Raw genomic sequence first — 57,671 nt, 5'->3', positions numbered from 1 at the left:
TTCAGATTGTTATTGCTGACATTTAAAAATTCAAGATTTTCAGAATTAAATAAAGATTCAGGAAGTTTTGTAATCGTATTCTGCTGAAGTTCGAGGTATTTAATTTTGTCAGGAAATTTCACACCGGTCAGATCATTGATCTGATTGGCAGAAAGGTTTAAATATTTTAAATTTTTAATTTTATATAAATCCTGCGAAACAAAACTGATCTGATTACTGCTGAGATTGATTTCTACCAATGCCGGAACTTGTAACAGTGCTTCCGGAAAGACATTCAGATTATTGGCATCGAAATGTACTACCTGCAGCTGCTGAAGTTTTGCCAAATTGGGATTGATCCCGGTAAGACTGTTGAGGTTCATCGAAAAAGTAGTCAGTTTTTTTAAATCACCTATTTCATCAGGAATAAATTTAATGCTGTTGGCATTCATATTCAGAATTTCCAGTTCTTTTAGCCTGAAAATCCCTTCATCCATTTTCTCTAATCTGTTTCCCATCAGGTTGAGGAAAAAAAGTGAATCCATCTTTACGAGATCAGGGGGAATATTAAACATTCCTTTTTCTCTGAAGCTCATGCTATATACCGTTTTATCACTTTTCAGGGCATCTTCAATGTTGGTATAGGTGGGATATTTAATGGGATCAATCTGTGCTTTACTGTTATAAAAACTCAGAAAAGCAATGATGATTGTTATTTTTTTCATGTGTGATCTTTGCTTGAAAACAATTGGTTTTACTGTAGATTTTCTATAAAACAGAAAAAAGCCACCGACAAAGAAAATGCCGGCAGCTGAGAAAGAAAATTAGTAATTATTTTTTGAGAATTTTCACGGTTTTAATGAATCCTTCAGCTTCGATATTCAACATCAAAACTCTTGAAACCTGAAGTTGAGAGGTAAAATCTAAATCGAGGGATAAAGTATTTCCTGTGTATTTCTTCTGATAAACAATTTTACCATCCATGCTGTACGCAGTGACCTCAAGGTTTTTCAGAGCTTTAGGAGTATTGATTTTAACCAATCCTGAGGTAGGATTCGGAGAAACGGTAACCTCTGTTTCTTTGACAGTTTCGGTTGTTCCCAATACGCTGCCAGCACCTAAGAACTGTTGTAAAGCAATCACCATGGTAGCTGACTTCCCTTTGTAATCAATTGTATTACCTGTTGCATCTACATCTAATGCAATGGTTGAACTCGGATGCTGAACAGAGAAGAACCCAAATTTATGATCCGGTGTAAAGGTAAGACCTGTAGGCTCAGAACCTGCCGGCATAGAAGCAAATAATCTCACTTTAGGATTAGCTGCGGTATGATCCGGAGCCACTACCCAGATATAGTTTTTACCCCCGTCCTGAAGAACCCAAAGGTTTCCCAATTCATCAAAAGTAAGGTTGTCATTACCGTCACCCCATGTTTCAGTTTTGATTCCCTCCGTTGTGTTGAAAGAATACTGAGTGTTTAATCCACCTACAAAAACTTCCACCTGTGATGCAGTAGTACCGTTATCCTGCATTCTGTAAACTTTATTCAGACCCTTTGCTGTAAAATAAACCTTATTATCAAGCGGGCTGATTTCAACATCTTCAATACCGTTGAATGAGGTTCCGCCAAGCGATGCAGCTAAAGAGGTTGTATTATTCTGATCTGCCTGTGTTTTATTGGGAATCTGAATCCATGTGCCCGTACTGGCTACAGGATTTCCACTGCTCAGACCCTGATCTAATTTCAGAACATATAAATTTCCTGACGAAAGATTGTTCGGAGTATCCATCACATATTTATACACCATGTTTGTTCCGCCGTCTTCCCCGTAATAAGCGACAGTTCCTGTATTGTTGATCACCACATTTTCGTGGTTCATAATTCCCATCTGCCACAATTTATCTTTTGTACCGTTGGAATTATGAGAAAGTACCTGTGCAGTTGCAGGATCTATTTCAACCAGCCATCCATAGTCTTTATAACCGTCGGCATTGGTATCATTAGAGGTTACAGATTCTTCTGCCGTAACGATTGTTCCCCATGGGGTAACACCGCCTGAACAGTTTCTTATCGTCTGAACCAGACTTGAAGCAGAAAAGCTTACTCCTCTTGATTTGGTCAGCTGCCAGAGTTTGGTTGAAGCATTATAGTTAATTTCAGCCATTGTAACTCCACCGGGATTCGTCTCGTGATTCACCGACAGATAACCATTGGTACTGCTTGCATTTTTTGCAACATATCCTGTGAAATCATTCTGTCCTCCGACAAGTCCGCCACCTTCTGTATAAGCATCCCCTTCTTTCAGAATCATCTGGAATTTATGTTCTGCTGGAATGATTAACTTCGAAGTCTGTGATGTAGGAACGATAGAGGTAAAACAGCTGATATGACCTCCTGTACAGGTGGTACTTACCGGAGGGGTAACAGCTGTCGTTGTATTTTTAAGATAAGCATCTATTGTTAAATCTGAACTTCCTGCGCTTCTGTTATGTAATTCAATTGAAATCCTGTTAACTCCCTGTACAAATTTACTTTTTGGAATAGAGAAGATGTTAATCGCTGTTTCTGCGGCACCGTCAATCGTTGTACTAGAAAAAGTTCCGTGAGTTACCGTTCCTGCAGGCATATTGTCTCTGATCACTTCTTCACCGTTCAGATAAACAATAATACCGTCATCTCTTCTTACTCCAAATTCAAGAGTTGCACTGAGGTCTGCTAAATTTACTGTAAAATCTTTTGCAAAATAAGCGGTAAGTAATCCTGAATTGATGGTTGTAGTTACAGGATCTCCGTAACCTAAAGGTCCGTTTCCTGCAGGCCACGCTGAAATATTGAAGTTGGCATCTTTCCACTGTGGTACGGGTGCAACGTTAGTGTCGTTATAACTCCATGATGATCCCTGACTGAAAATGGTCGTCTGAGCATGAAATGCTGAGCCTGTCATTAATACAAGTGCTGCAACAGAAAGTAATTTTCTTTTCATTTTAAATACTTTTTATTTTTCTGTTGCAAAACTATTTCATTATGCTGAGCCCTCTGTTAATAGGGCTTTAATTAAATCTACCCAAATATTAATTAATCTCAAACCTAATGTTACGGAAATTAATTAATTGTTAAATCACAAAAGGATTTATTTGCTAAAGAAATGATCCGCTACTTATTTTTTGCTTTACTGATATCGGTCAGAGAATTGAGGAATGTGATGATCTGTTTCATCTCAGGCTCAGTAAGGTTCAGTTTATCAGCCGGTAAGGTCTGATTATTAATTTTTATGCCCAGGCCTTCTGCTCCGCCTTCATTATAAAAATCCAAAACCTCTTCGAGTGTATCAAAAGCCCCATTGTGAAAGTAAGGCTTTGTTAAAGCAATATTTCTGACGGTCATGGTTTTAAATGAGTTTTCATAAATCCAGGAATCTTCTTTTTTCACATTGCTTTTTATTCTTCCTCGATCAGAATCAATTTCCATTGGTTTTACTTGTATCGGTTTTTTAGTAACCCCAAGAACTTCTGATTCATTTTCATTAAAGAACGGCGGCACCAATCCTGAAAAATGAGGAGCAAAATGGCAGGTTGCACAATTGGCTTTTCCCATAAAAAGGTTAAACCCCTTTTTAGCATCATCAGAAATTTCTTTTTCATTTCTCATAAAACGATCAAAGTCGCTATTGAAGGAATACAGAGAGGCTACATAAGCACTTAGTGCTTTAGAGAAGTTCTGTTTGTCTGCAATTCCGTTTTTAAATGCTTTTCGGAACGCTTTTTTATATTCAGATTTCGCTTTGAGTTTCCGGATAATGCTTTCGTAACTGGTATTAAATTCCTGATTATTATAAATCACATGCTCTGCCTGCTGCTCAAGATAAAAAGCACGCATATCATAAAAAAACCTTTTGGCAAAAACAGCATTGTAAAGTGATGGTGAATTTCTTAACACCGTTTTCCCTTCAACATTACTGAGGGATTTGGTTTTAAGATCGGTAAAAGCATTTTCGGGGAGATGACAGGATGCACAGCTCATTTTCCCGTTATCACTGAGATTCTGATCATAAAAAATCTCTTTTCCCAAAACTCTCAACGCTTCAGAATCTTCAGAGCTTTTCAGAATCGTATAGAAATACGGATCAAGAAAGTCACTGCTGAAAAAATTTTTATTTGAAATGTTCCATCCTGAAAATTCTTTCAGGTCATCCGGATTACCATCCCAACTTCCCCACTCTTCATACAAAGGCTGTAGGTAATCTTTATAAAACTGAATGCGGTCAAATGTTTCAAAATCCCTGTTTTCAGAGAGATAATTAATGCCTTCAGATAATAGTTGATCAGATTTCTGTCTGTCGTAATTTTTAAAATAGATTTCATCCTCAATATATTTTTTCATTCCTGTAAGAGCATGTACTGCTTCTTCGGAAATATTAAGCGATCCTGGAGTATCAAAACCGGTAATTCCAAGGGTATATATTCTGATAAGTTCAATGCGTAAAGGCAGTGTTTTATTATTTCCTTTGCTTAATCCGTTGTTTAGGGTACTCAGATAAAAATCACTGTAATTATTATAGAGATAGTCTGTGATTTCGATGATCTTATCTTTTTGTTCTGTGACCTCTTCAGAAAAAATCAGTTCATCCAATACCTGTAAACCTTCAGGAGGAAGTGTATAGGCTGAAGTACCGGCCGCTTCTATTCTGAACAGCGGTGCTGCATTGAGGTGTGTTTTGGAAAACTCAGGATAATGATAAGCGATGAAAAATTCTATTTCTTTATATGAATTCCTGGTATTTCTCAGGGAATTCTGAAGCTGTTCTGCGCTGATTTTATCTTCTTTAAATTGATAAACATCTTTTTTTAAAGCCTCAAGGTTATTTTTAAAACCGAATAAGCCCTGGGTTACAAATGTTTTTTCAAATTCAGATCCTTTTCTGACAGGGTTGAATGACATGGCACCGATTCCAATTAATATAATAAGAATAAGCAAAGGATAAGATTTTGTAAAATTTTTCATTTGCAAAACTATCGACAGTATATTACTGCAGTTTTAACGAAAAATTAAATAATGTTTATATTTTGCTTCGTTTAATTTTCATTAATTTTAAATCCCTGAAAAATTCAGGATTACAGATGATCAATCAAACTATATAATAATTGTATGCTGAATAAACTTGCAGCCTCAGAGCTTGTACTGAATGAAGACGGAAGCGTGTATCATTTAAACCTTTTACCGGAAGATATCGCAGATAAAGTAATTCTGGTAGGAGATCCCGACCGTGTTCCAAAAGTCTCAAAATATTTTGATAAAGTAGAGATCAAAAAAAACAAGAGAGAATTTTATACCCATACCGGAACCTTGCGGGGAGAGAGAATTTCTGTGATGTCTACAGGAATCGGAACTGAGAATATTGACATTGTCATGAATGAGCTCGATGCTCTTGTCAATATTGATCTTCAGAAAAAAGAATTCAAAACCGGTCACAAAACACTGGAACTTTTCAGAATGGGAACCTGTGGCAGTGTAAATCCTGATGTTCAGGTTGACAATATGCTGGTGACTCAAAATGTCGTAGGTTTTGACGGCTTAATGCATTTCTACAAGGATCACCGTTTTGAAAATGAATTTTCAAAAAATTTCGCAGAAAAATTCCCTTACGAAAAAATCAAGCCTATGCTTTATTTCTCGGAATGGTCAGCAGATTTGGGAGAGGTTTTTAAAGATGCAAAATATCACGGCAACACGGCGACTTTTCCCGGGTTTTATGCCCCTCAGGGAAGAGAACTTCGTCTGAAAGCATTGGACGAAAGGTTTCTTGAAACTTTAAATGAGCTGGGAATTACCAATTTTGAAATGGAAACTTCGGCCATTTACGCCTTTTCAAAACTGCTCGGGCACAAAGCGGTTACCGTCAATAATGTGATTGCCAACAGAAGGCGTGGAGAATTTTCTGCCAATCACCATCAGTCTGAAGCAAATCTGATTGAGTGGGTTCTGGAAAGAATAATCAAATAAAGAATAGAAAAGGATTTCATAATTGAAATCCTTTTCTATTTAGACTAATCCGTATAATCTTCTGATATCCTTTTATGCTTGCTTAAAGCGTTCATCTCATTTAATATTTATTGACTTTAGATGAATCTGCTCAGAAGTTAAAAATCCGTAGGTTGTAAGGATCGTAAAAAATAATATTATTCTTGTCTTTTGCAGATCTAAAATTCATTAATTATTACATAAAAATGTCCGTGGGTCAATGTTGTTGGGCTGTTGGTCAGGTTGGTGAGATTAATCTTAACACTTGAAACCGAGGTCATTCTTGCATTTGAAATTGCAAGGGTCGTATTTCCGATAAAGTCAGGAGCGGGAGTGACTGTTATGGTTGCTCTGGTAGTGGAAGGCTCAAAACCTGCCGGAACAGAAATATCGAAGACAGTCGTTTCTCCTGCATTTAAAGTATTGGCGCCACCAGTATATACTTCAAAACTGATTTGATTTTTCTGAATATTTCCTTTCTCCCCCAACTTGTATTGTCCGTACACATCAATCTTCGTATTGATATTAGGAGTACTGGTTCCTATCCCTACGTTAGCAACTGAATTTCCGAGAATAACTGAATTAACCTGACTGGCGGAAGCACCATATCCGATTGCAGTTGCATTATGTGCAGTGGATATAGAACTAATCCCTACCGCTACAGCATTTTCTGCACCAGATTGTGAATAAGAGCCTAAGGCAACAGAATTTAATCCTGATGAGAGAGAACCTACCCCCAATGCCAGAGAGTTTTCACCTGTTGACTGTGAGTTAAAACCTGAAGCCACTGATTTAAGGCCAATGGCCTTTGAACCTGAACCTAAGGCAGTCGAATTTTCGCCGTTAGTCTGGGCATTATGTCCTAAAGCAGTTTCGCCATTAGAATTTGTTTTGGAATTATATCCCAGCGCAATAGACTGAAATCCTGAAGCTGAGGAATTAGTTCCAACCGCTGCACTTTCATTCTTGGTCGTTCTGGAATTATATCCTAATGCTACCGACTGCTGACCCGACACAAAAGAGTTAGCTCCAATTGCCGTACTTTCATTCGCGGTAGTTGTGGAATTTGTCCCCAGAGCCACGCCGTTTTGGAAAGCACTTGAAGATGGCCCGAAAACGACATTTCCATTGGTGCCCAATCTTCCTGCAAATGAAGAATTAACTTTAAAGATCAGATCATCAAACTGGGAAGTTCCCAATGAGAGGTTAGTGCCTGCTCCACCATAATTTCCCAGATTGTCACCTGAAGTTGACCAGCCTGATGTGGTGTTTGAAAAAGAGCTGGCGCCGCCGGACAAAGAATTCCATTTAGAATTATTCCAGAAATACAGTCCTGCCGGAATGAATCCTCCGCTCCCGTTATTCCAGATCAGAAGACCGGTGGCAGGAGATGGAATTGTTAAAGCGTCTGTTGCGGAAGTGAGTGCGATGCTGGTGAGCAAAAGCCCTTTTTTAGGATCGTTCAAATGCAGAATTGCCGAACTGTCCGGAGTCGTTGTGCCTATCCCTACTTGAGCCTGTATCTTACTAGATAAAAAAACAGGAAGAAGAGCAATGAGCATTAATTTGTTGTTCATGTCTTAGTTTTTACTCCGCAAAGATATATCTTATTGATACATAATCAATACAATCATTATCATAAATTTAATTTTACCATTAATTTATTTTAATATTTCATTATTATTAAAAAGTTTAAACATCTAATCAGAATCATTTTCGTATAGCTTCGCAATTTTAAAATTCAAATAGATGATTTTGTTCCGTCAGATAGCTTTGTTTTATACTGTTTTAAGCATAACTAAATTTTATGAAAACTTTAACAATGTCATTTTTCTTTAGGAATAGTTCTTGTTTATTGTAATGTATATAACACTTAAATACTATATTATTATGGACAATCAAGATTACAACAAAGCAGAAAAAGCAGTTAACAATACTGAAGACTCTTTAAGAAGTACTGCAAGTGATGCTAAGTGGAAAGTCAGTGATTTAGCTGATAAAGCGAGAGATTATATCAAGGAAAAACGTGATAACGATCAGGAAGCGACTCAGGAAGACTGGTTAGACAGAGTGAAAGCCAATGCTTCAGATACCTGGGAAAATATCAAAGACGGTGCAAGTGATGCATGGGAAAAAACAAAAGATGCTGCCGAAGATGTAAAAGCAGAGTGGAACAAGAAAACGAATTAGAAAATTCAGTCTTTTAAATATATTCAAAGAAAACGGAACCTTTTTATAAAGGCTCCGTTTTTTATTATGCCCCAAACATAAATTATTGCTACATTTGTAAACATTAAACATTAAAAAATTATGTCATACGGTTTACTTAAAGGGAAGAAAGGAATTATTTTTGGAGCCCTTAATGAACAATCTATCGCATGGAAAGTTGCTGAAAGATGCCATGAAGAAGGCGCTGAATTTATCTTATCCAATGCTCCTATCGCTTTGAGAATGGGAGAGCTCAACGGATTAGCTGAAAAAACAGGTTCTGAAGTGATTGGTGCGGATGCAACTTCCACTGAAGATCTTAATAAACTTTTTGATGCTGCAATAGCAAAATTCGGGAAAATAGATTTCATCCTTCACTCTATAGGAATGTCCGTAAATGTAAGAAAAGGAAAGCATTACACAGAAATGAATTATGACTGGACAGAAAAAGGCTGGGATATTTCAGCTGTATCTTTTCATAAAGTAATGCGTACGGCTTGGGAGAAAGACTGTATGAATGAATGGGGAAGCATCCTGGCACTTACTTACATTGCTGCACAGAGAACATTCCCGGATTACAACGATATGTCTGATAACAAAGCTTATTTAGAAAGTATTGCAAGAACTTTCGGATATTACTGGGGTGACAGAAAAGTACGTGTAAATACAGTTTCTCAGTCTCCTACCGTTACGACTGCAGGAAGCGGTGTTAAAGGTTTCGGCGGGTTTTTAGGATATGCTGAAGATATGTCTCCATTAGGTAACGCATCAGCCCTGGAATGTGCAGATTACTGTGTCACTCTTTTCTCAGACCTTACCAAGAAAGTAACGATGCAGAATTTATTCCATGACGGAGGATTCAGCAATACAGGGGTAACTCAGAAAGTTATTGAAAAATATGACATTTAACAGATAAGATTTTATATCCAATCAAAATAGTAAAGCCGGAGTATTCAGATACTCCGGCTTTTTTGATTATTTTACCGGTACCTTTAAATTAAAAAAACATAAGTAAAATCGGCAGTACTCTCGTGCCGCCGATCCTTAAAAATAAATGTTAATATGAAGTCTATAATATTACCGTCTGTATGGAATGGGCAGGTGCAGAAAGTTTTGCAGACATTCCTTCGATCCAGAGATTGGTGTCAATGTCTGTTTCAGAGTCATTCATAATGACTGTCACCAGCTGTCCGTTTTCATTCATAAAAGTAGTGGAAGTTAAAGAGGCTCTGTTTGACGAGCTTCCGATTCTCTGAGCGTTAGGTTTGATGAATTTTGAAACATGACCTACATAATAATATTCATACGTGTAATGAACTTCCCCCGTTCTTGTGTCAGCAATGATCGGAGCAAAGCAGAAATTCCCTACATGGTTCGGACCTCCTGTTTCGTCAAGAAGAATGTTCCAGTCGGTCCATAACGCAGTTCCTTTATTAAAATCATTGATCATATTTTTTCCATACAGTTCGCCCAAACTTACATCGTAAATTTTAGAAAGGTCAAACTGCTCTTTACAACCTTCAGTGAATGCTAAAAATTTGTCCGGAAAAGCTCTTTGAGTTTCTGATAAGTTGTCAAAAAGCTGAGTCTTATTATTCCATGTTTCATACCAATGATACCCTATTCCATGGGCATATTTAGACGTTTCGGGGTCACTTAAGGTTGTGGTTGCTCTCTGATAAATCAGATCCCTGTTATGATCCCAGATCATCACTTTTTTATCTTTAAATCCGTTTTTCCAAAGTGTGGGACCTAAATTATTTTTAAGAAACTCCCCTTCTTCTTCAGCAGTATAAATACAGGATTCCCAAGTCTGAGTTGCCATCGGTTCATTCTGAATGGTTAATCCCCATACATTGATCCCCCTCTTTTGATATTCTTTTATGAATTTGACATAATAATCTGCCCAGGTCTGATAAAACGGATTTTCCAAACGTCCTCCTTTCAGCATGCTTTTATTGGATTTCATCCATGAAGGCGGGCTCCATGGAGAAAAGTAAAACGTAAACTGATTTCCGATGGCCTTCTGGGCTTCTTTGATCATTGGGATTTTAAACTTTTCATCATGCGCAACATTGAAGGACTGCAGACTTTTGTCATTTTCTTTCACATAGGTATATGAGTCACTTGAGAAATCACAGGAATTCATATTGGTACGAACCACTGTGTAACCCAACCCGTTTTTTCCATAGTATGCTTCAATAATTTCTTTCTGTTTGTCCTTTGGAAGTTTATAGAATGTTTCAGCAGAAGCATCGGTGATTGCACCTCCGATACCGATCAATTTCTGATATTTAAAATCAGGATCCACAAAAATACAGGCATCCGTCTCTTTTGGCTGTCCCATTTTTTCAAATCTCACCATTCCTTTATCTACCATTTTTTCATTGGTTTTTGAATTGGTGAAGATTACTTTTGCAGATTTCCCTGCGTTTTTCTTCCAGTAATTCTGGGCATTTACATTACAGGCCATTCCTATGACAAAACAACTTACGATTACCTTTTTCATTATTTCTTCTTCTTCTTTTTTTTTATATTTATATTTGGCCACCTCTCAAAAGGAGTGGAATTCAATTGTTATATTATTTATTTTCGTACACTCTTACATAATCTATATAATATTTCTGTGGGAAGACAGAATCGTCAATTCCATTTTTTCCTCCCCAGAAGCCTCCGACCGCTAAGTTCAGGATGATAAAATAGGGCTGATCAAATGGCCATGACTCATAGGTTTTTTCTCTGTTTTCATAAGTGAAAAACTTCTGACCATCAATGTAGACGTCAATTTTTTCCGGCGTCCAGTCAGCTTTGTAGATATGAAATTTTTCACTCACATCTTTTACCATCAGCGTATCGGTTTTCTGTGTCCCGATGATATGATTGTATTTCTTTGTATGCACAGAAGCATGCACAAATCCCTGATTAAAACCAACGTGTTCCATAATATCAAGCTCACCGTCATCCGGCCAGTCTTTCATATTTTCGCTCATCATCCAGATGGCCGGCCAAGTCCCGCGTCCTTTGGGAAGTTTAGCTCTCACTTCGATTGTCCCATACTGAAAGGAAAATTTACCTTTGGTTAAAAGTCTTGCCGAAGTATACTTATTCTTTTCCCAATTTTCTTTTCTGGCCTCGATCACCAGTTTTCCACCTTCGATTCTTGCATTCTCAAGCCGGTTTTTTGTGTAATACTGGGCTTCATTATTTCCGTAACCATCACCTCCGACATCATAATTCCATTTTGTAGAATCCGGCAAACCTTTGCCTTTAAACTCGTCACTCCAGATTAATTTTCTGCTTGAATCGGGTTTGTTGGATGCACAATTTAACGTGGAAAAAACTAGAGTTCCTCCGATTAAAATGGTGATGATCTGTTGAAATTTTTTATTCAAAGTTTAAGTTTAATTTTTAATAGCACTATATTTCAACGCAAAGTTTTTATTTAAATCCATATAATTTTAGGAGATCAAAGATCTGCGACAAGTCGCTGATTAAGCCCGCTTTATAAAATTAATTTCATTAATTAAATTTTTGCTTCCTAAAATCTATATTCTCAATATTTAATTTTTGCGTTCAAACTCTTTAATGTATTATTAAAGTTGATATTCTACCGCCAAAAGCGGGTTTCATCCCGCTCTCAGTTTTGTAAAACAAATATTTATTTTTCCCAATTAATTCTCTTTGTCTGAACATTTTGAGAATCTGTTCCGATCATAATCTCGAATTCTCCGGCTTCCCAATCATAGTTCAATTCATCATCATAGAATTTCAAATCTTCAGGAGTTAAGGTGAAGCTGATGTTTTTACTCTCTCCCTTTCTGATCAGTACTTTTTGAAAACCTTTTAATTCTTTCACCGGTCTAACGACTTTACCCACCAGATCCCTGATATAGAGCTGTACTACTTCTTCCCCATCAAAATTTCCGGTATTGGATATATTCACATTGATATTCAACGCCTGATTTCCTTTCAGATTTGTTGAACTTAATTTCATATCAGCATACTTAAACTGAGTATAACTCAAACCATAGCCAAAACGAAATTTCGGGTCGTTATCCAGGTCAATATATGCGGAAACATAATTTCTGTCGGTATTATTTTTCGCAGGTCTTCCCGTGTTGTAGTGATTGTAATAAACAGGAATCTGACCCACTGTTCTCGGAAAAGTCATCGGTAATTTTCCTGCAGGATTTACGGTACCGAACAGCACGTCAGCAATTGAATTCCCAGCCTCCGTTCCCAGCCACCAAGTGTAAACGATGGTTGGAATATTGTCTGCTGCCCAATCGAAAACCAAAGGTCTTCCAGCATTGATCATTAAAACAACAGGCTTCCCGGTCTTTGCTATTTCTTTTAAAAGATCTTCCTGAACGCCTGAAAAATGAAGATTACTTCTGCTTTTAGCCTCACCGCTCATTGCGTGGCCTTCTCCTAGAGTCATGATCACAACATCTGCTTTTTTTGCAGTTTCTACTGCTTCTGCAAACATTGACCTGTCCTGATCATCTACGTTTGCACCTTTGGCATACAGAAGGGTTGAATTTTTGTCCAGCTGATTTTTAATCCCGTCAAACTGCGTTATAATTCTCTCGTTATCATCTTTAAAGGCAACCGACCAAAAACCGTGATTCGCAACTGTTTCTTTACCGAAAGGACCGATCAGGGCAATTGTTTTAACGGTTTTGGAAAGAGGAAGAATATTTTTATCATTTTTGAGCAGTACGATGCTTTTAGATCCAAATTCTCTTCCGAATTTTCTATTCTGCTGATTGTTTAGCTGCTCTTTCTGTCTTTTTTCATTGCTGAATCTGTAAGGATCATCAAATAATCCCATCTCAAATTTTTTAACTAAAATTCTTCTTGCTGCGTCATCAATTAATTTGGGATCTACTTTTCCTTCCTGAACCAATTTTGGAAGTTCAGCCATATAAGCACGGCTTTCCATATCCATGTCGCTTCCTGCAATGATTGCTTTTTCAGCTGCTTCTTTATTGTCTTTTGCATATCCGTGAGGAACCATCTCACCGATACTTCCCCAGTCAGAAACTACAAATCCGCGATAGTTCCACTGCCCTTTTAACAGATCTCTTAAAATATACCTGTTTGCGGTTGCAGGAATTCCGTTAATATCATTAAAGGAGTTCATGAACGTTGCAACACCTGCTTCTGCAGCTGCTTTGAAAGGTGGCAGATATGTTTCATGCAGCTGCCTTAAGCTTATATCAACAGAATTGTAATCTCTTCCTCCCACTGCTGCTCCATAGGCTGCAAAGTGTTTTGCACAGGCCATTATGGCATCATTATTCCCCAGACCTTTTCCCTGAAAACCTTTGATTCTTGCCAGACCTATTTTAGTTCCGAGATAGGTATCTTCTCCTGAACCTTCCATGACCCTTCCCCATCTGGGATCTCGTGCGATATCGACCATCGGTGCAAAAGTCCAGTGAATTCCGTACGCTGATGCTTCTGTTGCCGCAATTCTCTCGGACTTTTCAATCAATCCCAAATCCCAGCTTGCAGCCTGCCCCAGGTTGACAGGAAAAGTAGTTCTGTAACCGTGAATAACATCCTGACCAAACAGCAATGGAATTTTCAATCTTGATCTTAAAGCCAGTTCCTGAAATCTTCTGGTTTCTTCTGCTCCGGCTACATTCAGCATTGAGCCGACTTTACCCTGTTTTATTTCATTTAAGACATTGGCAGAATTTGAATTCTGTGGTCCTGTGGCGTACTCAAAACCACTATACTGTACCAGCTGACCTATTTTTTCCTCCAAAGTCATTTTAGACAAAAGTTCTGACACTCTCTGATCAATTGTTTTTTGCCCGAATGCGTTGAATCCGAATGCTGTAAATATCAGTATGAAATGAAGTCTTTTCATTGTAATTAAATTTTATTACTAAAATTGATTCTCTTTTATGAAATTTGAACACAGAGGTCAATTTTTTTTAAAAGCATTTAGTGTTTTTAAGTTTCACAAAGCCGTCTTAATTAGAAATTTCCACAATAATTTAAAATAAATGATTTAAAAAAACTCATTTAATTTCAAAAATATATGTTGCAACCGATTTTGCTGTAATATTTACCGGAGCTTTTTTATTTTTAAACTTAATATTAAAATGTTCATCTCTGTCACTACTATTCTGAACAATCAAAACAGTTTTTCCTTCCGGAGTTTTAAAAGCAACTGTTGAAAGCTCGCCTGTTTGAGTGGAAGCTATTCGCTGAGAATCTGCAGGAATGAACTTAGAAGCATGAGCAATGATATAATATCCAACATTTCTTACTACATGATCCTGATCAGTGATGGTCAGTGCCCCTTTACATTCTGTACAGCCTCCGGGAGTATGTGGCTTATATTCAGAATCATTGGCAAGATTCCATTCAAGTGCCATTTTACTGTGGTTTCTCATGGAGCCGATAACAACGTTTTTGGTGTGCCAGTTTAAGTCTTCGCTGAATGTTCCTTTGGCACCCGTCCACTGTTCTGTAAAGTATAGATTTCTATCCGGGTGAGCTTGATATACTGTGCTTAAAGCAGAAATATCGCCTTCATATAAATGGAAAGCTGAGCCATCAATGTATTGATTTGCTTCAGGATCATTTAAAATATTAATAGCATATTCCGGTTTGTTGCAGTTGTGATCGTAAACCACAATTTTGGTTTTAATATTATTTGATTTAAAAACCGGACCTAAACTCTGTTTAATAAAATCTCTCTGCTGATCGGAAACCATGAGCAGACTCGGATTATTTCCGGGATGCAGCGGTTCATTTTGAGGAGTAACTGCATCAATGGTAATTCCCTCGTTCTTCATTCCCTGAATATATTTTACGAAATAATTTGCATAGGTATCGTAAAATTCGGGTTTTAAACTTCCTCCAATTGATTTTCCGTTATCTTTCATCCAAACCGGAGGTGACCACGGAGCCGCAATGATTCTGATTTTCGGATTGATAGCTAAAATTTCTTTTAACATCAAAATAAGATCCTTATCCCTTGCCAGACTGAATTTTGATAATTCAGGATCGGTCTGACCTTGTGGCAGATCGTTATAGGAAAAAACTTCACTGTCCAGATCTGAAGCACCAATGCTCAGCCTTAAATAACTAAGTGAAATAGAATTTTTATCATTTCCGAAAAGTTCATGGAGTAAGGCTTTCCTTTTAGATGGCGAAAGACGGTTGATGACTTCAACACTCCCCCCGGTCAATGTATATCCAAAGCCGTCAACATATTGAAATTTTTGAGTATCATCAATTTCAATATCTTGAAAGCCTATAGAATCAGTTACAAAAGTGACAGGATTCTGCTGTTGTAATTTTACGGTTTCATCACCTTTGGTCAGCCAGACCTGAATGGTTTGATCAGTATTGGATACCGATCTGCATGATGATAAAGGCAAAAGTACCACACCACAAAAGAGCGGTGTGATACTTTTTAAAAAAAAACTATATAAAATTTGAAACTTCATGTTTTAATAGCCGGGGTTTTGTTTTAAAGCTGTATTTGTCAATTCATTAAAAGGAATTGGTAATATTTCGTTTTTTCCAGCGGTAAATCCTTTTGCACCTAATTTTGCAGGAGCATCACCCCATCTTACCAAATCGAAGAATCTGTGCCCTTCACCAGCCAACTCTCTTCTCCTCTCGTCTTTAATAGCCTGCATTGAAACAGGAACTGAAGCCAAGCCTACTCTTGCTCTCACTGCATCCAATAACGCCTGAGCTCTTGAGCCTGATCCATTTAGCGCTTCCGCTTCCATCAAATAGGTGTCTGCTAATCTTATTGCTATATAATTTTGGCGAAAGTTGAGTTCTGGTGTTCCGGGTAGAGGAGATTTATCTGCTTCTCTGGGCATATATTTATTCAGGAAATATCCTGTATCTTTAAATCCTCCGGAATACGTAATCTTACCTTCCTGAACCAATTTTTTAGCATTAAAAACAGTTGCATCCAAACGGGGATCGCCCTGCATAAAATTAAATAAGTCTACTGTCATCGGATTGAAGCCCCATCCTGAAACCATTTCCGGAGCATTATTAGCCGGAGCACCTTGAGGAGGTGCTACTTTACCATAAGAAATAATCCCTATCATTTGATTGACAGAATTTCCTTCATCTTTTCCTGATCCCCAAAAACTCCAGTCTGAGTTCCCTTTATTAGTGTGCATAACTTCCAGGATTGATTCAGTGGTAAATTTGTTATCTATCACCCATAAATCTGAAAAATTACCAACTAATTTGTAACCATACTGGCTTGTTCCACCTGGAGCTCCATTCACCATTTCAAACTGAGTTGCAGCTTCGCTATATTTTTTATTATATAAATAAATTTTACCCAGAATAGCACGTGCAGTTCCCTGTGTTATTCTGCCTCTGTCATTTCCGGTTGCGGTCATTGGCAAATCAGCTATGGAGGCTACTATATCTGTCTGAATCTGCGTGTAGATATCTGCAACATTTGCCTGAGGAATATTATAGTAGTCATCATTTGATTTAATAGGAGTCAGAATTAATGGAACTCGACCAAACATTCTTATCAACTCAAAATAGTATAGAGATCTAAGTGTTTTTGCTTCTGCAACAAATCTCTTTCTGGTCTGATCATTCATATTTGCATTAGGAATTCTATCAACTAATAGATTTGCTCTTGCAATCCCCTGATAGTAATCCCTCCAATAACTTGCAGGCATAATAATTGGGTTAATGGTGAAATTTGACATTCCCTGAATACCAGCTCCGTCTGTAGAACTACCACCTCCAGAGAAAAAATCATCTGACGCTGCGTTGAAAAATGTAACATCATTTTCAAAACCACCGGAGTATTTTCTTAATAAATCATATACTGCCACCAATCCACTGAAAGACTGTTCTTCGTTTTTGAAATAATTTTCTGTGTCAAATGTTCCTGTATTTTTTACATCTTCAAGATTAGAATCGTTACAGGAAACTGCACCGAAAGTTGCTCCTGCTAAAAGCAACACCGATAAACTTTTATATAAAAATCTTTTATTTTTCATTTTTTCTTTAATTAAAATTGAACATTAGCACCAAAAAGGAAAGTTCTTGACTGAGGATAATATGCTCTGTCTATACCAAAAGTATCTCCTCCTGCAATTTCAGGATCATAACCTGTATACTTCGTAAAAGTAATGATATTTTCACCTGTTACATAAAATCTCACTTTACTGGCACCTATTGTCTGAGAAATATTTTTAGGAAGTGTATAACCGATCTGTACTAATTTCAAACGCAGATAATCACCATTTTGAAGATAATAGTCAGACATCCTTGTGTAGTTTTGATTAGGGTCATCTCTGGTAACCCTTGCTATAGTATTAGAAGTACCGGCACCTGTCCAGCGATCAAGAATGGCGGTCTGGTAATTTGCATCCTGAATATCTAACCTTCTTAATCCCTGAAAAATTTTGTTTCCTGCCTGCCCCTGCGCAAAAAGCATAAAATCAAAGTTTTTATAATTCATATTCAGTGTAAACCCGAAAGTATATTTTGGAACAGAGTTACCCAAATTTACATAATCATCTTCTGTAATTTTGCCGTCACCATTTACATCCGTACGTCTGAAATCTCCAGGTTTCGCATTTGGCTGAATTAAGCCTCCGTTCGCATTTCTATAAGCATCAATTTCAGCTTGCGTCTGAAAGATTCCTGCATTCTGATATCCAAAGAACGAACCGTAAGGTGCACCAACCTGTAATCTTGAAACAGCTCCCATAGATTGGAAAGATGCGAAATTTTCAAACACTTTACCATCTTCTAATCTCGTTATCTCATTTTTAAGATATCCGAAATTTCCATTAGCACTAATTCCGAAGTCATCCCAATTCTTTTTATATCCAAGACTCAGTTCAAGACCGTCATTGTTCATATCCCCAATATTTCTCCAAGGATTATTGGTAACGCCCACGTAACCAGGTATATTAACTCGTCTCAAAATATCCGTTGACTTTTTTCTATAGACGTCTACTGTTAAATCAAAATTCTTAAATAATTTCAAATCCACTGCCAGGTTTAACTGAGAAGTTCTTTCCCACTTTAAATCTGGATTTTCAAGTGTACTGGGGGCATATCCTATGTTGATATTATTATTCCCGAATGAATAATTACTTCCCGGTACCAGAAAACTCGCAAACTGAAAATCATCAATACCGTCATTTCCCAGAACTCCATATCCTCCTCTCAGTTTTACGCTGTTAACAACATTATTTTCTCTCCAGAAATTTTCATTAGATAAATTCCAACCTAACGACATTGCAGGAAAATTCCCCCAGTGATTATTTCTACCAAATTTTGAAGAACCATCTCTACGTATTGTACCTGTGAACAGATATTTGTTTCTGTAGTCATAAACTACTCTGGCAAAATATGATGTTTTATGGGTTTCTTTTCCATCCCATGCATTACCCGTTCTGTTTTCCGGAGCTATATCAAAATTAAATGAGGCATCTTCCCAACTGTTCACAGGAAGATTCGTGTATGTGGTATTCTGACCCGATGCAATATTAAATTCATAATATCCCTGTCCTAATAGCAGATTTAAATTATGATCTCCAAATTTGTTTTGATAGTTAACTGTATTTTCAGTATTCCAGTCAAATCTCTTCTGTGTTTCTCTAAAAAGACTGTTGAAGGTGTCATTTTTAAGAGATGGACTCAAATAAAACTTAGGACTGAAGCCTTGATTGCCCCAATATGACAGCTTACCATTTATACTGGATTTGAAAGTAAAATGATTTAAAAATTTCACTTCTGCAAATACGTTGGCGATAAAATCGTCAGAATACCTGTTTCTTCCTAATTGAGTTTGCTGAAATGCTAACGGGTTAGACATTTCTTTATTTACATAGTGTGAAATTCCATAAGGATTACCAAAGTCATCCCGTACTATAAATGGGTTGTTATAGTCACTTGGAAAAGGTTGGTTAGCTATCCCATTTGTTACTGTCAAAGGAGTGATAGGATCCAGGTTAATAGCTGAACTTAACGGACCACCAAATTCACCGTTTTCATTAATACCTTGCGCTTTAACATGAGTATAGGCTAAAGTTTGTCCGATGGTAAGCCAATCAAGCACTTTATGGGTTGAATTGATTCTTGCGTTCAATCTTTTGTAATTAGAAATATCACGCATTACAATACCTTGTTGCTCATAAAGTCCGAAAGAAGTATAGAAAGTAGATTTATCACTTCCTCCACTGATACTGAAATCATGAGATGAGCGCTGGGCACTGTTAAAAATAACATCCTGCCAATCTGTTCCTCTACCATATGATGCCGGATCTGCGAATAAAGCATTCCGTCCGTCATTCATATTGGCTTCATTCATAATTGTTGCATATTGTGAAGCGTCAAGCAAATCAAGTTTTTTAGCAGCACTTCCCACACCGAAAAAACCATTATAAGAAAGATTTAATCTTCCTTTTGCACCTTTTTTAGTGGTAATAAGAATTACACCCCTTGCAGCAGAAACCCCATAAATTGCGGCAGAAGCACCATCTTTGAGAATCTCCATCCCTTCTATATCAGCCTGGTTAAGCCATGCAATATTGTCAACAACAATTCCGTCAACAACCCAAAGGGGATCATTGCTTCCTGCACCAAAGCTCGTAATTCCACGAACTCTTACCGTTGCCGGTGAGCCGGGCTGTCCTGAGTTTGATATGACAGAAACTCCTGCTGCACGTCCCTGCAGAACCTGCTCGGGTCTTCCAGCCGGAATATCTTCAATATCTGAAGCCTTTATACTTGATATAGCTCCTGTTACATTACTTTTTCTCTGAGTACCGTAACCAATCATTACTACTTCTTCAATTTTCTGTTCTTTTTGAATTGTGTCAGTAGTCGTGTTCTGGGCATTGAAATTTGCCGTAAAGTACAGTACAGCAACAAACCCTAAACTTCTTGATATTTTTACATTCATATACAGTTAGTTTTTTAATTCTCAAATTGAGACAATAAAAATATATTTTTTTTTGATTAATTAACATTTATTTAATAATTATTTTAATATTTCCACTATTTTTGGGGTCTGAAAGGCATAAATGAGCGGACATAAACTGTTAAATTCAACAAAAAAACAATAAAAAAATCCCCCGAATGAACGCCCGGCAACCGAATATTTCTCTTCCTCTCAAATTTACCTTCCTGATTTTTGCAATGGTATTAAACTGCATGGGAATCGTCATTCTGCAACTTTCCGAACAGAAAATCACCTATGATAAACTGGGTTTCCTGGAATCATTCAAAGATTTACCCATTGCTCTTTTTTCACTTTTTGCGGTAAATTTCATCAGCAGATTCGGAACAAAAAAGTCATTAGTATCAGCTCTCATTCTCGTTGGAGTCTGTTCATTATTTCTGCCCTTCGTCGAAGTATTCTGGTTTTATAAATTATGGTTTGCGATCATCGGCACCTGCTTTTCCATCGGAAAAATATGTGTCTACGGAATTATCAGGAATAACATGACCGAAGAAAAATCACTCGCTAAAACCATGAACAGCGTAGAAGCTTCTTTCATGATCGGTATTTTTGTTGTAAACACGGGTTTTGGATGGCTCATTTCAAGTACGTACAGTGAATACTGGAAATTTGGGTTTATGCTGATCTCTCTCCTTTCTTTCTTTACGGCCTATCTTTTTGTTGTCTCCAAAATCGCAGAGCCTGAAGCCAGAAGCCGTAGAATTCTGCCTGACCTTTCAGGATTTGGCAAGATACCTTTCATCTTATTTTTTGCGGTAAGTTTTTTTATTATCTTTATTGAGCAGAGTTTTAATTCCTGGCTGCCTGCTTTTTATAAAGATCACCTGAAAGTCAATTCCTTCTTTGCGCTTCAGGCTTCTTCTTTTTTAGCACTTTTTTCCTATACGGGAAGGACGATTACATCAAGGATCATTCAAAGATTTCCTTTATCCAAATATTTTATGGTATGCGTGATGATAATCATCTTTCTCCTGATCACCATCTCCGTCATTCAGTTTTATTTTATGGAAGGGGCAAAAATTTTACTTTTTTTGTTTCCGGTTATCGGTTTGTTTCTAGCCCCCCTCTATCCGGTGATTAATTCTAAGATGATTGCTAAAATTGACAAAAATAAGATCAATACTTTCACCTCTCTGATTGTTATTGTATCATCAGTCAGCAGTTCAATCAATTCAATAACGATCTCTCTTTTATTTAAAAATCAGATACTTACCTATTACTCACTGTATATTTTAGGAGCTGTGCTCATGGTTTCTTTATTAGCCTATTGTTATTTTAAACTTAGTCATGATAAAATCTAAAAAATAATTTTATTTTTACAGCATGAAAACTGACCATAACAGAAATATAGAAACCCTAAAGCAGCTTGTTGAAAGTAAAGACTTTATTCCCAACCTTTCCGTAGACTGCACCATATTTGGTTTTCATGATAATATCTTAAAAGTCCTGCTTCTCAAATATCATGATCTTAATTTATGGTCACTTCCCGGGGGATTTGTTTTTATTGATGAGGATTTGAGAGAGGCAGCTGATCGTGTTTTATATGAAAGGACACACCTTAAAGGTCTTTTTTTGGAACAGTTTCATACCTTTGGGAGATTAAACCGTACAGAAAACAACGTTCATAAAACTTTAATTAAAAATAAGGGACTTGATGTGCCGAAAGACCACTGGATCCTGCAGAGATTTATAACGGTCGGATATTGCAGCCTGATTGATTTTTCACTTACCAATACCTTTCCGGATGCTTTCAATGAAACCTGTGCCTGGTTTGAAGTCAACAAACTGCCTGCTATGGCGTTTGACCACGACCGTGTCATCACCGAAGGCCTTGAATATCTACGTAAAAACATTGATACCCAGGTTGCAGCGAGCAATCTTTTGCCGGAGAAGTTTACGATGAAAGATCTGCAGTCACTCTACGAAACCATTTTGGGAGAAAAATTCAGACGTAATAATTTCCAACGTAAAATATTGAGCATGAACTCTTTGGAGAGAATGGAAAAACTGTTTGACGGTTCTGCCAATAAAGCACCTTATCTCTATAAATTCATTAAAAAGTAGTTTTCATATTTTTCTTAAAAAATTTTCCCGGAGAATGTGAAAAGTATTATTTTTAGGAAAATTAAATTACATGTCATATTATCCTCTTACCAGCATTCCCGATTACTTTGGAATTGATGCCTTACTTACTGAAGAACACAAGCTTATCCGTCAGTCAGTAAGAGATTGGGTTGAAAGTTTTGTGATGCCGAATATCGATCAGGCTGCTCAGGATCATACAGATTTACCGGGCTTGATGAAAGAATTGGGTAGCATCGGGGCTTTAGGACCCTATATTCCGGAAGAGTACGGAGGTTCCGGTCTTGATCAGATTTCTTACGGACTGATCATGCTTGAACTTGAAAGAGGAGATTCTGCCGTGCGCTCAGCAGCTTCTGTACAGAGTTCCCTGGTGATGTTCCCGATCAATGAATTCGGTTCTGAAGAACAGAAAAGAAAATATTTACCCAAATTAGCTTCCGGTGAAATGATCGGTTCCTTTGGTCTTACAGAACCTAACCACGGTTCAGATCCAAGTTCTATGGAATCTCAGTTTAAGGATATGGGGGATCATTATCTTTTAAATGGTGCCAAAATGTGGATTACCAACTCGCCTCTCTGCGATATTGCAGTAATCTGGGCTAAAAATGAAGACGGAAAAGTACAGGGATTGATTGTTGAAAGGGGCATGGAAGGTTTTACAACACCGGAAACTCATAACAAATGGAGCCTGAGAGCTTCGAAGACAGGAGAACTGGTCTTTAACAACGTCAAAGTTCCGAAGGAAAACCTGCTACCGGGAGTCACAGGATTAAAAGGACCTTTATCCTGTCTGAACTCAGCCAGATATGGCATTTCATGGGGCGTGATCGGTGCTGCGATTGACTGTTACTGTACCGCAGTACAGTATTCCAAAGAGAGAAAACAATTTGGTAAACCCATCGGAGCATTTCAACTTCAACAGAAGAAGTTAGCTGAATTTTTAACTGAAATTACAAAAGCGCAGCTGCTCTGTTTACAGTTAGGGAATCTGAAAAACGATCATAAGGCTACTCCTGCCCAGATTTCTATGGCGAAAAGAAATAATGTAAAAATGGCGATTGATATTGCAAGGGAGTCCCGTCAGATTCTTGGAGGTATGGGCATCATGGGTGAATTTCCGATGATGAGGCATGCTGCTAATCTTGAATCGGTGATTACCTATGAAGGCACGCATGACGTCCACTTACTGATTACAGGTTTAGATATTACCGGTTTTAATGCTTTTTAAAAAATCTTTGAATTTTACACTCAGAGATTTACATTGATTATAAAAAAGGTGACTGAATTTTTCCGGTCACCTTTTTCTCTTAATAGGAATAGGTTTTAATATTTTCGATAAAACTTATCTCAGGATTCAGAATTTCCATAATCAGGCTCTGAACAGACTGCATTGCATCATCCAGATTTCCCTGTGCAAACTCAAGCGATACCACTCCTTTTTTCGCATCTGCAAAACTCCATATTCCTGTTTCAACAGGAAAACCCCAGAATTCCGGTAAGCTCTGGACAACATATTGATAAATGCAGAGCTGTAATGCCTGCTTGCGGTCATCTTTGTGGAAGTACTGATCTCTGTTTTCAGAATCGATTTTCACACTTAAATTTTTAATTTTTGCCGTTTTATAATCAATGATCCTGACGGTTCCGTTAAGCCGGTCTATCCGGTCAATGAATCCAAAGAAAGATACTTTGTCTTTTATAGTTTCATCCAGATAAAAATCAACCCCTTCAAATCTTCTTTCGATATCAATAATTTCTAAGGAATTTCCGCCTTTTATCAAATCCAGATCATAATTCAGAATATTGATGACTACTTTTTTAGCAATCGCTTTATGAATAAAATTCATTCCTTTGTTATAGAACTCAGGCTGATGTTTCAGTTTTTCGATAGCTTTGTTAATATACTCATCTATCAGTTTAATTGAATCCTGTAAATCATTTACTTTAAGAATTTTACCTCTTATCACCTCATAGATCTCTTGAAGAGTGTAATGCACCAGGTTTCCGTAATTCCTTATAGAAAGTTCCTCTTCAATTTCATCAGTTTCCGAAGTATTTAAAATTTTGGAAAGATAAAAATCAATCGGATTGTACAGGTAACTGGTAAGATGCGAAGCGGAGACTTTTTCCTTCCATTTTTCCAGCTGCTGCATTACAATATCCGTTTTTTTAATTTCAATTGGCTGACTGGAAATGGGCTCTGAAGCGTTCTCAACAATTAAATGCTCGATATTATGATCGCTTTCCATCTCAATCTGAGTGATGAAACGGCTTTTTTCACCTGTATTTACTCCTGAACTCAGAGCATTGAAAAGCAAATGAACATTTTCCGCATCCTGAATCAGACGGTAAAAGTGGTAGGCATAAATACTGTCATTCTCAAGAAAAGTATGCAGGTCAAAGTGCCTTCTGATATCAAAAGGAATATAAGTATTCTGTGAATTTCCAAGCGGCAGTTTTCCCTCGTTTACAGAAAGCAGGATCACATTTTCAAAATTAAGAAGCCTGGTTTCCAGAAGGCCCATTACCTGTAATCCTTTCAGGGGTTCTCCCTGGAAATCGATATTCTCAGAGTTGATATGCTGATTGATCAGAATCTCCAGGGTTTCCATCTTTATTTCGAAACCGTAAGGGGTGATCTGGTTTTTGATGATCCTGAATGCATTCTCGAAGTGAGATACATTTTCATACTGTATATCATCGAGTTCCGTCCATTTTATCTTTTGGCAAAATGTAATAAGCAGATCTAAAAACTGATACCCGGAACCGGCTTTCTGAAGCAGATTAAAATAAGAAAGATTACTTAAAAGCTCATCCATAAGTTTTGCAGAAATATAGACAATGTTTCTTTCCTCAATCTTTGCTTTAAATTCATTGATAACCGCTTCGTCATTTTCCGCTCTTGGAAGCTCTTCCAGAATGGGAAAGATATCCCTGTAATAGTACGAAGATTTATTTTTTTCCAACTGTTTCTGAAGGTAAAAAAGCTGTCTGACGGCATTCGAAAAAGAAAGGTTTTTTAAAGGAAAACCCATTGTTATATTTAAGTTTTCAATATCATGCATGACATCGAGACTCGCAGGCAGAAGGTTTTCATCCAGAAGGACAACTGCTGTATTGGTATAGGTTTTATTATCAATATCCTTAAAGAGATCAGGAAGAACTTTAGTCTGTGTCACATTTCCTGAAACTTCATAGATTTTGATATTTTTGGGCTGCCTGAAATCATCTTCTATCCAGGTAAAGGCTCTGCTGTCATTAAATTCCTTCCACAGCTTATGACTGCGGAGAAATTTTCCGGCTTCCTGCCTCTCATCATCAAAATAATAATGATCAGCTTGAAAATAACACTGTGCTTTATCCCACTGTAAAAGATTTCTCAAGAGTTTTTCTTCAACCGGTGTAAAAGCATTAAAACCGCAAAAAACAAAATGCTTATCTACTGTTTTGGCAAAATCAACGATCTTTGCTTTTGCCGATTCATGGATCATTCCCGGCGTTGCCCAGTTCTTTTCTTTTAATTTCTGTTTCAGGACAGGAAGGAAAACATTCATGTTTCTCCAGAAATTCAGAAACTTTTTTCTGGGAACATCTTCATCATCACCCAGATCCTGCGCCCAGTCTTTGATCCGCTCTTCATCAAACATATATTGCAGAACAGCGCTATCGCTTTCAGAAAATTTAAGAATATCATCCCAGTCCTTCTGGAGGGTAGGAAACCATTTTAGGAATTCAGCAAAATCATCGTTGGGAATAAGATTTAATGTCTTGTACACATCAAATGCAAAGAGCCATAAGGCAATCCCCTGGATCGTCTGCTGACCGACGATATCTACAATGAGTTCTTCAATGGTAAAAAAATTAGGAAGAAATCCGGAGTACTGATGTTCTTCAAGAATCTGCCGGATAAAAACAATGGGTCTTTTACCGGGTAATACGATATTAAAATGAGACAGATCTGCATTCTGTTCCAATAACCTGTCAATTATTTTATTGAGAAACTTCAAAGTTTTCTGTAATTTTTTAATTGCTCAAGCTCTTCACTGATCAGAGCATCATATTCAGCCTGTTTTTCTCTATTCATTCCATGCTCTGTTACACCGTCATAAAGAGCCTGAAAGTTTTTATAATCTTTTAAGATCCTGTTATAGACAGTCTGAAAATACCGGTCGTAATCGCCGGTTGTTTTTATTTTTTCAATAATTTCTTTTCTTATTCTCCGGGCATAGATTTCTGCAATATCAAAATGTTTCTGTTCGTGATTCAAAACATAATCATTTATTCTTTTATCGTCTTTCCATGACTGATCCTCATTGAAAATAGTTTTGATATCTACTTTGGCAGCACCTTTTGGATTTGATGATTTCACTACAGAATAGACCCAGCCACAATGCGTATAAGCAACGATATCTTTCCCTCTCTGATTATTGATTTTACTTTTAAAATTATTCCAGATCAGTTTACGGTCTTCTTTCCACTCGATCCGCTGACTCCATATACTACCGGAAAATAATATAAAAATTAAAAATATTATTCTCATTATTCTACAACAATTGTCTTCGTAATCCAGCTGTTATCCCCTTTCCAGAATCTGAAAGTATAGATTCCTGTCTGCTGTGGACTGAAATTAAACTGATTGGCCGATTGATGGGTTGCCTGCTGGCAGGCTCCATTAGACTGATACTGGTAAGCAGTGACGTCCCTGCCGAAATTCCCGTTATGAATATAATCATATCCGTAGAAACCCTGACACCCTGAAGCGTAACTTGAATATGTTCTGATGCTCTGTACTGAATAAACATCCATTGTATCATTAACAATAGCTATGCTGTCAATTTTTACTTTACCAACTGATTGGATGGTTTCATACTCGTCATCATCTTTACAGGATACTGATGAAACTCCAACAAACATGATCAGAAGGCTTGCACTCAGAAAAGATTTCATAATATGGTAATGATTTATATTTAATGAACTAAAATTATTAAAAAATAGTATTTAAAAACGATCAAATTATGAATTAAAATTACCTTTTGATAAATAAACTACTTTTTTAGTATCAAAAAATTCTTCTTCAAAATAATTTTTAAGGTTAAACAGTTCACATTTTAATCCTGCCAGTTCTTCAGCGAGATCCCCTCCTTTCAGGTATAAGACTCCGTTATGTTTTGCATTCATCTGTTCTTTTTCAAATTTCCCTTTCAGCCATCTTAAGAACTCAGGCATCTGCGTTACCGCACGGCTTACTACAAAATGAAATTTTTCTTTCACTTTTTCCGCTCTTCCGTGAATTGCGGTTACATTTGTAAGACCTACTCCTTCTGCAACTGCATTCACCACAGTGATTTTCTTTCCGATAGAATCTATAAGCGTAAACTGGGTTTCAGGAAATAAAATAGCCAGAGGTATCCCTGGAAAACCACCACCGGTTCCGATATCCAAAACCTTTGTCCCGGGGGCAAACTCCATCACTTTCGCAACTCCCAGAGAATGCAGAATATGCTTTTCGTAAAGCGATTCCATATCTTTCCTTGAGATAACATTGATTTTCTCATTCCATTCACCATACAAACTTTCTAATTTTGAAAACTGCCCGATTTGCTTTTCGGAAAGTTCCGGAAAATATTTTTGAATTAACGCTGCTGACATACGATTTTATATAAAAAGCAAAAATAAGTTTTATTTCAGATTCAGTCTTTATTTTTTGCAGATAATATATCAGTTCATGTATTTTCGAAGCCCGGTCTTTCAAAATATATGGGTCTTCATTTCATTAGGATTCAGTTTTTATATATATTTGTTCAAACGACAAAAAGAATACATGAACAAACTTTCAGACAGAGTCAACAGACTAGGATACTCTCAGACTTTCGTAATGTCAAACAAGGCCAGAGAAATGAAGGCCAACGGAATAGACGTAATTTCTTTAACATTAGGCGAACCGGATTTTGATGTTCCGGAAAATATCAAGCAGGCAGCTTTTGATGCCATTAATGAAAATTACAGCCATTACTCTCCTGTCCCGGGATTCCTGGAACTGCGTCAGGCGATTTCAGATAAATTAAAAAGAGACAATCATTTAGACTATAAACCTACACAGATCTGCGTTTCAAACGGAGCAAAACAGGCCATCATCAATGTTCTGGCAGCCATCATCAATGACGGGGACGAAGTGATCCTCCCTACTCCTTACTGGGTAAGCTATGATGAGATGGTCAAAATGATGGGTGGAAACTCTGTCATGCTTCCTGCTTCTTATGTTACTGATTTCAAAATTACTGCAGAGCAGCTGGATGAAGCAATTACAGATAAAACCAAAGCCGTTCTTTTCAGTTCACCATGTAACCCTTCCGGAGGATATTACACTTATGATGAACTGAAATCTTTAGCTGCGGTTATTGCGAAATATCCCCACGTAACAGTAATTTCAGACGAAATTTACGAATATATCAACTACGAAACCCAGGCTACTTCTATCGCTCAGTTTCCTGAAGTGTATGAGCAGACCGCCGTGATCAACGGAATGTCTAAAGCATTTGCCATGACCGGATGGAGAATAGGATACTCCGCATGTCCGGAATGGCTTGCAAAAGCCTGTGAGAAAGTTCAGGGACAGATGACCAGTGGAGCCAATACCGTTGCTCAGAGAGCTTCAATTGTTGCGTTACAGACTGATCCGTCAGAATACAGGTACATGATTGATGCTTTCGAGCAGAGAAGAAACGTAATGTTTGACCTGATGAAAGATATCCCGGGATTCAAAGTTCTTCTACCTAAAGCAGCATTTTATTTCTTTCCTGATATCTCCTATTACATCGGAAAAACATTCAAGGGAACTGAAATTAAGGATGCAGACGATTTTGCAATGTTCTTATTAGAGCATGCTCATGTCGGCTGTGTCGGTGGTGTTTCTTTCGGAAGCCCGGAATGTATCAGATTCTCTTATGCAGCCTCTGAAGAAGAATTGAGAGAAGCAATGAGAAGAATTAAAGAAGTTTTGGTAAATTAATCTTAGAATAAATGAACTTATTAAAAAAACTAACCGTAGTAACGAGTATAGCCGCAGCCAGTTTTTGTGGATATATGCAGGCTCAGGCATTCGAATGGAAAGAAGCACAATCAAATGGTTATACGTATAAATACGTGACCAATGACCCTACTTCTGCAAGGTATTATAAGCTTAAAAACGGCTTAACTGTAATTTTAAGTCCAACCAATAAAGAACCCAGAATTCAGACTTACATAGCAACAAAAGCAGGAAGCAAGACTGATCCGGCAAGCCATACCGGTCTTGCACATTACCTGGAACATATGCTTTTCAAGGGAACGGATAAGTTCGGATCAAAGGACTGGTCAAAGGAAAAACCTCTTTTAGATAAGGTAGATGCCCTGTATGAGAAGTATAACCAGACAAAAGATGAAGCCAAAAGAAAAGAAATTTATAAGGAGATTGATAAAGTTTCCGGAGAAGCAGCCAATTACGCCATTGCCAATGAATACGACAAGATGATGGCAGGAATGGGAGCTGACGGCACCAATGCATTTACTTCTTTTGAGCAGACCGTCTATGTAGAGGATATTCCGGCTAATGCGGTTGATAAATTCCTGGCAGTGCAGTCTGAACGCTTCAGAGCACCAGTTTTAAGGCTTTTCCATACCGAACTTGAAGCTGTATATGAAGAGAAAAACAGAAGTTTAGATGACGACAACGACAAAGTATACGATAAAATGTTTGAAAATCTGTTCCCCAATAACAATTACGGTAAACAGACGACCATCGGGACAATTGATCATCTGAAAAATCCTTCTCTGAAAGCAATCAGGGACTATTATAATAATAATTACGTTCCCAATAACATGGGGGTGATCATGTCTGGAGAGTTTAATCCAGATGAGATGATTGCCAAAATAGATAAGGCATTTTCTTACATGAAATCCAAAGCCGTACCTGAATACCTTGCAGGAAAGGAGAAGCCAATTACATCGCCTGTTATAAAAGAAGTTACAGGGCCAAATCCTGAAAGCCTGATGATGGGATTCAGATTTCCGGGAGCTACGACCAAAGATGCAAGACTGCTAAATCTGGTTGGAAATATGCTGACCAACGGGCAAGCCGGACTTATCGATCTGGATCTTGTGAAAAAACAGAAACTTTTGGGCGCATATGCTTTCCCGTATGTACTGAAAGACTATTCTGTATTATTATTGCAGGGCAGACCTACAGAAGGACAGTCACTGGATGAAGTGAAAGATCTTCTTCTTAAAGAAATTGAAAAACTGAGAAAAGGAGAATTTTCTGATGATTTAATTCAGTCTATTGTTAATAATGAGAAGAAAAGCATCATTCAGAAAGACGAGAAATATTCTACAAGGGCGGGAATCCTGATGGATGAGTTCACCTCTGATATTGATCACAAAACTTCATTGGAATATGTAGAAGAAATATCGAAGCTTACCAAAAAAGATATTATGGAATTTGCTTCCAAATATCTTCAGAATAATAATTATGTAGCCATCTACAAGAAAAAAGGGGAAGACAAAAGCATTGTAAAAGTTGATAAGCCCAGCATCACGCCGGTTTCTGTCAACAGGGAAGACCAGTCGCCTTTTCTTAAAAAGATCGATGAGATGCCGGAGAACAACATCTCACCGGTTTGGTTAAACTTCGACAAAGATATTGCGAAGAACAAACTTGGGAATATAGATGTACTCTCGGTAAAAAACACAGACAACGCACTTTTCAGATTATATTATCATTTTGATTCAGGAAAATGGAATAACAAGATCCTGCCTTTAGCCGCAGAATATCTTGGATATCTGGGCACTAAAGATAAATCTTCCGAAGCCATCAGTAAAGAATTTTACAAACTGGCATCAAGCTTTAATGTGAGTGCAGGTAATGAGGAAACTTATGTTACTCTTGAAGGGCTGAATGAAAATTTTGACAGGTCTGCAACTTTATTTGAAGATCTTATCAAAAACTGCCAGGCGGATGAAGCGGCATTAACAGCATACAAAGCAAGATTAAAAAAAGCTAGGGACAATGCCAAGCAAAACAAAAATACCATTATGCAGGGATTACGAAGCTATGCGCAGTATGGTTCACAAAATCCGTTCAATAATGTCCTGAGTGATGCAGAGCTGGATGCTTTAAAAGCAGAAGATCTGATAAAAGTACTCCATGATCTTTTCAGTTACAGGCATAAAGTTCTCTATTACGGTCCGAAATCCGGAAATGAAATTACAGCATCTTTAACTCCAATACATAAAGTTCCGGCAACGTTAAAGGAAATGCCAAAATCTAAAGTTTTCACTCAGATCCCAACCGATAAAAACAAAGTTTTATTTGCCAACTACGATATGGTGCAGGCTGAAATTTTCTGGGTAAGAAATTCAGGGAACTATAATCCGCAGATCACTCCTACCGTCAGCTTGTTTAATAATTATTTTGGCGGCGGAATGGGTTCTATTGTTTTCCAGACCATCAGAGAATCGAAAGCATTAGCTTATTCTACGTACTCCTATTTTGCACTTCCAGGCAAAAAAGAAAATAAAGATATGATCATGGCTTATGTAGGAACTCAGGCTGATAAACTGAATGAATCTACCACTGCCATGAATGAGCTGTTGACAACGCTCCCAAAATCTGAGCAGCTATTTGAAACGGCTAAAAGTGGATTGAGAAAAACAATTGCAGCGGAAAGGATTACTCAGGACGGAATTATTTTCTCCTACCTTTCGGCTCAGAAATTAGGAAATAATTTTGACATGAGGAAGAATGTATATGAACTGTCGCCCAAACTGAGTTTTTCAGACATTAATACATTTCATGACAATGAAATGAAAGGGAAAAATTATACCTACTGTCTTGTTGCTTCACAGGATAAAGTAAAAGATGAAGATTTGCTGAAATTAGGTGAGCTTAAAAAATTAAGCCTTACCGAGATATTCGGTTACTGATATGTGAAAAAGCTTTAAAAAAGCGATGAGCATCAAGGGTATGGGCCCACTTATATAAAGAAAAAAAGTTCTTCCTGAGGAAGAACTTTTTTTATAGAATTATTAACAGGATAAACATCCTCCATCTTACGGTAATTCCGGTACAATAATATAACATTCTACGATGATAGGAACACATACTGCTGCATCGGGGCAGTAGTGATCTCCTGGAGGACAAACTGCGGTTGAAGCTGCTCCTTTGATTGTTTTCAGTTCTTTTCTTGAAAGACTTTTTAATTTTTTCATAATGATAAGGTTTGGTTGTTGTAAAATTTTTGCTTTCTGTACTTCTCAAAGCTAATAAATATTTTGATTTGTTTTACAATTATTTTTCACTTAATGATTATAGATTTTCAGACGGATAATCAAAAACAATTATAGATTTTATTTATCACTAGTTGCAATTTCAATAGATCAAACAATGTATCTTTGCACCATTAAATTATTAATCAAAAATTTAAAAAATTATGTCTTTAGTAGGTAAAAAATTTCCAAACGTAACGATTGATGCAATGTCTGAAATGGGTGATGATCTTAAGATCAACATTTTTCAGGAAACTACAGCCAACCAGCAGAAAGTTCTTTTGTTCTGGTATCCGAAAGATTTCACTTTTGTATGTCCTACTGAGCTTCACGCATTCCAGGAGGCTTTAGGAGAATTCGAAAAAAGAAACACTAAAGTAATCGGTGCATCTTGTGACACCAATGAAGTACACTTCGCGTGGCTGAACGTTTCAAAAGATAATGGTGGTATTGAAGGAGTTACTTATCCGCTTTTAGCTGATACACACAGACAATTAGCTAATTTACTTGATATTGTTGATCAGGATCTTGAATTTGACGAAGAAGGCAATGAGTTCTTCACAGGTTCAAATGTGACATACAGAGCTACTTATCTGATTGATGAGACAGGAAAAGTATTCCATGAGTCTGTAAATGATATGCCTTTGGGAAGAAATGTAAAAGAATATTTAAGATTAATTGACGCTTACACTCACGTTCAGAAGCATGGTGAAGTTTGTCCGGCAAACTGGGAAGAAGGAAAAGATGCAATGAAAGCTGACAGAAGTTCTACTGCTGAATATTTAGCGAAAAATTAATTAAAACCAATATAACAATGTAGTAATATAATAATTTTACAGTACACTTTTCACTTTGTTCAGAATGAAATGAACGGGTAACTGCTGAATTACTAAAATTGCTGCATTGTTAAATTTCAAATTTAAATTATGTATACAGAATTAACGGAAGATACGCTGCAGAATATCGTAGGTGACAATGAAAAAGTAGTTGTACAGTACGGCGCAACATGGTGTGGAAACTGCAGGATTATGAAGCCTAAATTTAAAAAACTGGCCTCTGAAAACGATGAGATTCCATTTTTATATGTTGATGCTGAAAAGCTGCCTGAAAGCAGAAAACTCGCCAAAGTTGACAACTTGCCTACTTTTGCCATCTTTAAAAATGGTGAATTGGTTAACCAGGTTCAGTCTAACCAGGCAGAAAGCTTAATCAACCTGTTTAACGAATTATAATTTTGAATTTGCCGTAAGGCAGATCCATACAAATTTTGAAAAAAATAAATACTTATGAAATTACCCGTTATAAGACAGTTCTTCCAAAACCAGACTCCCGAAAATCTTGAAAAAACCCTTGAGGTCCTTGAAAGCTTTACCGAATTCAGAGGAACAAGTGAAGAAGACCTGAACGTTGCCGGTGAATTGATTACCAATATCTGCGGAGCATTAGAAGTTCACGCTAACGTACAGAACGGAATGAGCGAAAAAGATGCTCTGAACAGTTTTGCCCAAAAGGTTTTAGGATCAATTGACAGATAGTGGCAAACCGGTAAATGACGCTGATCAGTACACAAATAACTATTTGAAGAAAAGCCCTATTTGTGTCAATTATATAAAAGGAGTATTTACTCTGAAAACAAAAATCCCGATGAATTAACATCAGGATTTTTTTTTGATCTGTGAGGTTTCAGACATCATGTCTGTAAAACTCACTGTTAATATTATATAATCAGCTTCTTCTGCTCATTAAAATTCTCAGGATGTACCAGAACAGCAACATAATAGAAGCAAAAAGCTGTAATGATGCTCCCACGTACTGATCTGTCGTATAGGCATCTTTCAGTTTGCTTGTCTGGTATAAGATGGTAGCAGATGCTAAAATCACCATTCCTACCGAAAACCAAAGCCCAAGATCAAAACCGAAAATCATTCCTCCTGCAATTAATCCCAAAGCAATAAAACCTCCGATGGTGATTATATTGCGTAAAAAAGAAAAATCTTTTTTAGAAGTAAAAGCTACTACTGAAATCCCCGCAAACATCGCTATGGTAAGTGTTGCTGCCTGAAAAATCACCTGTCCTCCATCGGTGTATGCCATAGCAATATACATCATTGGTAAGAAGATCACCGCCTGCAGTAATACATAAAAGGCCAGTCCTAGATACTGGGTCGATCTGCTTTGTGCCATTGACCATTTAGAAGCTAAAAAAGAAGCAAGCCAAAAAACGCCCAGCACCAAAAGCCAGCTATATCTCTGACCAATCATCAAATACACCATTTCCGCAGGAACGGTCTGTAACAAAAGTGTTTCTACAAGAATAAAAGCTACAATTGCCAAAGCAACGTGCAAATAGGTTTTCCTGTAAAAACCTGCTTTTTCAACGTCTGTTGAATGTGCGACTAAAACATCTGTCATCATATTTATATTTTAAAATTTATTTTGTCTGTTTATACGGTTTTATACCCATAATTTTCCCGTCTTCTTCAAAGATTGCTGTTATAATCTCTTTAGGATCGGGTTTTGTCTGATCGTCCGCATATTTATACTGGATCATCGGAAAATTTTCACCCGTCATGAATGATTGGTAACCCGTTTTAAAAATCACTGTTTTTCTTTTAAAATCGATATCACGGCTAAGCCTCTCATAAACTTTATCGGTTACTTTAGATTTCGTCTTATCTGATACCAAACGCTCCATTGCTTTTTTATCAGATATTTTCAATGCATTGATAAACTGTTCAAATTTCCCGTTGAAGAGTTCTTTTTGAGCCTTACTCAATTCCAGCTTCTGTTCGGTCGTTCTGTTATCCCTGATAACTTCTGCTTCCTTCACTTTCTGTGAAAAGCACATCTGGAATACTAAGAAAGAAAGAATAGCTATTGTTTTTTTCATGATCAATTTTTTCGGTGACAGGTAAATTTAGGAATAAAAATTATACCATCCTTGCAGATATGTAATATCTGTAGGAAAAATAACTTAACCTGTACGTTTTCTGTCCTGCAAATCGCCCAGCCTTGCTAGATCACCTCCAGAAACTTCATCGTATCCACATTATCCGCATAGGTATCAAGTCCGGGATTCTGAGCTTCTCCGAAATATACCGTTTCAATTCCCATATCATCTTTACCGACAACACACTGAATGTTTTCTTCATTTTCCTGAATGAATTGTTTCACATCATCCATTGAAGAATACCTGGTAAAATGAATGACTGAAAGCGGACTGAAAAGTTTTTCATCTTCCTTCAGCATGACAAAATTATTATCCCAGAACTGATCCTGGTTCAGCAAATAAACAGCCCGGTTGTAGTCGTAATTATTAGCATATTTATTATGATTAACGACTTCTTTAAAATCAATAAAACTTTCAAAAATACGGTCGATCACAAAATCTTCAGGAATAAATAATCGAGTCACATTTCTGCAGCCCAGTCCAAAATAGCGGAAAATATCCTGAGCAAGAAGTTTTAACTCTTCTTCCTTTTCATCACCTTTCAGAACTGCGACTGAAGTTCTGTTTTTCCGGATGATACTTAAGTGATTTTTAAAATAAAATTCCAGGTATCTTGCCGTGTTATTGCTGCCGGTAGCGATGACGGCATCAAAATCTGTGAGTCTTTCAACAAATTCGTATTCCATTTCGTTATCCGAAAATTCTTTCCATTTTTTTAAAAGAAAAGGAAGCATCTGTTTGTCTTTGGATGACAGTTTGATCAGTGGAATATGATTGCTCAGAACGACAGAGATCACATCATGCAATCCTACCAGCGGAATATTTCCTGCAAGAATCAATCCTACTTTTTTTGTAGTTTTTGATGGAGTGTAACTGCTTAGCCATGAGTGCAGATTTTCCTCTGTCAGCAGATCTGCCCATTGCTGTAGAGCAAATTTTTGATTTTCTGCCGTGAACCACGGATTTTCTATTTCAGATTTTTTAACGACAAATTCAAATTCAGAATCATTTTCGATAAAACCATCATTATTTTCTGCTAAATAGCGCTTTATATAATCACTTAATTTAATAAGTCCTAAAACTTGTTTTTCGATATCCATAATTACTGTAAAAGTGGGGAATATTTTGTAATTTTGTGCAAATTTAAAAAAAATTAGCGATGGCTATTAAAATAACTGATGAATGCATTAATTGCGGCGCCTGTGAACCGGAATGTCCGAATAATGCAATATATGAAGGAGCAGTTGACTGGAAAGCTTCTGAGGGTACCGAACTGAGCGGTACCGTGACATTACCATCGGGATTAACGGTTGATGCGGATGCACCACAGGAACCGGTAAACGATGATGTATATTTCATTGTTACAGATAAATGTACGGAGTGTAAAGGATTTCACGAAGAGCCACAGTGTGCAGCGGTTTGCCCCGTAGACTGCTGTGTGCCGGATGAAGATCATGTAGAATCCGAAGAAGCACTGCTAAATAAAAAAGCATTTTTACACGGTGAATAAAAATACACCGTCTCATAAATTATGAGACGGTTTTTTTTAACTTTATATTTTAAACATATCAATTACGAAACGGCAGATTGACAAATCAGCAAAATCTAAAAACAAAAGTAAAATTATGAGCAAAAAGCACAATTTCAGCGCAGGACCATGTATCTTACCTCAGGAAGTATTCGAAAAATCGGCAGAAGCCATTTTAGATTTTAACGGTATCGGTTTATCCCTTCTTGAAATTTCGCACAGAAGCAAAGATTTTGTTGCGGTGATGGATGAAGCCCGCGCAATTGTTAAAAGACTGATGAAGCTGGGAGATGATTACGAAGTTTTGTACCTGGGAGGCGGGGCGAGTCTGCAGTTTGCGATGGTTCCTTACAATTTGATGAAAGTAGGTGGTAAAGCAGCCTATTTAGATACCGGCACCTGGGCTGCAGGAGCTATAAAAGAAGCAAAAAAAGTGGGAACTGTAGATGTTTTAGGTTCTTCAAAAGACGACAACTATTCTTTCGTTCCTAAAGATTATACCGTAGGTTCTGAATATGATTATTTTCACTGTACATCCAATAACACGATCTATGGAACTCAGATGAAATCATTCCCTGAAGTTGACACACTGATGGTTTGCGATATGAGTTCTGATATATTCTCAAGACAGCTGGATTTTTCAAAATTTGACCTGATCTACGCAGGAGCTCAGAAAAACATGGGACCTGCCGGAGTTACTTTAGTGGTGATCAAAAAAGAAATTCTGGGCAAGACCGGAAGAGAAAACATGTTCTCTATCCTGGATTATGCTCAGCATATTTCAAAGGAATCAATGTACAATACGCCGCCTGTTTTCCCTGTTTATGCGTCTTTACTGACATTACAGCACCTGGAAAACAATGGGGGAATTGCTGCAGCTGAAGCAAGAAACGAAGCAAAAGCAAAACTTTTATATAACGAAATCGACAGCAATCCCTTATTCGAAACGTTCTGCGTAGAAGAAGACCGTTCTCTGATGAATGTTTCATTCAAACTGGTTGATGACAGCAAAAAAGAAGAATTTGATGCTGCATGGAAAGCAGCAGGGATCAGCGGACTGAACGGCCACAGAAGTTTGGGGGGATACAGAGCCAGTATGTACAATGCCTTACCGATTGAAAGCGTGCAGGTTTTGGTGGATGTGATGAAGTCAATAAAATAGCTTAAATTAGGCAACGCAAAAATTGAAAGATGACAAGATTAAAATTATTAAGCAAATCGATGAATTTTTAAATAATTAAATCTTTAAATCCTTAAATTGAAAAAATATGAAAGTCTTAGCTAACGACGGAATATCAAAAGCAGGGGAACTTGCTTTACAGCAAGCAGGAATCGAAATTCTTGACAACAGGGTTGCACAGGATCATGTGATCAGTTTTATCAATGAAAATAACGTTGATGTTCTTCTTGTAAGAAGTGCTACCAAAGTAAGACAGGAATTGATTGATGCCTGCCCCGGTCTTAAGATTATTGGAAGGGGCGGTATCGGAATGGATAATATTGATGTAGAATACGCCATCGAAAAAGGCCTTTACGTCATTAATACCCCCAATGCATCTTCAAGATCAGTGGCTGAGCTGGTTTTTGCGCATTTCTTTTCTTTAGCAAGATTCCTGCATGAATCCAACAGGCTGATGCCTCTGGAAGGAGATACCCATTTTAATGCTTTGAAAAAATCTTTCAACAATGCGTATGAACTTTCAGGCAAGACCCTCGGCGTGATCGGATTTGGAAGTATCGGACAGGAAGTCGTGAAGATGGGAATTTCTTTAGGAATGAAAGTAAAGGTTCTGACAAGAAAGCCCAAAACAAAAACAGTAAGCTTACGTTTTTTTGACGGACAGACCGTTGATTTTGAAATTACATCAACCAACGATTCCGACGCTTTCTATAAAAACACTGATTTCATAAGCATTAATACGCCCAAAACCAATGAATATGTGGTAGATACCCCTGAATTCGAAAAAATGGAAGATGGTGTATTTATTGTAAATACTGCAAGAGGCGGCGTGATCAATGAAGTCACCCTGCTCGACCATATCGAATCCGGGAAAGTGGCCGGTGCAGCACTGGATGTTTTTGAAACCGAGCCGACTCCCGAACTGATTTTATTAATGAATCCCAACCTGTCTCTCACCCCACATCTTGGCGGAAATACCTTAGATGCCCAGGAAAAAATCGGTGTAGAGCTTGCCGAACAGATTATTGAGATTAAAAAGAAACTATAAATAATATATGCCAGTTTTTAAACCTTTCCGTGGAATAAGACCTCATAAAGACCATGAGGCTACATTTCCTACTCATCCTTTAGATAATTTCACTCAAGCTGAAATCACAGAAAAAGCGCAAAAAGAAAAGACTTATATCAACATGATCAAGCCCTATGTTGTAAGTAAATCTAAAGATGTAGACCGGAATTTAAGGAAAATACGTTCAACTTTTGAGGAACTTTTAGACGATAAAACCCTCGTGCAGGACAGCTCGTCCTACTACCTCTATGAACAGATCTACCCTAATAAACAGGTTTTCAGAGGACTTCTCGGTCTGGCCAGCATCGAAGATTTCTGGAACGGAAAAATAAAAAGACATGAGAGCACCATTCCTCAGAGAAAAGAGAAACTTGCGCACTATTTAGATAAGGTCAACCTTCAGGCAGAACCGGTCCTTCTTACCTATCAGTCCAATTCAAAGATCGAACTGCTGATGAACCATGAAGAAAAAAATGTTCCGATCTTCAATCATGTGGATACCGTTGGGATCAGGCATAAAATCTGGAGAATTGACAACCGTCTTAAGCTGCAGCAGTTTAAAGAAGTGATTGATCAGATCGATTCTTTTTACATTGCAGACGGTCACCACAGAATTGGCTCTACAGCTCTTCATGCAAAACGACTGAAAGATAAAAACAAAAAGCATAACGGTACAGAAGCATACAATTTTGTATACAGTTTCATTGTGTCCAATCAATCGATCAAAATCCATGATTACAACAGGATCGTGAGCAGTATTGGGGATCTTACGACAGAAGAATTTCTTAAAAGCCTGGAAAAATATTTCCTGATTCACGAAAAAAATGAAACTCCTTACTATCCGTCACAGAAATTCCATATTTCCATGTATATCGACGGGAAGTTTTACTCTCTTCACGTAAAGCACGACCTCCGTTCACAGGAAATGTCTTTAGACAATTTAGATCATCATCTTCTGGATAAATATATCATTCAGGATATTCTGAAGATCGAAGATTCTGACAGTTCAGATCAGATCAGCTATGTTAAAGGAAGCTCTAATATCGAAGGCATTAAGCTTTTAAAAGAAAAAATAGACAGTGGTGAAGGAAAAGTAGGTTTCGGAATCTTCCCGGTAAGCTTTAATGATATGATTAAAATTTCTGATCTGAAGCTTCGTATGCCTCCTAAATGCACATTTATCGAGCCTAAACTGGTAACTGCATTATTGATGTATGACATGAAATAATTGACCTATGGCTTAAATTAGGAAAAACAATAGTAAAATCCTCAAAACTTGTTTCTGTAAGTTTTGAGGATTTTGCATTACACTCAATACCTGTTCCAATTTTTCGCCGCCTTATTTAAATGAAATGCTTTTGCCTGAATTTGAAAATTCTTTTAGCTGAATCAGCGAAATTTTGTTTTGTGAACTTAAAAACAGCTGGAATTAAAAAATCTTAGTGGACTTTGCGTTAAAAAAATCAGTGAAAAGTAATATCTGTCATAATTACTTAATTTTTCTTTATTTTTATACACCGAAAAGAAATAGGTCAGTACAATGAAAAAAATCCTGCTCATCATATTTCCACTCTTTTTGAGTGGCTTTTTATTTTCACAGAAGAAGCCCGTCAAAAAGCCGAAGCCAGTTCCGAAATTCAATTATATCGATGAGTTTAAGAAGATCTCAGATGAAATCATGATCAACGGAACTGCGTATGATAATCTGGGAGAGCTTACAAAAGGGGTTGGGCCGCGTTTCAGTGCCACTCCGGGCTACGCCAAAGCCACTGAATGGGCTGAGAAAAACCTGAAAGATGCCGGTGCGGAAAACATCTGGAAACAGGAAGTACGGGTTCCGGTATGGATCAGAGGAAAAGAATCTCTGCAGATCAAAGCAGGGAACGGAGAATGGAAAAACATCCGCATGCTGTCTTTCGGAAATTCTGAAGGCACAGGTGGAAAAGATATGATTTACGATATCCTCCTCGTCAATGATGTTCAGGAACTGGTGAACCTGACGGGTGCACAGGTGAAAGATAAAATCATTTTCGTCAACTACTCTATTGACCAGAAACTGATCAGCACCGTAGATTCTTACCTGATCGCTGCAAAATCTAAACTGCTCTCTGCGTCCGTGATCGGTAAAAAGGGAGCGAGAGGTTTGATCATAAGATCATTAACTACTGCCTCCGATGATATCCCCCACGCAAAACAGATTTATTATGAGCCGGATGACAAAGTAAAAATCCCTGCCGTAACGATCGGTGTAAGATCCGCAGACGAACTGGAAAAACTACTTAAAAAACAGACTGTAAAGGCAAAACTCAATATGACTGCCGAATCGAAAGGCGAAACGATCAATCACAATATTATAGGAGAAATTCCGGGAAAGAAAGATTCTAAAGTGATTGTTCTCGGTGCCCAGCTCGACTCATGGGATTTTGCAGAAGGTGCTCATGATGACGGTTCGGGAGTGGTTCAGTGTATTGAAGTTTTAAGAACATTCAAAGCTCTGGGTTACAATAACAACCATACCATCAGAGTGGTATTATATGCTAACAGCGAAAATGGCGGACAGGGCCGCGAAACCTATGCAGCGCAGGTAAAAAAGAAAGATGAAAAACATATCCTGGCATTAGGTTCAGATTCCGGAGGATATTCTCCAAGAGGATTTTCACTTGATATGTCACCGCAGAGGCGCCGGCTGATCTTTCCGTGGAAAGAATATTTTCTGCCTTACGGCGTATACGATTTTGACCAGACCTACGCCATTCAGGATATTGCACCGCTGAAAAAACTGGATATCCCATTAATGGAAATGGTGGTTGATACCCAAAGATATTTTGATTATCATCATTCTGAAAAAGACACCTTCGATAAAGTCAATAAAAGAGAATTGCTATTGGGGGCGGTTGTAATGACGCAGATGGTATTTATGATTGATAAGAACTGGTAGCAAACTCAAATTATAAATCTTTACAAAAAAATAAAAAATTGAGGAAAGAAAAATTTTTGTTCCGACGAATAATTGCTGGTTTAATAGACTACGCCGTAATATTTTCTGTAATATTCGTTTACATCCAATATTTTGGTGAGGTAAATTCAGAGGGCGAATTTTATGTGAGCGGCATAAAAGTACTTCCTGTTCTTATTTTCTGGTTTTTGTATAATTGCGTTATTGAAGTTAATCTGCAATCAACATTTGGAAATTATTTAGTACAACTAAAACCGGTAGACGAAAAGACTGAACTGGATATAACTATAAAACAGTCATTTTTAAGACACCTTGTTGATCCCATTGACATGTTCTTTTTTGGCTTGGTTGCAATCATCATCATTACAAGCTCACCGGAAAGTAAAAGATTAGGTGATTTGTTAGCCAAGACTAAAGTTGTAAAAATTTAATGATGATATGAATGTCCGTTTTTAATCATAACACAAGGATCATCAGTCATTTTGTCATTCCGGAAGAATTAAAACTAATTCATTTTCAATGCGTTGAGATTCCTCAGGAAATCGAAGATTAGAAATAGACATTCATAAATAATTATTCTAAATTAATATTTCAATAAAAGAATTCATTTTTCTTTCCATCAATATCATGAAAAAACTTGTAGCAACCACCACTCTACTATTGAGCTTAAATATTTTCTCTCAGTCCAGAGAAGACTCCATCCAATTCAACAGAATTTCAACGGAGATTCTCAATAAGGGAAAAGCCTATACTGAACTTAAAGATTTAACAAAAAATATCGGTCACCGCCTGAGCGGATCCCCGGCGTATGAAAAATCTGTGCATTGGGCAGCTCAGAAACTCCGCAAAGCCGGAGCAGATAAAGTCTGGCTCCAGGAAGTGACAATTCCTGTCTGGGAAAGAGGAAAAGAATCACTGCATATCAAAACAGGAAACGGAAGCTGGACAAAGCTTAAAATGCTATCCCTCGGTAATTCTGAAGGTACTGGCGGAAAAGATCTTTCCGGAGAAATCATCATGGTGAAATCTTTTGCAGAGTACGAAAAACTTCCTGCAGAAAAGGTAAAGGATAAGATTGTTTTCTTCAATTACCCTTTCAGCCAGTCGTACATCGAAACGTTCAAAGGCTACAGTGATGTATCTGCATACCGTTCAACTGCGGCTGCACTCACTGCACAGAAGGGAGGAAGATTTGCCATTGTCAGATCGCTTTCATCTGCTTTTGATGATGTTCCTCATACCGGAGCGATGAGGTATAAAGACGGTGTCGCTAAAATTCCGGCAGTTGCTGTCGGAACGACCACTGCTGATGAACTGGAACGTCTTTTACATTCCGGGAAGATTACTGCAAAGCTCAACTCCAACTGTAGGATGAAGGGTGAAAAACAGTCTCATTCTGTTATCGGTGAGATCAGAGGCAAAAAAGACCAGAGCGTGATTGTTGTGGGCGGACATTTAGATTCCTGGGATGTCGGCGAAGGAGCTCATGACGACGGAGCAGGAATCGTTCAGAGCATTGAAGTATTGAGAACCTTCAAAAATCTAGGCATTCCAAACAACCATACGATTCGGGTGGTTTGTTTTGCCAATGAAGAAAATGGCGTAAAAGGCGGACAGCAGTACGGAAAAACAGTCAAAGAAACAGGCGAAAAACATCTTTTTGCATTAGAATCCGATGCCGGAGGATTTTCACCGAGAGGTATTGCCCTTGACATGGACGATGCCAAAAGAAATCAGATCAGAAGCTGGTCTCCGCTATTTTTACCATATGGCGCTTATGATTTTGAAGGACGGTATTCCGGGACTGATATTTATCCGCTGAAGGATATGGGGATTCCGACAGCTGAGCTTGCTCCTGATTCTCAAAGATACTTTGATATCCATCATACGGAAGAAGATACTTTTGAAAAAGTCAACCGGAGAGAATTGCTTTTGGGAGCAACAGTAATGGCACAGATGATTTACATGATTGATCAGAACTGGTAAATGAAAAGAATACCTACGTAAAATAAAAAAATATCGGAAATGGATGAAAATTTTTTAAGTGATATTAAAATCAGTATTCAGTATTTCAATGATTCTTTACGAGCGCATATTCCTGTCATAGAAACCGAAGTCAATACGCTAATTGAAGCAGAAAGCAAGGATCGCAGAGAAATTGAAAATGCGCTGGAGGTACTTTTGTCTCTTTCCGTTCACGGAGTCGGAAACGATCTGTTCATTACGCTTTTGGAGTATTACAAAACGATTGATCCGGAGGATGCTGCTTTGTATTGGAATGAATATGATCACAGGGATAAGACTATTCTCTGATGATCTGCGGAATACGAGGTTTTCGATACGATTTTACTCAAAATTACTTAAATGAAGGATTACAGGCAATCAATTGGTTCATATGATCTCATTTTCACTTAAAAAATTAATCTTCAGTATCCATAAAAAATAAATGCTATGAAAGTTCCTGACAAAGACAAAAAATTTCCTGTCGCAGGCTACAACAGACTTTGTTTCCTGAAAAATGTTATAAAAAATCCTAATATCATTGTTGGAGATTACACCTATTATGATGATTTTGAAAGTGTAGAAAATTTCGAAAAAAATGTAAAATATCATTTTGATTTTATTGGCGATCAGCTCATTATCGGGAAATTCTGTATGATCGCCTCGGGAGTTACCTTTATCATGAACGGAGCCAATCACCTGACGAAATCGATCACTTCATATCCTTTTGCTATTTTTGGAGAAGACTGGAAAGATGCCATGGATGGAAAAACTTATCCTACAAAAGGAAACACCGAAATAGGGAATGATGTATGGATCGGATTTAATTCCACCATTATGCCGGGAATCAGGATTGGTGACGGAGCCATTATTGCGTCCAACTCTACGGTAACTAAAGATGTAGAACCCTATGCTGTTGTTGGAGGAAATCCTGCAAAAGAAATCAGAAAAAGATTTACAGAAGAAAAAATAAAGCAGCTGCTGGATATGAAATGGTGGGACTGGAAAATAGAAAAAATCACAGAAAACATTCAAAACCTTACGGGTGATGATATCAACATGCTGAAATTTTAATCGGGTATTTATTTGATATATTAAATATCTACAGCTAAAGAAACCGTGTTATCGTGAAAACATTATACTTTTCAGTTTTTATTTTACTTTTTACCGATTTTGATGCTCAAAATAAAATGTACGGAGAGTATACAAATGGTCTTGGAGAAAAACTAATTCTGAAGCCTGATCATACCTTTGAATATTACTGGAATTTTGATCTTGCATCAAGCTGGAATATTGGTACTTGGAAAGTTGAAAATAACAAACACCTGCTTTTAAAAGTAAACGAAGTAAAAGACACTGTAAGATCAGATAATAAGACTGAGCAAGTTCTGTCCTCTGACCAATTATCAAACGAAATAACAGATACTGAAAATATATTAAATTTGATTTCAGGAGGCGGGCAAAGCAGAAAACACATTCCTTACAGACTTATGATTAAAAAAAACAAACTTTTTCCGTTTTCTGACAGTGGAAAAGTAAAAAACAAAAAAGTAAAGTCTCTGATGAATTCTGAAATGATGATGAAACCGTGGTTTGAAAAAAAATGATTATTACCTTTTCGATCATCTTTGACATCAAAAATTCCCTGCACGATTCTTTTCATAGATCTGCACACATTGCAATTGTCAGGTAAAATTTTAAGTAGGACATAGAAAAACAGAATGAATTCTGAAAGATGAAATAAAACAGAAATTCAATGAATATAAATGAACTGATACCTAAAGACAAAAGCGATCTTTTAGCCGCTTACAGACTTGAGGATTATACATATGAGCAGATCAAACCAATCATTCCAAAGCTGATGGAATGGCTGCAGGATATGAATTGGCCTGTTGCCGGGATAATTGGAGAAAACCTGCTTCGCTTTCAGGTTCATCTGGAAGATGAAATAATGTATGTTCTGAATACCAACGATACAATGTGGAAATATTGGATCATAGCAATTTTCGGGAAATCAACGAAAAGCAAAGTTGTTCAGGACAGGATTCTTCAGATCGCAACTGATCCCACTCTATCTGAAATAAACGATGAGATCAATCTTATAGCCATAGAAGTTATCAAATATGCCAAATGGTCGTAAAAAATATCAATCGGACTCCATCCATATCCTTTTATCACCATCAGGTATAATTTTAAAATCAAAATCCTGCAAAAATTAAATTTGGGACGGAAATACAGTTATTCTGCATCCGATGACTTATAAATATCTATTTATATAATAAGCTAAAGGATTATTAAAACTCCTCAATTTATCATTATCATTATTTCACTGAATCAGAAAATCATGTTCAGACAGATTGTAAATATCTGTGATATGAGAAAGTTTTTCATATAGCCGAATTGAAAGAGATTTTTAAGTAAATTTATTTTATTATTACATTGATCACAAAAATGTAATCACGACATGTTCTGTCGCATTAAAATTTTAGCTTTGAAAAAAATCCGGTATGAAACTAAAAGCTGTAATACGTGAAGAAGTAAAATCTTCAGACAAATCGATTATTGTCGAATTTTATGAAGATCAGAAAAAACAAAACTTTGAAGTAAAATGTTTGTTCAGTCCTTTTTTTAAAGAGATCAGAAAATGGGATTCCTGGCTGCTGAATATTAAAATGGAAAGTGAAATTTTCACTGACAGCAAAACCGGTGAAAAATCTTATTTCACCCATCTGATTTGCAATAAAGCGACTTTAATAACATCACCTTACGGAAAAGATAAAGACTGGCAGGCATTAAGGGAAAACGGTGAGTAAGTGTACTGCTCGAACATATCTGTTGATAAAATACCATGTAAAGCTGAAACTTCGGTAGAGCTCAACTTATTTTTTAATTTGTTGCTTTTTTATATTTCTGTGAGGTTTCCGGAAGAATTGATTTTACAGGTTTGCCATTCATAATATAAAAATGAACACTTTATTTTCGTTTCTGATTTTATATTTAGAAGCATATATAAAAAATAAAACTCACCGTAGCGGTGAGTTTTATTTTACTAATAACAATTTCCATTACAACTGACAGCATTCTGATTGTCCTCAGAAGTTATGGTGTAGGTTTCCACCTGCTCATCATTATATATTGGATTAAAAATATTTCTGGGCTGATTAAAACACTGATTCGATTCTGTACATCCCTGATAAATTACTTTTTTTGAATTATCAAAAACTACTTCCACGTGGGTGATACTTCCAATTGCAGTTTTATTAAATAAGCCTGTCATTGTAAACCCTGCTGCTCCGGGAGGGGTGTATACGTATTTCTTAGTAAAAGTCTGGTTATTCTGTAAAGTTATAGAATTTTCAACTTCCTTATTTCCATTAACATAAGGTATTAGTTTCACGTTTTTACCGGACGCATTCAGAATATTATAAGTATATTCAATACTTTCTCCCTGGTCAGTTCCGCACTGAATAACCAATAGTCCAAAAATTGATAATAATAGTGATTTCATAATAATTAGTCTTGCCAGTTAGCAAATAATTCATCTATAAACGGTCTTGTCGCCTTATTCGGATACATCGCTTTCACTTTATCCCTGTAATCATTCCAATATCTTGCACCGGGCAACGCATTTTCCAACTCTTTTATTGTGTATCCGTTAACCCTGTCAATTGGAAACGTGTTTCCGAAGGAAGCTCTTTGATTAACGATATCAGTCATATCATATATTCCGGAAGTATATAAATTTTCAATCGCAATGGACCTGTTCTGATAGTTTCTGTAATCTAAATTCTGATAGACAGAATAGTTTTGCAAATTATATCTCACTCTGTATCTTTCCAAAGTCATTAAAATCTCAACTGCAGTTGGCCAGCTTTCCAGAAGCCTGCGGTTTCTTTTTCTTACCTGTGAATTAGAGGACAGGAAAGAGTCCCTCACAATATTGTCATATGAAAATCTATCTTTTACTGAATGTAAAGCATGGCTCAATTCATGAATTGTGGTGCCATACACCTGGTCAGATGATTTTCCGTAATCTTTAATATGAATCTGCGCCGACAGTCCAAATGTGATTTCACTTCTTACATGTGAATAACTGGATGTTGGTCCCGAATTAGTCAGTCTTGCTGCTATTTTGATTTGTGATTGTCTTCCAAAGTTGTAGAAATGATTATTCATTGGAGGAGATATCAGACCGAAGCGGTTTCCATAATAAAAATCATGAGCTGCCTGATGTATTAATGCATGATACTCATCTTTACCGCCACTAAGCAACGGATGCCACGATTGCTGTTTTACATTAGGACCGTGGGTCTCCGCTTGAAAAATTGAGCCGTCTCTCACGCTATAATGATATCTTTCCCACTGTATTACATACCGTGCTTTTCCTCTCACAGTACCCGTTTGAAAATTACCGTTTCCATCTGTTATCCCGCTGTCCACAGTGAACCACTGTCTCATTAAAATCTGTGCACCGGTGACAGGTCTTACTCCGGCTATATCATCCTGAACTCTAACACTTCCACTCGGTCTCCATTTACTTCCGAAAATCCATCTTGCCTGTGGAGTCGCATTTTCTGTAAGCAGTTCTTCCTCATTTCCTGTCTTCTCAAACGCATAATAAACGAGGTTATTGAAAAGGTCTGTCTTATTTTCAACCTTACCTTTTACTTCATATTCATCGTAATCTTTAATATCAGAAAAGTAAGGATCCTGCTCAGGTATATACAAATCACTTAAAACTTCATATTTTACATCTGGCAAGCTCATTCCTACAGGTACTGCTGTATAGTATACAGGGATAGAATCTGCGTTAGGACTTCTGTTTTCCAGAAATTCGTCTTTATATTCTGCATCCAGTCTATAATCAAAATAATGAATTGTAGAATCACTCTTTAATAATCCTACTTCCTCTTCATTTTCAGGTGAAAATTTAAGGTACTGGTGTGTTGTATGGACTTTAACCTCTTTGAATACGGCAGACTGTGGATTATTGTCTTTCAGCTTTAAAAAAACTGCGGTCATATTTTCGGTAGAATATGGATTTTCCAATATTAAAGAATCTCCCGAAAAAGTACGCGAAGCGGAAGAATGACTCATCTCTTCCTTGAAAATTTCTTCATTTTGAACTTCTGATAATTCGTCTTTACACGAGATTTGAAGTGAAATCAGTCCTATTAATAGGACATACAAAAATAATTGCCTCATTTTTAATTGTTTTTTTGGTTTTTTCATAAGTTTTTAGTTAGTGGTCTAAATATAAAATAAAAACTGAATTATGGAGGGAATTTTTTTTATAAAAAGTCATTAATTTTAATTGCGAGATTTTTCAAAGAGAATATTATTCATATGCTATTAGGATATTAAACCGATAATTTTTAACTTTACTCCTCATATTTTTAACGGAGGGCTATCTATTTGCCGCTCAGAAAATAACACACATGGAACAGAAAATACATCAGGGACGCAACTTAAAACGATTCAGGGAAATGCTTGGCGTAAAGCAGGAAGCTTTGGCTTTTGATCTCGGTGATGACTGGAATCAGAAAAAAGTATCTCTGCTAGAGCACAAAGAAATTATCGACGTCTCTTTGCTTCAGCAAATATCTGAAATATTAAAAATTCCTGTGGAAGCTATTCAAAACTTTAATGAAGAACAGATGGTTAGTATCATATCCAATACATTTGGTGATCAGTCAAATGGATATAATTATTATCCTATTTTTAATATAAATCCTATTGAAAAATGGATTGAGTCATTAGATGAAATCAAAAGACTGAATACAGAATTGATCAAAGCTAAAGATGAGCAGATCAGAATGATGGAAAAGCTGATGGATAGAAAATAATTCCGTTAAAAAAAATTGTATCTGATCACAGATCATCATTAATACTTATTTTTAAAACAAATAAAACACACATGGAACAGAAAATACATCAGGGACGCAACTTAAAACGATTCAGGGAAATGCTTGGCGTTAAGCAGGAGGCTTTGGCTTTTGATCTCGGTGATGACTGGAATCAGAAAAAAGTATCTCTGCTAGAGCACAAAGAAATTATCGACGTTTCTTTGCTTCAGCAAATATCTGAAATATTAAAAATTCCTGTCGAAGCTTTTCAGAATTTTGATGAGGAAAATGCAGTAAATATCATTGCCAATACAGTAGCTGCAGTCAATGATCACGCAACCGGACAGGTGTTTCAAATAAATCCTACAATCAATACCATAGAAAAGTGGGTTGAAGCATTAGATGAGATTAAAAGACTGAATACAGAATTGATCAAAGCTAAAGATGAGCAGATCAGAATGCTGGAAAAGCTGTTAGACAAAAAATAAACCTTTCCGGAATTATTATAAAAGAAGGATTATTTAGTTTAGATAATCCTTCTTTTCAATCTTAAAATCTAAAATTTCACCATCTCTTTTTACTTTTACCTGCAGGGAATCTGCATTGCTCTCTACCCTGTTGAGCAGATACTGACATGAAGTTGCCTGGTCTAAATTTTCAAAACTCACCTTGTTGATACTCAGAATCTCATCACCGATCTTCAGTGGAATACCGCTGTTTTGGAAAATCAGGACAACCTTGGCTTTAAAGTCTATGAAACGGTATGAAAAACCGAATGACTCTAATTTTGGCATAACTGTCTTTAGGCGGTGCAGATAGATGACATTGCTTTGCCAGTCGATAATGAATGTGAAGTTTTTCAGGAATTCATTCCCCAGGAGACTTGAATTTCCCGTCATTACAATTTCATTGTTAAATGGATGTCCTGCAAGGAAAAGTTCATTGGGTCTGAAATGATAGGAAGCAACTTCTTTTCCTGCACCGAAAGCTCCAACGGAACTGATTCCATAGGTCTCCACAGATTTTACTTCTGTATTTTTCGGATCGTAATTACTCTCTGAAATCTTAATTCCTCCAGTAAATCCTGTATCAAACGTAAGATTGATTTTTTTTCCTGAAATCTGAGATTCTATAATGGGCGTTTTCTGAAGTTTTGTTTTAAAATTAAAAACAGTTTCGTAAGCTTTGGTTGAAAACTGATTCAGATCTTTGGCGGCTTCAAGAATATTTTCAGAATAATTAATCCTCCAGAATAGTTTAGCCATCTGGTTGGCTCCTAAAATTCCATCAATCTTTAAGCATTTAAATTCAGGTCCTTCGAGATCAATTACGACAGCTCCGATATTTTTAAAAACAATCTGCCCTACTTTCATTTCCGGCAGTTGGGTAAAAATCTGTTCTTCCTTATTTTTCTGCGAATCTCCAACATTACGTCTGAACTTCTTTTTAAGACTGAGTTCGTTATAAACAGCATGAGAAATCACGGTTGGTGCGCCTGTATCAAACAGGAATTGGTATTGTTTTCCATTGATGTCTACCTGGATCAGCGGCAGATTATTCGCATTACTAAAAATGATTTTTTCGACAGGATTCTGAAGAACCGCTTCTCCACTTTCAAAAAACTTTTTCCCCTGCGCCGGGACTGCTGTCATCCATAAAATAAAAAACAGGTACAGATTATTCTTCATCATTATAATTTGCACTAAAGTAGTGATTTTTATGAAAGCATTTATATACAGGATTTTGCTTCCGTCAAAATTGACAGTTCTTAAAAAATAAAATTAATTTACAAAGTGAAACACAGAATAATAATCCCAGCAAATATGAATTTCAAATTTTAGAATATATTTGTAAAATGACAGGATGAATAAAGTCTTTATCCCGATCAGATGATCAAAATTTGTTGTAGAGTAAGATTTTTATTATCGTCAAAATCAAATAAGAACTGCTCAGACGGGCTTGAAATAATTATACCTAAATCCTTAAAAACGATATGACTAAAAAGCATCTCTTCAAAAAACTTTAAAAATATGCCCAATCAAAAAAAGTTTCATTATTTTCTACTCGCTATTTATTCTCTGTTATCATACTCATGCAGTGAAAAAACAGAATCACAGCCTGTATTTACCTACAGAAATCTAACTGACCGCTACAATTCAAAGACCGGAATTTTTACACGGTTTTACGACAGTAATGAATCGGTCAGTGTAAAAGTAAAACTGACGGAAGAAGAAGGAAAACAGATCGCAGATCTATTTCGGGAAACCGGGTTTAAAAACCTGCCGCAAAAAATTGACTGTACGGAATGGGGAGTTCAGCCCGTACTTTATGATGAATTGAGTTTAGACGGATACAGCGTTACGTATCAAAGTTCACCGGGCAGTCGATGGTTTTGTTTTAAAGGAGACCGTTTCAAAAAGATCATGTCAACGCTGCAGCACATTGTTTTAGGTAAGCCTGAAGTGAAGAGGCTGGAGATGTCAGGTATTTTTTATGAGTAGATAAAAAACGTAAGAGTCAGTAGAGATAAAAGCCGCCTCAAACGAGACGGCTTTCAAATTATATTTTATCCAAAATCTTTTTTGGGAGCACCTTCACCAATTGTGATTTAGCTTCTTTTTCAGCGAAAACAAATTTCCAGTTTTTCCGGTCTTTCGATATGGCGCACACTTTCATAGGAGCATTGATCACGTAAGCACCTTCGTCTACCAGATACTTTACATTGGCCTTACCGTATTTTGAATTCAGCATTTCGCCGACCTTCTTTTTCATGTCTTCATTCATTGCGCTTACATTTCCTTTCAGCTTTAAATAATAACCAGCCATTGAAAAATATTCCCCGTTGATGAGTTCCGGTTTTTCAACGGAAGCAAACTTCATATCCTGCACATCAATTTTCACGAAAGGATTGTTGTAGGTCATATTCAGCATTTGGGTCATCTGCTCTTTCGGAACTACGGTAAAGAATTTAGGATAAATACCCTCAACTGTCTGATCTATCTTTTTGTACTTAATGGTATTGACAAAATAGACAAGAGATTTTCTGATCGCCTGATCATCAGTATTTACCTTCGTCTGGGCAAAAGAAATAAAGGAAATTAAAAAGAAAAACAGGATGATAATTTTTGTTTTCATAAGGTGGATTTATTTTTAAATATAACGGCTGCTATGCCTCTTCGAGAGCACACCAAATATAGGTAAAATTAACGCTTTGATTCCTATAAATCTTATGTGGTAATTCAATCGCAGACCACGCAGTATCCGGATTTATATCTGTAATTTTGCACCCAAGTATTTCTAAGAGAATGAAAACATTATTACATTATTTAAAACCTCATAAATGGCTGCTGATTTTATCTTTGGTGCTGGCAACGGTCAATCAGGTATTTTCTTTATTTGGCCCTGCAATTACCGGTAATATCCTGGATCAACTGGTAACGCATCCCAATTTTTTTGACAAGGAAAAACTCATGCCCCGGTCGCTGAATGAATATCTGTACGGAACCGACCTGTATCACGGAGCATTTTACTTTCTCGGGTTACTGATCGGTACCGCTATGGTCAGCAGGATTGCCAAAGCATTTCAGGATTATGTGGTCAATGTAATCACCCAGAAATTCGGAGCCAATATCTTTACTGACGGTCTCCAGCATTCAATGGCACTGCCCTATCAGGAATTTGAAGACCAGCGAAGCGGGGAAACCCTTTCGATCCTGACCAAAGTGAGGGAAGATTCAGTAAAATTTATTACCAATTTCATTAATATCTTTTTTGGGATCCTAGTGAGCATCATCTTCGTTTCAGTCTATGCAATCCGTCTTCACTGGTCGATCATGCCCGTATATGTAGTGGGAATTTTCTTGATTGCCTTTATCACCAATCTCCTGAGCAAGAGAATAAAGAATATTCAGAAAACCATCGTTACAGAAACTACCGGACTGGCAGGAAGCACGACCGAGAGCCTTCGTAATATAGAGATTGTAAAAAGTCTCGGGCTTACGAAGCAGGAAGTTAAACGTCTCAACAACAATACCTATAAAATTCTGGGTCTTGAACTGAAAAAAGTAAAGAGCATCCGTTCACTGAGTTTTATCCAGGGAACCATGGTAAACTTTCTGCAGCAGCTGATCACCCTCACACTGTTATACCTGATATTCAGAAACATTGTAACTCCGGGACAGTATTTATCTTTAATGTTTTACGGGTTTTTTATCTTCGGTCCGATGCAGGAAATCGGAAACATTATTATCTCGTACCGTGAAGCGGAGGCATCATTGCATAATTTTGACACTTTGATGCAGAAACCTGTTGAAGAAAAACCCCATACGCCCAAACAGATCGGAGCTGTAGAAAAATTAGCTTTTGATCATGTCGCATTTCAGCATCAGACTGCATCTTATAAAGCATTGAATAATATCTCATTTGAAGTGAAAAACGGTGAGACCATTGCTTTTGTCGGTCCCAGCGGTTCCGGTAAAAGTACACTGGTGAAATTACTGGTCGGACTGTACCGCCCGAAAGAAGGCTCGATTTTTTACAACGGTATCGACGGAAAAGAATTTGATTTTGATGAGCTGAGAAATCAGATCGGCTTCGTAACGCAGGATACCCAGCTTTTTGCAGGTACCATCAAAGAAAATCTACTCTTTGTCAACCCGAATGCGACAGAAGAAGACCTGCAGCTGGCTTTGCAAAAGTCAAGTGCCACAGCACTGATTGAAAGAGCAGAAAAAGGAATTGACACAGTTATCGGTGAGGGCGGACTGAAACTGAGTGGTGGAGAAAAGCAGAGAATTGCCATTGCCAGAGCTTTATTAAGAAAACCTAACCTGCTGATCTTTGATGAAGCCACTTCTGCTTTAGACAGCATTACAGAGGAGGAAATCACATCCACGATCAAAGAAATCTCCGAAGAGAAAGAACAGATTACTGTCCTGATTGCGCACCGACTTAGTACCATCATGCATGCAGACCGGATCTATGTGCTGGAACGCGGTAAGGTCATCGAAACGGGTTCGCATGAAAACCTGCTGGATTTAAAGGGCTTATACTACGCTATGTGGAGACAGCAGATTGGAGAGAGAAAGGTCATAAAACCGTCTGTTTAAAGAGATTCGTACATTGGGCTGTGCATATAACTGATACTGTTTTATGATTGAAATCAATTAATAAAATTAAGGATATTCGTATATTTACGTTATGAATATTTAGTAAATTTGCAAAATATGTCAAAGTTAAAATCGACAGTAGAGGGGCTCATTTATATTAAGCATTCAATCGTGCTTACTATCAAAAGGGCTAATTCTATTGAAGCAGCAAAAGTATTGGGCAAGCCTGTTATTGTAAATTGTGATCAGATTTCATTTCTGACTCATAATCCGGACGGAAATGTCACTTTTTTCATGACAAATGGTTTTGAGATCGCCTTGAATGTGATGTATGATGAAGCTGAAAAGATCTTCAACTGTGCAAAATCAGGAATTTCTTTTGAAGTAGTTTAGCGTTTTCCATAAAGAAATTGTCTAATTGATCCCCATAAAAAGGCTGTCCAACTGGTAAGGACAGCCTTTTCACTTCGTAAAATATTTTTCTATAGCTCATTGACCGAAATTCTTCAAAGGCAGAATTTCCCGATTCATTTTTTTATATTTATCACAACGGTGATCTATATTGGGTTTTTATTCATTTTGTCAAGTTTATTTCGTACTGAGTTATAACGGTTTTCTATACTGGAAAAACCCTTCCAGCGTTTGAAACGCTGGAAGGGTTGAGTGTGGGAATAAAAAAAATTGAGGTTAGATTTACAACCATTTGCCGCATAAAAAAGACTGTCTCTTTGGACAGTCTTTTTAATTTTTATTTTAAATCAATCGGTTAATTAAGGAACTTTCACAAGTTCCACATCGAAGATCAACCATGCATTTGGCGGGATCACCCCTCCTGCTCCGTTTGCTCCGTAACCCAATGCCGGCGGAATTAAAAGTGTAGCGGTTTCTCCTTCTTTCAGCAATAGAATCCCTTCGTCCCATCCTTTGATCACTCTACCTGTTCCGATAGGAATTTCGAGGGGCTCATTTCTTTTGAACGAAGAATCAAATTCAGTTCCGTTGGTTAATTTTCCTGCATAATGTACTGAAATGTTGTCTCCTGCTTTAGGAGCTTTCCCGTCAGTCTTTTTAGTGATTTTATAATACAGTCCTGATTCTGTAACAGTCATTCCTGCTTTAAGATCTTCTAAAGCTTTCTTTGCCTCAGCTTCAGCTTTTTCAGCCATTGCTTTGTTATTGGCAGCAATTTTAGATTTTCCTTCTGTAAAAGTTTTAGCAGCATCATATCCTTTGTACTCATCCCCTTTGCTGAAAATGCTTACTTTCTCAAGGACGATATCTGTTTTAGGTTTATCCTGAGCTCCTTTTTCTACATTGGCAATTGTATCAATGACATCGTCACCTTTTACAACTTTACCGAAAATCGTATGTTTTCCATCTAACCATGGAGTAGCGATTTCAGTGATGAAGAACTGAGAACCGTTGGTATTCGGTCCCGAATTAGCCATTGACAGGACACCTTTTCCTGTATGCTTAAGATCGTTTTTCTCGTCTTCAAATTTATATCCGGGATCTCCCATTCCCGTTCCCTGAGGATCACCTCCCTGGATCATGAAATCTTTGATCACTCTGTGGAAAATAGTTCCGTCGTAAAAAGGAACTCCCTTCGCTTTCGCTTTGTTATCAATTTTACCTTCTGCAAGACCAACAAAGTTAGCCACAGTCACCGGTGATTTTTTGTCTTCAAACTTTACAATCAGGTTACCTTTTGTCGTTTGAAGATTAGCATAAAGTCCGTCTTTAAGCCCTTCGTAAGTTTCTTTGTCTACGTTCATTTTTTTATAAATTGGTGTACAACTCAGCAGCGAAGCACTTGCTGCTGCCAGGATTATATTTTTGTTAAACAATTTCATTTTACAGAACTTTTAATTTTATAATTAAAGGAATATCGTTATCTATTTTATTTTCGTCTCCGAATGTTCCATATGCCAGTGACGAAGGAACCAGAAGCGTCACTTCTTCTCCATCATGCATAAATCTCAAAGCATTTTCCACTGCTTTCAGCTCATCAAAATGCCCGAATCTCGCATTGTTTCTTGTAAATGATTTATCATAGATTTTAGTCTGGTCAAAATCATACAGATCATAAGAATATGAAATCGGAGAGTCGTCCGGTCTTCTCTGCCTTTTATCAAATCCCTCTGCCGTTGTCCAGTAATTAAGCTGGGTCGGATAAAATTTAATATACTGACCGTTTACCCAGTCCTGGATCTGCTGCCTTTCCAGTGTGTTCAGATTCTTCATCCTGTTTCTTGAAACATCAAGATCACTCTGGCTCAGGACACCACCTACCGGAGGATGCACCTGCGGAGGGTTTCTCTTGCAGTTTAAAAGTCCTAATGCGGAGATGAGAAGTATTTTTTTCATAAAACTTTTGCGAAAATACGCATTTCGGTAATCATTCACAAAACTTGATGAATTTATTATTTTTTAAA

Annotated in this window: 52 protein-coding genes (1 of these 52 only partly in view); 28 read left to right on the top strand and 24 right to left on the bottom strand. The window is 37.2% G+C overall.

The features are described 5' to 3' along the window. From AC2A07_RS02150 to AC2A07_RS02140, 3 genes are all read right to left on the bottom strand, one after another. Positions 1-704 carry the 5' portion of a leucine-rich repeat domain-containing protein gene (locus AC2A07_RS02150; protein WP_484049010.1) on the bottom strand. 196 nt of this gene lie to the left of the window's left edge, so the window shows 704 of its 900 coding nt (coding positions 1-704); the start codon lies at positions 702-704; its stop codon lies off the left edge, out of view. 106 nt (positions 705-810) lie between these two features. Then, positions 811-2,964: an alkaline phosphatase PhoX gene (locus AC2A07_RS02145; RefSeq protein ID WP_484049009.1), complete on the bottom strand. Its 2,154-nt coding sequence runs from the start codon at positions 2,962-2,964 to the stop codon at positions 811-813. A gap of 170 nt (positions 2,965-3,134) precedes the next feature. Then, the gene (locus tag AC2A07_RS02140) at positions 3,135-4,982 is read right to left on the bottom strand and encodes a cytochrome-c peroxidase (RefSeq protein ID WP_484049008.1); all 1,848 of its coding nucleotides are present in this window, start codon (positions 4,980-4,982) and stop codon (positions 3,135-3,137) included. Positions 4,983-5,126: 144 nt separating this feature from the next. On the opposite strand from AC2A07_RS02140, the gene AC2A07_RS02135 reads away from it, so the two are divergent. Then, the gene (locus AC2A07_RS02135; RefSeq protein ID WP_484049007.1) at positions 5,127-5,981 is read left to right on the top strand and encodes a nucleoside phosphorylase; all 855 of its coding nucleotides are present in this window, start codon (positions 5,127-5,129) and stop codon (positions 5,979-5,981) included. 197 nt (positions 5,982-6,178) lie between these two features. On the opposite strand, the gene AC2A07_RS02130 is transcribed toward AC2A07_RS02135, so the two are convergent. Continuing rightward, positions 6,179-7,576 (bottom strand): hypothetical protein, encoded by a 1,398-nt coding sequence (locus AC2A07_RS02130; RefSeq protein WP_484049006.1) that lies wholly within the window; start codon positions 7,574-7,576, stop codon positions 6,179-6,181. A 313-nt stretch (positions 7,577-7,889) separates the two neighbouring features. On the opposite strand from AC2A07_RS02130, the gene AC2A07_RS02125 reads away from it, so the two are divergent. Then, entirely contained in the window at positions 7,890-8,189 is a 300-nt protein-coding gene (locus AC2A07_RS02125; protein ID WP_484049005.1) for a hypothetical protein, read from the top strand. Positions 8,190-8,309: 120 nt separating this feature from the next. Next, positions 8,310-9,116, top strand: a complete 807-nt coding sequence (locus AC2A07_RS02120; RefSeq protein ID WP_314490523.1) for an enoyl-ACP reductase FabI — start codon at positions 8,310-8,312, stop codon at positions 9,114-9,116. A 160-nt stretch (positions 9,117-9,276) separates the two neighbouring features. On the opposite strand, the gene AC2A07_RS02115 is transcribed toward AC2A07_RS02120, so the two are convergent. The 6 genes from AC2A07_RS02115 to AC2A07_RS02090 form a co-directional block, all read right to left on the bottom strand. Then, entirely contained in the window at positions 9,277-10,716 is a 1,440-nt protein-coding gene (locus AC2A07_RS02115) for a glycoside hydrolase family 30 protein (protein WP_484049004.1), read from the bottom strand. 73 nt (positions 10,717-10,789) lie between these two features. Beyond that, a complete protein-coding gene (locus tag AC2A07_RS02110; protein ID WP_484049003.1) occupies positions 10,790-11,599 on the bottom strand; it encodes a glycoside hydrolase family 16 protein in 810 nt (269 codons plus the stop codon). A gap of 266 nt (positions 11,600-11,865) precedes the next feature. After that, positions 11,866-14,088 (bottom strand): beta-glucosidase BglX, encoded by a 2,223-nt coding sequence (gene bglX / locus AC2A07_RS02105; protein WP_484049002.1) that lies wholly within the window; start codon positions 14,086-14,088, stop codon positions 11,866-11,868. Between the two features lie 154 nt (positions 14,089-14,242). Then, the gene (locus AC2A07_RS02100) at positions 14,243-15,682 is read right to left on the bottom strand and encodes a glycoside hydrolase family 30 protein (protein ID WP_484049001.1); all 1,440 of its coding nucleotides are present in this window, start codon (positions 15,680-15,682) and stop codon (positions 14,243-14,245) included. 3 nt (positions 15,683-15,685) lie between these two features. After that, entirely contained in the window at positions 15,686-17,230 is a 1,545-nt protein-coding gene (locus AC2A07_RS02095) for a RagB/SusD family nutrient uptake outer membrane protein (protein ID WP_484049000.1), read from the bottom strand. 11 nt (positions 17,231-17,241) lie between these two features. Then, positions 17,242-20,151, bottom strand: coding sequence for a SusC/RagA family TonB-linked outer membrane protein (locus AC2A07_RS02090; protein WP_484048999.1), 2,910 nt, complete (start codon positions 20,149-20,151; stop codon positions 17,242-17,244). Between the two features lie 176 nt (positions 20,152-20,327). Between AC2A07_RS02090 and AC2A07_RS02085 the strand changes: the two genes are divergently transcribed. The 3 genes from AC2A07_RS02085 (at position 20,328) to AC2A07_RS02075 (ending at position 23,524) form a co-directional block, all read left to right on the top strand. After that, positions 20,328-21,512, top strand: a complete 1,185-nt coding sequence (locus tag AC2A07_RS02085) for an MFS transporter (protein WP_484048998.1) — start codon at positions 20,328-20,330, stop codon at positions 21,510-21,512. A gap of 22 nt (positions 21,513-21,534) precedes the next feature. Further along, on the top strand, positions 21,535-22,275 hold the full coding sequence (locus AC2A07_RS02080; RefSeq protein ID WP_314490500.1) for an NUDIX hydrolase: 741 nt from the start codon (positions 21,535-21,537) through the stop codon (positions 22,273-22,275). Positions 22,276-22,345: 70 nt separating this feature from the next. Continuing rightward, on the top strand, positions 22,346-23,524 hold the full coding sequence (locus AC2A07_RS02075) for an acyl-CoA dehydrogenase family protein (protein WP_484048997.1): 1,179 nt from the start codon (positions 22,346-22,348) through the stop codon (positions 23,522-23,524). A 79-nt stretch (positions 23,525-23,603) separates the two neighbouring features. Here the strand turns inward: AC2A07_RS02075 and AC2A07_RS02070 are convergent, their stop codons facing one another. The 4 genes from AC2A07_RS02070 to rsmG all read right to left on the bottom strand — a co-directional run bounded on the left by AC2A07_RS02070 (position 23,604) and on the right by rsmG (position 27,945). Beyond that, positions 23,604-26,303: a PD-(D/E)XK nuclease family protein gene (locus AC2A07_RS02070; protein WP_484048996.1), complete on the bottom strand. Its 2,700-nt coding sequence runs from the start codon at positions 26,301-26,303 to the stop codon at positions 23,604-23,606. Continuing rightward, positions 26,300-26,836 (bottom strand): DUF922 domain-containing protein, encoded by a 537-nt coding sequence (locus AC2A07_RS02065; RefSeq protein WP_484048995.1) that lies wholly within the window; start codon positions 26,834-26,836, stop codon positions 26,300-26,302. Before AC2A07_RS02065 ends, AC2A07_RS02070 begins: the two co-directional genes overlap by 4 nt. Further along, positions 26,836-27,243: a hypothetical protein gene (locus AC2A07_RS02060; RefSeq protein WP_484048994.1), complete on the bottom strand. Its 408-nt coding sequence runs from the start codon at positions 27,241-27,243 to the stop codon at positions 26,836-26,838. The genes AC2A07_RS02065 and AC2A07_RS02060 overlap by 1 nt, the downstream gene beginning before the upstream one ends. A 66-nt stretch (positions 27,244-27,309) precedes the next feature. Further along, positions 27,310-27,945 carry a 16S rRNA (guanine(527)-N(7))-methyltransferase RsmG gene (gene rsmG / locus AC2A07_RS02055; RefSeq protein WP_484048993.1) on the bottom strand — a complete coding sequence of 212 codons (636 nt, stop codon included), beginning with the start codon at positions 27,943-27,945 and terminating at the stop codon, positions 27,310-27,312. A gap of 172 nt (positions 27,946-28,117) precedes the next feature. Between rsmG and AC2A07_RS02050 the strand changes: the two genes are divergently transcribed. Next, entirely contained in the window at positions 28,118-29,305 is a 1,188-nt protein-coding gene (locus AC2A07_RS02050; protein WP_484048992.1) for a pyridoxal phosphate-dependent aminotransferase, read from the top strand. An 11-nt stretch (positions 29,306-29,316) separates the two neighbouring features. Then, on the top strand, positions 29,317-32,256 hold the full coding sequence (locus AC2A07_RS02045) for a M16 family metallopeptidase (RefSeq protein ID WP_484048991.1): 2,940 nt from the start codon (positions 29,317-29,319) through the stop codon (positions 32,254-32,256). 126 nt (positions 32,257-32,382) lie between these two features. On the opposite strand, the gene AC2A07_RS02040 is transcribed toward AC2A07_RS02045, so the two are convergent. Further along, complete coding sequence (locus AC2A07_RS02040) at positions 32,383-32,541, bottom strand: bacteriocin-like protein (protein WP_484048990.1); 159 nt, start codon at positions 32,539-32,541, stop codon at positions 32,383-32,385. 221 nt (positions 32,542-32,762) lie between these two features. Between AC2A07_RS02040 and AC2A07_RS02035 the strand changes: the two genes are divergently transcribed. The 3 genes from AC2A07_RS02035 to AC2A07_RS02025 all read left to right on the top strand — a co-directional run bounded on the left by AC2A07_RS02035 (position 32,763) and on the right by AC2A07_RS02025 (position 34,133). Further along, positions 32,763-33,395, top strand: coding sequence for a peroxiredoxin (locus AC2A07_RS02035; protein ID WP_484048989.1), 633 nt, complete (start codon positions 32,763-32,765; stop codon positions 33,393-33,395). A gap of 129 nt (positions 33,396-33,524) precedes the next feature. Continuing rightward, positions 33,525-33,830 (top strand): DUF6568 family protein, encoded by a 306-nt coding sequence (locus AC2A07_RS02030; RefSeq protein WP_314490473.1) that lies wholly within the window; start codon positions 33,525-33,527, stop codon positions 33,828-33,830. Between the two features lie 54 nt (positions 33,831-33,884). Further along, complete coding sequence (locus tag AC2A07_RS02025; protein WP_314490471.1) at positions 33,885-34,133, top strand: DUF6952 family protein; 249 nt, start codon at positions 33,885-33,887, stop codon at positions 34,131-34,133. A gap of 190 nt (positions 34,134-34,323) precedes the next feature. On the opposite strand, the gene AC2A07_RS02020 is transcribed toward AC2A07_RS02025, so the two are convergent. From AC2A07_RS02020 to AC2A07_RS02010, 3 genes are all read right to left on the bottom strand, one after another. Beyond that, the gene (locus AC2A07_RS02020) at positions 34,324-35,013 is read right to left on the bottom strand and encodes a Bax inhibitor-1 family protein (RefSeq protein WP_314490468.1); all 690 of its coding nucleotides are present in this window, start codon (positions 35,011-35,013) and stop codon (positions 34,324-34,326) included. Positions 35,014-35,029: 16 nt separating this feature from the next. After that, positions 35,030-35,488 (bottom strand): peptidylprolyl isomerase, encoded by a 459-nt coding sequence (locus AC2A07_RS02015; protein WP_484048988.1) that lies wholly within the window; start codon positions 35,486-35,488, stop codon positions 35,030-35,032. 125 nt (positions 35,489-35,613) lie between these two features. Then, positions 35,614-36,648, bottom strand: a complete 1,035-nt coding sequence (locus AC2A07_RS02010) for an acyl-CoA reductase (RefSeq protein ID WP_484048987.1) — start codon at positions 36,646-36,648, stop codon at positions 35,614-35,616. Positions 36,649-36,707: 59 nt separating this feature from the next. On the opposite strand from AC2A07_RS02010, the gene AC2A07_RS02005 reads away from it, so the two are divergent. The 12 genes from AC2A07_RS02005 to AC2A07_RS01950 all read left to right on the top strand — a co-directional run bounded on the left by AC2A07_RS02005 (position 36,708) and on the right by AC2A07_RS01950 (position 47,095). Further along, positions 36,708-37,058 carry a 4Fe-4S binding protein gene (locus AC2A07_RS02005; RefSeq protein WP_314490459.1) on the top strand — a complete coding sequence of 117 codons (351 nt, stop codon included), beginning with the start codon at positions 36,708-36,710 and terminating at the stop codon, positions 37,056-37,058. A 115-nt stretch (positions 37,059-37,173) separates the two neighbouring features. Beyond that, on the top strand, positions 37,174-38,238 hold the full coding sequence (gene serC, locus AC2A07_RS02000; protein ID WP_484048986.1) for a 3-phosphoserine/phosphohydroxythreonine transaminase: 1,065 nt from the start codon (positions 37,174-37,176) through the stop codon (positions 38,236-38,238). Between the two features lie 106 nt (positions 38,239-38,344). Beyond that, positions 38,345-39,304 carry a D-2-hydroxyacid dehydrogenase gene (locus tag AC2A07_RS01995; protein ID WP_484048985.1) on the top strand — a complete coding sequence of 320 codons (960 nt, stop codon included), beginning with the start codon at positions 38,345-38,347 and terminating at the stop codon, positions 39,302-39,304. 7 nt (positions 39,305-39,311) lie between these two features. Next, a complete protein-coding gene (locus AC2A07_RS01990) occupies positions 39,312-40,553 on the top strand; it encodes a DUF1015 domain-containing protein (RefSeq protein ID WP_484048984.1) in 1,242 nt (413 codons plus the stop codon). 312 nt (positions 40,554-40,865) lie between these two features. Further along, a complete protein-coding gene (locus tag AC2A07_RS01985) occupies positions 40,866-42,263 on the top strand; it encodes a M28 family peptidase (RefSeq protein ID WP_484048983.1) in 1,398 nt (465 codons plus the stop codon). A 38-nt stretch (positions 42,264-42,301) separates the two neighbouring features. Further along, positions 42,302-42,712 carry an RDD family protein gene (locus tag AC2A07_RS01980; RefSeq protein WP_484048982.1) on the top strand — a complete coding sequence of 137 codons (411 nt, stop codon included), beginning with the start codon at positions 42,302-42,304 and terminating at the stop codon, positions 42,710-42,712. Positions 42,713-42,908: 196 nt separating this feature from the next. Next, positions 42,909-44,267, top strand: coding sequence for a M28 family peptidase (locus AC2A07_RS01975; protein WP_484048981.1), 1,359 nt, complete (start codon positions 42,909-42,911; stop codon positions 44,265-44,267). A 39-nt stretch (positions 44,268-44,306) separates the two neighbouring features. Further along, positions 44,307-44,594, top strand: coding sequence for a hypothetical protein (locus AC2A07_RS01970; RefSeq protein WP_484048980.1), 288 nt, complete (start codon positions 44,307-44,309; stop codon positions 44,592-44,594). Between the two features lie 138 nt (positions 44,595-44,732). After that, on the top strand, positions 44,733-45,356 hold the full coding sequence (locus AC2A07_RS01965) for a CatB-related O-acetyltransferase (protein ID WP_484048979.1): 624 nt from the start codon (positions 44,733-44,735) through the stop codon (positions 45,354-45,356). 53 nt (positions 45,357-45,409) lie between these two features. Beyond that, positions 45,410-45,889 (top strand): hypothetical protein, encoded by a 480-nt coding sequence (locus AC2A07_RS01960; RefSeq protein ID WP_484048978.1) that lies wholly within the window; start codon positions 45,410-45,412, stop codon positions 45,887-45,889. Between the two features lie 149 nt (positions 45,890-46,038). Beyond that, positions 46,039-46,422 carry a DUF5071 domain-containing protein gene (locus AC2A07_RS01955; protein WP_484048977.1) on the top strand — a complete coding sequence of 128 codons (384 nt, stop codon included), beginning with the start codon at positions 46,039-46,041 and terminating at the stop codon, positions 46,420-46,422. Between the two features lie 367 nt (positions 46,423-46,789). Beyond that, the gene (locus AC2A07_RS01950; protein WP_314490429.1) at positions 46,790-47,095 is read left to right on the top strand and encodes a hypothetical protein; all 306 of its coding nucleotides are present in this window, start codon (positions 46,790-46,792) and stop codon (positions 47,093-47,095) included. 236 nt (positions 47,096-47,331) lie between these two features. Here the strand turns inward: AC2A07_RS01950 and AC2A07_RS01945 are convergent, their stop codons facing one another. Together AC2A07_RS01945 and AC2A07_RS01940 are read right to left on the bottom strand one after the other, a co-directional pair. Continuing rightward, the gene (locus tag AC2A07_RS01945) at positions 47,332-47,790 is read right to left on the bottom strand and encodes a hypothetical protein (RefSeq protein ID WP_314490426.1); all 459 of its coding nucleotides are present in this window, start codon (positions 47,788-47,790) and stop codon (positions 47,332-47,334) included. Between the two features lie 5 nt (positions 47,791-47,795). Next, complete coding sequence (locus AC2A07_RS01940) at positions 47,796-49,487, bottom strand: hypothetical protein (RefSeq protein ID WP_484048976.1); 1,692 nt, start codon at positions 49,485-49,487, stop codon at positions 47,796-47,798. Positions 49,488-49,720: 233 nt separating this feature from the next. On the opposite strand from AC2A07_RS01940, the gene AC2A07_RS01935 reads away from it, so the two are divergent. Both AC2A07_RS01935 and AC2A07_RS01930 read left to right on the top strand, forming a co-directional pair. Continuing rightward, positions 49,721-50,128 carry an XRE family transcriptional regulator gene (locus tag AC2A07_RS01935; RefSeq protein ID WP_484048975.1) on the top strand — a complete coding sequence of 136 codons (408 nt, stop codon included), beginning with the start codon at positions 49,721-49,723 and terminating at the stop codon, positions 50,126-50,128. 71 nt (positions 50,129-50,199) lie between these two features. Beyond that, a complete protein-coding gene (locus tag AC2A07_RS01930; protein ID WP_484048974.1) occupies positions 50,200-50,616 on the top strand; it encodes an XRE family transcriptional regulator in 417 nt (138 codons plus the stop codon). 33 nt (positions 50,617-50,649) lie between these two features. Here AC2A07_RS01930 and AC2A07_RS01925 read toward each other — a convergent pair whose 3' ends face one another. Continuing rightward, complete coding sequence (locus AC2A07_RS01925; RefSeq protein ID WP_484048973.1) at positions 50,650-51,819, bottom strand: aspartyl protease family protein; 1,170 nt, start codon at positions 51,817-51,819, stop codon at positions 50,650-50,652. Positions 51,820-52,158: 339 nt separating this feature from the next. On the opposite strand from AC2A07_RS01925, the gene AC2A07_RS01920 reads away from it, so the two are divergent. Further along, a complete protein-coding gene (locus AC2A07_RS01920) occupies positions 52,159-52,629 on the top strand; it encodes a hypothetical protein (RefSeq protein WP_484048972.1) in 471 nt (156 codons plus the stop codon). 58 nt (positions 52,630-52,687) lie between these two features. Here AC2A07_RS01920 and AC2A07_RS01915 read toward each other — a convergent pair whose 3' ends face one another. After that, positions 52,688-53,263 carry a hypothetical protein gene (locus AC2A07_RS01915; protein WP_484048971.1) on the bottom strand — a complete coding sequence of 192 codons (576 nt, stop codon included), beginning with the start codon at positions 53,261-53,263 and terminating at the stop codon, positions 52,688-52,690. Between the two features lie 170 nt (positions 53,264-53,433). On the opposite strand from AC2A07_RS01915, the gene AC2A07_RS01910 reads away from it, so the two are divergent. Then, the gene (locus tag AC2A07_RS01910) at positions 53,434-55,236 is read left to right on the top strand and encodes an ABC transporter ATP-binding protein (protein ID WP_484048970.1); all 1,803 of its coding nucleotides are present in this window, start codon (positions 53,434-53,436) and stop codon (positions 55,234-55,236) included. Between the two features lie 117 nt (positions 55,237-55,353). Next, positions 55,354-55,629, top strand: coding sequence for a hypothetical protein (locus AC2A07_RS01905; RefSeq protein WP_484048969.1), 276 nt, complete (start codon positions 55,354-55,356; stop codon positions 55,627-55,629). A gap of 377 nt (positions 55,630-56,006) precedes the next feature. On the opposite strand, the gene AC2A07_RS01900 is transcribed toward AC2A07_RS01905, so the two are convergent. After that, positions 56,007-57,011, bottom strand: a complete 1,005-nt coding sequence (locus AC2A07_RS01900) for a peptidylprolyl isomerase (RefSeq protein WP_314491644.1) — start codon at positions 57,009-57,011, stop codon at positions 56,007-56,009. A 79-nt stretch (positions 57,012-57,090) separates the two neighbouring features. Beyond that, a complete protein-coding gene (locus AC2A07_RS01895; RefSeq protein ID WP_484048968.1) occupies positions 57,091-57,603 on the bottom strand; it encodes an FKBP-type peptidyl-prolyl cis-trans isomerase in 513 nt (170 codons plus the stop codon). Positions 57,604-57,671 lie beyond the last annotated feature (68 nt).

This window comes from Chryseobacterium sp. HNCC26DJ238, assembly GCF_057180465.1.
The sequence above is the reverse complement of the archived record's forward strand: the minus strand, read 5'-3'. Positions and strand labels throughout refer to the sequence as shown.

Bases quoted from the DNA above. Each gene is read 5' to 3' on its own strand.
- AC2A07_RS02145 (WP_484049009.1), bottom strand. From the start codon at position 2,964: ATGAAAAGAAAATTACTTTCTGTTGCAGCACTTGTATTAATGACAGGC.
- AC2A07_RS02140 (WP_484049008.1), bottom strand. From the start codon at position 4,982: ATGAAAAATTTTACAAAATCTTATCCTTTGCTTATTCTTATTATATTA.
- AC2A07_RS02135 (WP_484049007.1), top strand. From the start codon at position 5,127: ATGCTGAATAAACTTGCAGCCTCAGAGCTTGTACTGAATGAAGACGGA.
- AC2A07_RS02130 (WP_484049006.1), bottom strand. From the start codon at position 7,576: ATGAACAACAAATTAATGCTCATTGCTCTTCTTCCTGTTTTTTTATCT.
- AC2A07_RS02125 (WP_484049005.1), top strand. From the start codon at position 7,890: ATGGACAATCAAGATTACAACAAAGCAGAAAAAGCAGTTAACAATACT.
- AC2A07_RS02120 (WP_314490523.1), top strand. From the start codon at position 8,310: ATGTCATACGGTTTACTTAAAGGGAAGAAAGGAATTATTTTTGGAGCC.
- AC2A07_RS02115 (WP_484049004.1), bottom strand. From the start codon at position 10,716: ATGAAAAAGGTAATCGTAAGTTGTTTTGTCATAGGAATGGCCTGTAAT.
- bglX (WP_484049002.1), bottom strand. From the start codon at position 14,088: ATGAAAAGACTTCATTTCATACTGATATTTACAGCATTCGGATTCAAC.
- AC2A07_RS02100 (WP_484049001.1), bottom strand. From the start codon at position 15,682: ATGAAGTTTCAAATTTTATATAGTTTTTTTTTAAAAAGTATCACACCG.
- AC2A07_RS02095 (WP_484049000.1), bottom strand. From the start codon at position 17,230: ATGAAAAATAAAAGATTTTTATATAAAAGTTTATCGGTGTTGCTTTTA.
- AC2A07_RS02090 (WP_484048999.1), bottom strand. From the start codon at position 20,151: ATGAATGTAAAAATATCAAGAAGTTTAGGGTTTGTTGCTGTACTGTAC.
- AC2A07_RS02085 (WP_484048998.1), top strand. From the start codon at position 20,328: ATGAACGCCCGGCAACCGAATATTTCTCTTCCTCTCAAATTTACCTTC.
- AC2A07_RS02080 (WP_314490500.1), top strand. From the start codon at position 21,535: ATGAAAACTGACCATAACAGAAATATAGAAACCCTAAAGCAGCTTGTT.
- AC2A07_RS02075 (WP_484048997.1), top strand. From the start codon at position 22,346: ATGTCATATTATCCTCTTACCAGCATTCCCGATTACTTTGGAATTGAT.
- AC2A07_RS02065 (WP_484048995.1), bottom strand. From the start codon at position 26,836: ATGAGAATAATATTTTTAATTTTTATATTATTTTCCGGTAGTATATGG.
- AC2A07_RS02060 (WP_484048994.1), bottom strand. From the start codon at position 27,243: ATGAAATCTTTTCTGAGTGCAAGCCTTCTGATCATGTTTGTTGGAGTT.
- rsmG (WP_484048993.1), bottom strand. From the start codon at position 27,945: ATGTCAGCAGCGTTAATTCAAAAATATTTTCCGGAACTTTCCGAAAAG.
- AC2A07_RS02050 (WP_484048992.1), top strand. From the start codon at position 28,118: ATGAACAAACTTTCAGACAGAGTCAACAGACTAGGATACTCTCAGACT.
- AC2A07_RS02045 (WP_484048991.1), top strand. From the start codon at position 29,317: ATGAACTTATTAAAAAAACTAACCGTAGTAACGAGTATAGCCGCAGCC.
- AC2A07_RS02040 (WP_484048990.1), bottom strand. From the start codon at position 32,541: ATGAAAAAATTAAAAAGTCTTTCAAGAAAAGAACTGAAAACAATCAAA.
- AC2A07_RS02035 (WP_484048989.1), top strand. From the start codon at position 32,763: ATGTCTTTAGTAGGTAAAAAATTTCCAAACGTAACGATTGATGCAATG.
- AC2A07_RS02030 (WP_314490473.1), top strand. From the start codon at position 33,525: ATGTATACAGAATTAACGGAAGATACGCTGCAGAATATCGTAGGTGAC.
- AC2A07_RS02025 (WP_314490471.1), top strand. From the start codon at position 33,885: ATGAAATTACCCGTTATAAGACAGTTCTTCCAAAACCAGACTCCCGAA.
- AC2A07_RS02020 (WP_314490468.1), bottom strand. From the start codon at position 35,013: ATGATGACAGATGTTTTAGTCGCACATTCAACAGACGTTGAAAAAGCA.
- AC2A07_RS02015 (WP_484048988.1), bottom strand. From the start codon at position 35,488: ATGAAAAAAACAATAGCTATTCTTTCTTTCTTAGTATTCCAGATGTGC.
- AC2A07_RS02010 (WP_484048987.1), bottom strand. From the start codon at position 36,648: ATGGATATCGAAAAACAAGTTTTAGGACTTATTAAATTAAGTGATTAT.
- AC2A07_RS02005 (WP_314490459.1), top strand. From the start codon at position 36,708: ATGGCTATTAAAATAACTGATGAATGCATTAATTGCGGCGCCTGTGAA.
- serC (WP_484048986.1), top strand. From the start codon at position 37,174: ATGAGCAAAAAGCACAATTTCAGCGCAGGACCATGTATCTTACCTCAG.
- AC2A07_RS01995 (WP_484048985.1), top strand. From the start codon at position 38,345: ATGAAAGTCTTAGCTAACGACGGAATATCAAAAGCAGGGGAACTTGCT.
- AC2A07_RS01990 (WP_484048984.1), top strand. From the start codon at position 39,312: ATGCCAGTTTTTAAACCTTTCCGTGGAATAAGACCTCATAAAGACCAT.
- AC2A07_RS01985 (WP_484048983.1), top strand. From the start codon at position 40,866: ATGAAAAAAATCCTGCTCATCATATTTCCACTCTTTTTGAGTGGCTTT.
- AC2A07_RS01975 (WP_484048981.1), top strand. From the start codon at position 42,909: ATGAAAAAACTTGTAGCAACCACCACTCTACTATTGAGCTTAAATATT.
- AC2A07_RS01970 (WP_484048980.1), top strand. From the start codon at position 44,307: ATGGATGAAAATTTTTTAAGTGATATTAAAATCAGTATTCAGTATTTC.
- AC2A07_RS01965 (WP_484048979.1), top strand. From the start codon at position 44,733: ATGAAAGTTCCTGACAAAGACAAAAAATTTCCTGTCGCAGGCTACAAC.
- AC2A07_RS01955 (WP_484048977.1), top strand. From the start codon at position 46,039: ATGAATATAAATGAACTGATACCTAAAGACAAAAGCGATCTTTTAGCC.
- AC2A07_RS01950 (WP_314490429.1), top strand. From the start codon at position 46,790: ATGAAACTAAAAGCTGTAATACGTGAAGAAGTAAAATCTTCAGACAAA.
- AC2A07_RS01945 (WP_314490426.1), bottom strand. From the start codon at position 47,790: ATGAAATCACTATTATTATCAATTTTTGGACTATTGGTTATTCAGTGC.
- AC2A07_RS01940 (WP_484048976.1), bottom strand. From the start codon at position 49,487: ATGAGGCAATTATTTTTGTATGTCCTATTAATAGGACTGATTTCACTT.
- AC2A07_RS01935 (WP_484048975.1), top strand. From the start codon at position 49,721: ATGGAACAGAAAATACATCAGGGACGCAACTTAAAACGATTCAGGGAA.
- AC2A07_RS01930 (WP_484048974.1), top strand. From the start codon at position 50,200: ATGGAACAGAAAATACATCAGGGACGCAACTTAAAACGATTCAGGGAA.
- AC2A07_RS01925 (WP_484048973.1), bottom strand. From the start codon at position 51,819: ATGATGAAGAATAATCTGTACCTGTTTTTTATTTTATGGATGACAGCA.
- AC2A07_RS01920 (WP_484048972.1), top strand. From the start codon at position 52,159: ATGCCCAATCAAAAAAAGTTTCATTATTTTCTACTCGCTATTTATTCT.
- AC2A07_RS01915 (WP_484048971.1), bottom strand. From the start codon at position 53,263: ATGAAAACAAAAATTATCATCCTGTTTTTCTTTTTAATTTCCTTTATT.
- AC2A07_RS01910 (WP_484048970.1), top strand. From the start codon at position 53,434: ATGAAAACATTATTACATTATTTAAAACCTCATAAATGGCTGCTGATT.
- AC2A07_RS01905 (WP_484048969.1), top strand. From the start codon at position 55,354: ATGTCAAAGTTAAAATCGACAGTAGAGGGGCTCATTTATATTAAGCAT.
- AC2A07_RS01900 (WP_314491644.1), bottom strand. From the start codon at position 57,011: ATGAACGTAGACAAAGAAACTTACGAAGGGCTTAAAGACGGACTTTAT.
- AC2A07_RS01895 (WP_484048968.1), bottom strand. From the start codon at position 57,603: ATGAAAAAAATACTTCTCATCTCCGCATTAGGACTTTTAAACTGCAAG.